General features: G+C 71.8%; 55 protein-coding genes and 1 pseudogene (1 of these 56 running past the window's edge). 25 read left to right on the top strand and 31 right to left on the bottom strand.

Features of this window, described 5'->3' with window-relative positions; genetic code table 11:
• The coding region (locus ABZ434_RS30495; RefSeq protein ID WP_359143309.1) for an FAD-binding protein at window positions 1-209 on the top strand (209 nt) is incomplete at its 5' end.
• 167 nt (window positions 210-376) lie between these two features.
• Complete coding sequence (locus ABZ434_RS30500) at window positions 377-1675, top strand: aldolase/citrate lyase family protein (protein ID WP_359143311.1); 1299 nt, start codon at window positions 377-379, stop codon at window positions 1673-1675.
• A gap of 26 nt (window positions 1676-1701) precedes the next feature.
• Here the strand turns inward: ABZ434_RS30500 and ABZ434_RS30505 are convergent, their stop codons facing one another.
• Window positions 1702-2730 carry a LacI family DNA-binding transcriptional regulator gene (locus ABZ434_RS30505; protein ID WP_359143313.1) on the bottom strand — a complete coding sequence of 343 codons (1029 nt, stop codon included), beginning with the start codon at window positions 2728-2730 and terminating at the stop codon, window positions 1702-1704.
• Between the two features lie 179 nt (window positions 2731-2909).
• On the opposite strand from ABZ434_RS30505, the gene ABZ434_RS30510 reads away from it, so the two are divergent.
• Window positions 2910-3866: an ROK family protein gene (locus ABZ434_RS30510; protein ID WP_359143315.1), complete on the top strand. Its 957-nt coding sequence runs from the start codon at window positions 2910-2912 to the stop codon at window positions 3864-3866.
• A gap of 72 nt (window positions 3867-3938) precedes the next feature.
• Here ABZ434_RS30510 and ABZ434_RS30515 read toward each other — a convergent pair whose 3' ends face one another.
• Window positions 3939-5981, bottom strand: coding sequence for an NPCBM/NEW2 domain-containing protein (locus ABZ434_RS30515; protein ID WP_359143317.1), 2043 nt, complete (start codon window positions 5979-5981; stop codon window positions 3939-3941).
• Between the two features lie 263 nt (window positions 5982-6244).
• On the opposite strand from ABZ434_RS30515, the gene ABZ434_RS30520 reads away from it, so the two are divergent.
• The 3 genes from ABZ434_RS30520 to ABZ434_RS30530 are packed head-to-tail and all read left to right on the top strand — an operon-like array spanning window position 6245 to window position 9376.
• Window positions 6245-7534 (top strand): ABC transporter substrate-binding protein, encoded by a 1290-nt coding sequence (locus ABZ434_RS30520; RefSeq protein WP_359143445.1) that lies wholly within the window; start codon window positions 6245-6247, stop codon window positions 7532-7534.
• A gap of 16 nt (window positions 7535-7550) precedes the next feature.
• The gene (locus ABZ434_RS30525) at window positions 7551-8465 is read left to right on the top strand and encodes a sugar ABC transporter permease (protein ID WP_359143319.1); all 915 of its coding nucleotides are present in this window, start codon (window positions 7551-7553) and stop codon (window positions 8463-8465) included.
• Window positions 8462-9376, top strand: a complete 915-nt coding sequence (locus ABZ434_RS30530) for a carbohydrate ABC transporter permease (RefSeq protein WP_359143321.1) — start codon at window positions 8462-8464, stop codon at window positions 9374-9376. The genes ABZ434_RS30525 and ABZ434_RS30530 overlap by 4 nt, the downstream gene beginning before the upstream one ends.
• A gap of 68 nt (window positions 9377-9444) precedes the next feature.
• Here the strand turns inward: ABZ434_RS30530 and ABZ434_RS30535 are convergent, their stop codons facing one another.
• Window positions 9445-9648, bottom strand: a complete 204-nt coding sequence (locus tag ABZ434_RS30535; RefSeq protein WP_359143323.1) for an excalibur calcium-binding domain-containing protein — start codon at window positions 9646-9648, stop codon at window positions 9445-9447.
• Here ABZ434_RS30535 and ABZ434_RS30540 point away from each other — a divergent pair.
• Both ABZ434_RS30540 and ABZ434_RS30545 read left to right on the top strand, forming a co-directional pair.
• Entirely contained in the window at window positions 9632-9940 is a 309-nt protein-coding gene (locus ABZ434_RS30540; protein ID WP_359143325.1) for a hypothetical protein, read from the top strand. The two genes, ABZ434_RS30535 and ABZ434_RS30540, sit on opposite strands and share 17 nt — an antisense overlap.
• Window positions 9941-10305: 365 nt before the next feature.
• Entirely contained in the window at window positions 10306-10464 is a 159-nt protein-coding gene (locus tag ABZ434_RS30545) for a hypothetical protein (protein ID WP_359143326.1), read from the top strand.
• 60 nt (window positions 10465-10524) lie between these two features.
• Here the strand turns inward: ABZ434_RS30545 and ABZ434_RS30550 are convergent, their stop codons facing one another.
• Window positions 10525-11247, bottom strand: coding sequence for a VOC family protein (locus ABZ434_RS30550; RefSeq protein ID WP_359143328.1), 723 nt, complete (start codon window positions 11245-11247; stop codon window positions 10525-10527).
• A gap of 426 nt (window positions 11248-11673) precedes the next feature.
• Here ABZ434_RS30550 and ABZ434_RS30555 point away from each other — a divergent pair, with 426 nt between their 5' ends.
• A complete protein-coding gene (locus ABZ434_RS30555; RefSeq protein ID WP_359143330.1) occupies window positions 11674-11940 on the top strand; it encodes a hypothetical protein in 267 nt (88 codons plus the stop codon).
• Window positions 11941-12227: 287 nt separating this feature from the next.
• Here ABZ434_RS30555 and ABZ434_RS30560 read toward each other — a convergent pair whose 3' ends face one another.
• Entirely contained in the window at window positions 12228-12404 is a 177-nt protein-coding gene (locus ABZ434_RS30560) for a hypothetical protein (RefSeq protein ID WP_187284892.1), read from the bottom strand.
• A gap of 217 nt (window positions 12405-12621) precedes the next feature.
• On the opposite strand from ABZ434_RS30560, the gene ABZ434_RS30565 reads away from it, so the two are divergent.
• Window positions 12622-13659, top strand: a complete 1038-nt coding sequence (locus tag ABZ434_RS30565; protein ID WP_359143333.1) for an NUDIX domain-containing protein — start codon at window positions 12622-12624, stop codon at window positions 13657-13659.
• Here ABZ434_RS30565 and ABZ434_RS30570 read toward each other — a convergent pair.
• Window positions 13618-14328, bottom strand: a complete 711-nt coding sequence (locus ABZ434_RS30570) for an MBL fold metallo-hydrolase (protein WP_359143335.1) — start codon at window positions 14326-14328, stop codon at window positions 13618-13620. The two genes, ABZ434_RS30565 and ABZ434_RS30570, sit on opposite strands and share 42 nt — an antisense overlap.
• A gap of 118 nt (window positions 14329-14446) precedes the next feature.
• Window positions 14447-15811, bottom strand: a complete 1365-nt coding sequence (locus tag ABZ434_RS30575) for a dipeptidase (protein ID WP_359143336.1) — start codon at window positions 15809-15811, stop codon at window positions 14447-14449.
• Between the two features lie 183 nt (window positions 15812-15994).
• Between ABZ434_RS30575 and ABZ434_RS30580 the strand changes: the two genes are divergently transcribed.
• Window positions 15995-17209 carry a geranylgeranyl reductase family protein gene (locus tag ABZ434_RS30580; RefSeq protein ID WP_359143337.1) on the top strand — a complete coding sequence of 405 codons (1215 nt, stop codon included), beginning with the start codon at window positions 15995-15997 and terminating at the stop codon, window positions 17207-17209.
• Window positions 17210-17357: 148 nt separating this feature from the next.
• Here the strand turns inward: ABZ434_RS30580 and ABZ434_RS30585 are convergent, their stop codons facing one another.
• Window positions 17358-17810, bottom strand: a complete 453-nt coding sequence (locus ABZ434_RS30585; protein ID WP_359143339.1) for a nitroreductase family deazaflavin-dependent oxidoreductase — start codon at window positions 17808-17810, stop codon at window positions 17358-17360.
• Between the two features lie 127 nt (window positions 17811-17937).
• Between ABZ434_RS30585 and ABZ434_RS30590 the strand changes: the two genes are divergently transcribed.
• From ABZ434_RS30590 to ABZ434_RS30600, 3 genes are all read left to right on the top strand, one after another.
• Window positions 17938-18708 (top strand): TetR/AcrR family transcriptional regulator, encoded by a 771-nt coding sequence (locus ABZ434_RS30590; RefSeq protein ID WP_359143341.1) that lies wholly within the window; start codon window positions 17938-17940, stop codon window positions 18706-18708.
• Window positions 18709-18861: 153 nt separating this feature from the next.
• On the top strand, window positions 18862-20202 hold the full coding sequence (locus ABZ434_RS30595) for a sensor histidine kinase (protein ID WP_359143343.1): 1341 nt from the start codon (window positions 18862-18864) through the stop codon (window positions 20200-20202).
• Window positions 20199-20864 carry a response regulator transcription factor gene (locus ABZ434_RS30600; RefSeq protein ID WP_359143346.1) on the top strand — a complete coding sequence of 222 codons (666 nt, stop codon included), beginning with the start codon at window positions 20199-20201 and terminating at the stop codon, window positions 20862-20864. The genes ABZ434_RS30595 and ABZ434_RS30600 overlap by 4 nt, the downstream gene beginning before the upstream one ends.
• On the opposite strand, the gene ABZ434_RS30605 is transcribed toward ABZ434_RS30600, so the two are convergent.
• The 4 genes from ABZ434_RS30605 to ABZ434_RS30620 all read right to left on the bottom strand — a co-directional run bounded on the left by ABZ434_RS30605 (window position 20825) and on the right by ABZ434_RS30620 (window position 23365).
• On the bottom strand, window positions 20825-21139 hold the full coding sequence (locus ABZ434_RS30605; protein ID WP_359143349.1) for a DUF6332 family protein: 315 nt from the start codon (window positions 21137-21139) through the stop codon (window positions 20825-20827). The two genes, ABZ434_RS30600 and ABZ434_RS30605, sit on opposite strands and share 40 nt — an antisense overlap.
• A gap of 63 nt (window positions 21140-21202) precedes the next feature.
• The gene (locus tag ABZ434_RS30610) at window positions 21203-21958 is read right to left on the bottom strand and encodes a maleylpyruvate isomerase family mycothiol-dependent enzyme (RefSeq protein WP_359143352.1); all 756 of its coding nucleotides are present in this window, start codon (window positions 21956-21958) and stop codon (window positions 21203-21205) included.
• A gap of 21 nt (window positions 21959-21979) precedes the next feature.
• Window positions 21980-22144 (bottom strand): hypothetical protein, encoded by a 165-nt coding sequence (locus ABZ434_RS30615; protein WP_359143451.1) that lies wholly within the window; start codon window positions 22142-22144, stop codon window positions 21980-21982.
• Window positions 22145-23365 (bottom strand): MFS transporter, encoded by a 1221-nt coding sequence (locus ABZ434_RS30620; protein WP_359143355.1) that lies wholly within the window; start codon window positions 23363-23365, stop codon window positions 22145-22147.
• 166 nt (window positions 23366-23531) lie between these two features.
• Here ABZ434_RS30620 and ABZ434_RS30625 point away from each other — a divergent pair, with 166 nt between their 5' ends.
• Window positions 23532-24746, top strand: coding sequence for an ROK family protein (locus ABZ434_RS30625; RefSeq protein WP_359143358.1), 1215 nt, complete (start codon window positions 23532-23534; stop codon window positions 24744-24746).
• A 32-nt stretch (window positions 24747-24778) separates the two neighbouring features.
• On the opposite strand, the gene ABZ434_RS30630 is transcribed toward ABZ434_RS30625, so the two are convergent.
• From ABZ434_RS30630 to ABZ434_RS30645, 4 genes are read right to left on the bottom strand one after another with little or no spacing between them, the layout of a single operon-like run.
• Complete coding sequence (locus ABZ434_RS30630; RefSeq protein ID WP_359143360.1) at window positions 24779-25684, bottom strand: phosphotriesterase; 906 nt, start codon at window positions 25682-25684, stop codon at window positions 24779-24781.
• Complete coding sequence (locus ABZ434_RS30635) at window positions 25678-26259, bottom strand: DUF4865 family protein (RefSeq protein ID WP_359143363.1); 582 nt, start codon at window positions 26257-26259, stop codon at window positions 25678-25680. Before ABZ434_RS30635 ends, ABZ434_RS30630 begins: the two co-directional genes overlap by 7 nt.
• A gap of 10 nt (window positions 26260-26269) precedes the next feature.
• Complete coding sequence (locus ABZ434_RS30640) at window positions 26270-26668, bottom strand: cupin domain-containing protein (protein WP_359143364.1); 399 nt, start codon at window positions 26666-26668, stop codon at window positions 26270-26272.
• A gap of 41 nt (window positions 26669-26709) precedes the next feature.
• A complete protein-coding gene (locus tag ABZ434_RS30645; protein WP_359143367.1) occupies window positions 26710-27279 on the bottom strand; it encodes a TetR/AcrR family transcriptional regulator in 570 nt (189 codons plus the stop codon).
• Window positions 27280-27480: 201 nt separating this feature from the next.
• Here ABZ434_RS30645 and ABZ434_RS30650 point away from each other — a divergent pair, with 201 nt between their 5' ends.
• Genes ABZ434_RS30650 through ABZ434_RS30660 form a run of 3 tightly spaced genes read left to right on the top strand, consistent with a single transcriptional unit; the run spans window position 27481 to window position 31111 of the window.
• Window positions 27481-27771, top strand: a complete 291-nt coding sequence (locus ABZ434_RS30650; protein ID WP_359143370.1) for an SHOCT domain-containing protein — start codon at window positions 27481-27483, stop codon at window positions 27769-27771.
• Window positions 27768-28544 (top strand): ABC transporter ATP-binding protein, encoded by a 777-nt coding sequence (locus ABZ434_RS30655; RefSeq protein WP_359143372.1) that lies wholly within the window; start codon window positions 27768-27770, stop codon window positions 28542-28544. The genes ABZ434_RS30650 and ABZ434_RS30655 overlap by 4 nt, the downstream gene beginning before the upstream one ends.
• A complete protein-coding gene (locus ABZ434_RS30660; RefSeq protein WP_359143375.1) occupies window positions 28541-31111 on the top strand; it encodes an ABC transporter permease in 2571 nt (856 codons plus the stop codon). Before ABZ434_RS30655 ends, ABZ434_RS30660 begins: the two co-directional genes overlap by 4 nt.
• 113 nt (window positions 31112-31224) lie before the next feature.
• Here the strand turns inward: ABZ434_RS30660 and ABZ434_RS30665 are convergent, their stop codons facing one another.
• Window positions 31225-31746 carry an ATP-binding protein gene (locus ABZ434_RS30665; RefSeq protein WP_359143378.1) on the bottom strand — a complete coding sequence of 174 codons (522 nt, stop codon included), beginning with the start codon at window positions 31744-31746 and terminating at the stop codon, window positions 31225-31227.
• Between the two features lie 187 nt (window positions 31747-31933).
• The gene (locus ABZ434_RS30670; RefSeq protein WP_359143381.1) at window positions 31934-32251 is read right to left on the bottom strand and encodes a hypothetical protein; all 318 of its coding nucleotides are present in this window, start codon (window positions 32249-32251) and stop codon (window positions 31934-31936) included.
• A 225-nt stretch (window positions 32252-32476) separates the two neighbouring features.
• Between ABZ434_RS30670 and ABZ434_RS30675 the strand changes: the two genes are divergently transcribed.
• On the top strand, window positions 32477-33628 hold the full coding sequence (locus tag ABZ434_RS30675) for a PLP-dependent cysteine synthase family protein (RefSeq protein WP_359143384.1): 1152 nt from the start codon (window positions 32477-32479) through the stop codon (window positions 33626-33628).
• A 26-nt stretch (window positions 33629-33654) separates the two neighbouring features.
• Here the strand turns inward: ABZ434_RS30675 and ABZ434_RS30680 are convergent, their stop codons facing one another.
• The 4 genes from ABZ434_RS30680 to ABZ434_RS30695 form a co-directional block, all read right to left on the bottom strand.
• Window positions 33655-34134 carry an SRPBCC family protein gene (locus ABZ434_RS30680; RefSeq protein WP_359143387.1) on the bottom strand — a complete coding sequence of 160 codons (480 nt, stop codon included), beginning with the start codon at window positions 34132-34134 and terminating at the stop codon, window positions 33655-33657.
• A gap of 90 nt (window positions 34135-34224) precedes the next feature.
• On the bottom strand, window positions 34225-36258 hold the full coding sequence (locus ABZ434_RS30685) for a hypothetical protein (RefSeq protein ID WP_359143390.1): 2034 nt from the start codon (window positions 36256-36258) through the stop codon (window positions 34225-34227).
• 117 nt (window positions 36259-36375) lie between these two features.
• Window positions 36376-36828, bottom strand: coding sequence for an SRPBCC family protein (locus ABZ434_RS30690; protein WP_359143393.1), 453 nt, complete (start codon window positions 36826-36828; stop codon window positions 36376-36378).
• A 53-nt stretch (window positions 36829-36881) separates the two neighbouring features.
• Window positions 36882-37724: a DeoR/GlpR family DNA-binding transcription regulator gene (locus ABZ434_RS30695; RefSeq protein WP_359143396.1), complete on the bottom strand. Its 843-nt coding sequence runs from the start codon at window positions 37722-37724 to the stop codon at window positions 36882-36884.
• Between the two features lie 182 nt (window positions 37725-37906).
• On the opposite strand from ABZ434_RS30695, the gene ABZ434_RS30700 reads away from it, so the two are divergent.
• Window positions 37907-40291: a hypothetical protein gene (locus ABZ434_RS30700; protein WP_359143399.1), complete on the top strand. Its 2385-nt coding sequence runs from the start codon at window positions 37907-37909 to the stop codon at window positions 40289-40291.
• Here the strand turns inward: ABZ434_RS30700 and ABZ434_RS30705 are convergent.
• The 4 genes from ABZ434_RS30705 to ABZ434_RS30720 form a co-directional block, all read right to left on the bottom strand.
• Complete coding sequence (locus ABZ434_RS30705; protein ID WP_359143402.1) at window positions 40251-42683, bottom strand: right-handed parallel beta-helix repeat-containing protein; 2433 nt, start codon at window positions 42681-42683, stop codon at window positions 40251-40253. The two genes, ABZ434_RS30700 and ABZ434_RS30705, sit on opposite strands and share 41 nt — an antisense overlap.
• Before the next feature lie 140 nt (window positions 42684-42823).
• The gene (locus ABZ434_RS30710) at window positions 42824-43429 is read right to left on the bottom strand and encodes a hypothetical protein (protein WP_359143404.1); all 606 of its coding nucleotides are present in this window, start codon (window positions 43427-43429) and stop codon (window positions 42824-42826) included.
• A 133-nt stretch (window positions 43430-43562) separates the two neighbouring features.
• Window positions 43563-44387 (bottom strand): MOSC N-terminal beta barrel domain-containing protein, encoded by an 825-nt coding sequence (locus tag ABZ434_RS30715; RefSeq protein WP_359143407.1) that lies wholly within the window; start codon window positions 44385-44387, stop codon window positions 43563-43565.
• A 58-nt stretch (window positions 44388-44445) separates the two neighbouring features.
• Window positions 44446-44928, bottom strand: a complete 483-nt coding sequence (locus ABZ434_RS30720) for a DUF6643 family protein (RefSeq protein ID WP_359143410.1) — start codon at window positions 44926-44928, stop codon at window positions 44446-44448.
• A gap of 255 nt (window positions 44929-45183) precedes the next feature.
• Here ABZ434_RS30720 and ABZ434_RS30725 point away from each other — a divergent pair, with 255 nt between their 5' ends.
• Window positions 45184-46536, top strand: a complete 1353-nt coding sequence (locus ABZ434_RS30725) for a TerD family protein (protein ID WP_359143413.1) — start codon at window positions 45184-45186, stop codon at window positions 46534-46536.
• Window positions 46537-46549: 13 nt separating this feature from the next.
• Here ABZ434_RS30725 and ABZ434_RS30730 read toward each other — a convergent pair whose 3' ends face one another.
• Window positions 46550-47722 carry a glycosyltransferase gene (locus tag ABZ434_RS30730; protein WP_359143416.1) on the bottom strand — a complete coding sequence of 391 codons (1173 nt, stop codon included), beginning with the start codon at window positions 47720-47722 and terminating at the stop codon, window positions 46550-46552.
• 58 nt (window positions 47723-47780) lie between these two features.
• Between ABZ434_RS30730 and ABZ434_RS30735 the strand changes: the two genes are divergently transcribed.
• Both ABZ434_RS30735 and ABZ434_RS30740 read left to right on the top strand, forming a co-directional pair.
• Complete coding sequence (locus ABZ434_RS30735; protein WP_359143419.1) at window positions 47781-48566, top strand: aspartate/glutamate racemase family protein; 786 nt, start codon at window positions 47781-47783, stop codon at window positions 48564-48566.
• 68 nt (window positions 48567-48634) lie between these two features.
• Window positions 48635-49198, top strand: a complete 564-nt coding sequence (locus tag ABZ434_RS30740) for a hypothetical protein (RefSeq protein WP_359143422.1) — start codon at window positions 48635-48637, stop codon at window positions 49196-49198.
• A gap of 31 nt (window positions 49199-49229) precedes the next feature.
• On the opposite strand, the gene ABZ434_RS30745 is transcribed toward ABZ434_RS30740, so the two are convergent.
• Complete coding sequence (locus ABZ434_RS30745; RefSeq protein ID WP_359143425.1) at window positions 49230-50327, bottom strand: O-antigen ligase family protein; 1098 nt, start codon at window positions 50325-50327, stop codon at window positions 49230-49232.
• A 193-nt stretch (window positions 50328-50520) separates the two neighbouring features.
• Here ABZ434_RS30745 and lnt point away from each other — a divergent pair, with 193 nt between their 5' ends.
• On the top strand, window positions 50521-52116 hold the full coding sequence (gene lnt, locus ABZ434_RS30750; RefSeq protein ID WP_359143428.1) for an apolipoprotein N-acyltransferase: 1596 nt from the start codon (window positions 50521-50523) through the stop codon (window positions 52114-52116).
• A 21-nt stretch (window positions 52117-52137) separates the two neighbouring features.
• Window positions 52138-52620 carry an NUDIX domain-containing protein gene (locus tag ABZ434_RS30755; protein ID WP_359143431.1) on the top strand — a complete coding sequence of 161 codons (483 nt, stop codon included), beginning with the start codon at window positions 52138-52140 and terminating at the stop codon, window positions 52618-52620.
• Window positions 52621-52681: 61 nt separating this feature from the next.
• On the opposite strand, the gene ABZ434_RS30760 is transcribed toward ABZ434_RS30755, so the two are convergent.
• The 3 genes and pseudogenes from ABZ434_RS30760 to ABZ434_RS30770 form a co-directional block, all read right to left on the bottom strand.
• Entirely contained in the window at window positions 52682-54070 is a 1389-nt protein-coding gene (locus ABZ434_RS30760; RefSeq protein WP_359143434.1) for an MFS transporter, read from the bottom strand.
• Window positions 54071-54594: 524 nt separating this feature from the next.
• Window positions 54595-55278 carry a DinB family protein gene (locus tag ABZ434_RS30765; protein ID WP_359143437.1) on the bottom strand — a complete coding sequence of 228 codons (684 nt, stop codon included), beginning with the start codon at window positions 55276-55278 and terminating at the stop codon, window positions 54595-54597.
• A 177-nt stretch (window positions 55279-55455) separates the two neighbouring features.
• Window positions 55456-55739, bottom strand: a pseudogene (locus ABZ434_RS30770) (MFS transporter); its annotated part runs 582 nt beyond the window's last position; the annotation flags it as partial.

Consider the following 55739-nt stretch of genomic DNA (forward strand, 5'->3'; position numbering starts at 1 on the left):
GCAAGTCCGTCTCGCCGCAGCTGTACATCGCCTCGGGCATCTCCGGAGCGATCCAGCACCGGGCGGGCATGCAGACCTCGAAGACGATCGTCGCGATCAACAAGGACGCCGAGGCCCCGATCTTCGACCTCGTCGACTACGGCGTCGTCGGCGACCTCTTCAACGTCGTCCCGCAGCTCACCGACGAGATCACCGCCCGCAAGGGCTGACCTCTCGCCACGCACGGCCAACGGCCCGGGGCCGCACGGTGGAACCCACCGCGCGGCCCCGGGCCGTTCCCGATCACCATTGACGCAGATACGGCAGCCTTATAACTTCACTATACGGATTGTTGATTCCGGGAAGCGGAAACAGCGAGAGTGTGGAGGGTGCGGAAATGGGTCAGCAGGAGAAGGTGGCGACGAGCCTCGCCGGTGCGGTCAGCAACGGGATCAGCGCCTCCCTCACGGCGGTGGACGCCGAACTGGCCCGCCGTTACCCGGGCGACCCCGGAACCCGCCAGCCGGTCCACACGGTCTACGTACCCGGGGACACCTTCACCGCGGACACCATTCGCTCCTGGGGCGACCAGGCGCTGCACTCGCTCGACGAGCACGCCCCCGACGCCGCCTCGCTGGCCGCGGTGCTCGGCATCCCGAACGAGCTCGCGGGCCCCGTCCATGACCGCGTACGCGCCAAGCTGACCCGCGAGCCCGTCGAGGACCTGCGGATCGACTTCGAGGACGGCTACGGCCCCCGGTCCGACGCCGAGGAGGACGAGGCCGCGGCGCGCGCCGCCCACCTGATCGCCCAGGCGTACGGGAACGGCACCGCGGCACCGTACATGGGCATCCGGATGAAGTGCATGGAGGCCGGTGTGCGCGACCGGGGCATCCGCACCACGGACGTGTTCCTCACCGGCCTGATGCAGGCGGGCGGTCTCCCCGAGGGGCTCGTGCTGACGTTGCCGAAGGTGACGTACCCCGAACAGGTCACCGCCTTCGTCCAGCTTCTCGAAGCCTTCGAGAAGGCCCACGGACTGCCCTCGGGGCGGCTCGGCTTCGAGATCCAGATCGAGACCAGCCAGTCGATCCTCGCGGCCGACGGCACCGCGGCCGTCGCCCGGATGATCGACGCAGCGCAGGGCCGGGCGACGGGTCTGCACTACGGCACGTTCGACTACAGCGCCTGCGTAGGAGTCAGCGCCGCGTATCAGGCGAGCGACCACCCGGCGGCCGACCACGCGAAGGCCGTGATGCAGGTGGCCGCCGCGGGCACCGGGGTCCGCGTCTCCGACGGCTCCACCAACGTCCTGCCCGTGGGCCTCACCCCCCAGGTCCACGAGGCCTGGCGGCTCCACTACGGGCTCACCCGGCGCGCCCTGGCCCGCGCCTACTACCAGGGCTGGGACATGCATCCGGGCCACCTCCCGACCCGCTACGCGGCCGTCTACACCTTCTACCGCGAGGGCCTGGAGCCGGCCGCGGCCCGGCTCGCCGCCTACGTGGCGAAGGCGGGGGGCGACGTGATGGACGAACCCGCCACCGCCAAGGCGCTCAGCGGCTACCTGCTGCGGGGCATCGACTGCGGCGCCCTGGACACCGCGGAGGTGGCCCGGCTGACCGGACTGACCCGCGCGGACCTGGACGCCTTCGCCTCACCGCGGCGTGGCGGACTGACCGTGACCACGCCGTAGTCCGCCCGGGGCGAGCTGCGCCCGGCTCAGGCAGGGCGCAGCTCGCCCGAGCCGCGCGGGATCAGTCTCGTCGGGAGCTCGACGCGTGCCGGCGTGTGGTCGGCGCCGTCGAGCCTGCGGAAGAGGTGCTCGGCCGCGGTGCGGCCGACGGCCGCGGCGTCCTGGGAGATGACGGTGATGCCGAGCAGATCCGCGAGCTCGATGTCGTCGAAGCCGACGAGGGCGACCGGACGTTCCCGGCCGGCCAGTACGCGTACCGCTGTCACCGTCACGCGGTTGTTGCCCGCGAAGAGGGCGGTGACGGGCTCGGGGCCGGAGAGCATCGTCTCGGCGGCCACGCGGACCCGCTCGGGCTCCGTCGAGCCGAGCGAGACCCAGGAGTCCTCGACCGTTATCCCGGCATCGGTCATGGCGGTGTGGTAGCCGCGCAGGCGCTCGGTCGCCGTGTGGATCCGCGGCTGGTCACCGATGAACCCGATCCTGCGGTGGCCGTGCGCGATCAGATGGGCGACGCCCTCACGGGCGCCCCCGAAGCTGTCCGAGAGCACCATGTCGGCCTCGATCCGGCCCGCCGGACGGTCCACGAAGACCGTCGCTATGCCGGCCTTGATCTCCGGCTCCAGATAGCGGTGGTCGTCCCCGGCCGGAATCACGATGAGCCCGTCGACCCGCCGCGCGCACAGCGCGAGCACGAGCTCCTGCTCGCGCTCGGGGTCCTCGGCGCTGGAGCCGTTGATGAGCAGGGCGCCGTGGGCGCGGGCCACCTCTTCCACGGCGCGGCTCAGGGGGCCGTAGAACGGGTCCGCGAGGTCCTCCAGCACCAGGCCGATCGACGCGGTGCGGCCCTTGCGGAGCACACGGGCGCTGTCGTTGCGGCGGAAGCCCAGCGCGTCGATGGCCTCCTGCACCCGGCGCTCGGTGTCGGGTGTGACGCCCGGTTCGCTGTTCACCACGCGCGAGACCGTCTTGAGGCCCACTCCGGCACGGGCTGCCACGTCCTTCATGGTCGGCCGGTTGCCGTAGCGGGGCTCGGGGTGACGGGTGGTCTCGGCCACGATGCGCTGTCCTGTCGTCGGGTACGGGCTCTCCGGCCGCGCCGCGGAGGGTGCCGCGGAGGAGGCCGGAGGCTGTGGCGTCGAGCATAGGCCCTGGACAACGTTGTCAGCGGAATGGAGACTAGGCAGACTATTCACTGAAGCCGCAGGTCCCACCCCTCACCCACGGAGCCACACCGATGCATACCGACCTCGTCGCCGCGCTGGACATCGGCGGCACCAAGATCGCCGGCGCGTTGGTGGACGGCGACGGTGCGCTCCGCGTACGGGTGCAGCGTCCGACGCCGGCCCGTGAGGACGGCGAGACGGTGATGGCGGCGGTGGCCGACGTGCTGGCGGAGTTGTCCGCGTCGCCGCTGTGGGGCGGGACCCGCGCCGTCGGTATCGGCAGCGCGGGTCCCGTGGACGCCGCCGAGGGGACGGTCAGTCCCGTGAACGTGCCCGGCTGGCGGGACTTCCCGCTGGTGGAGCGAGTGAGTGCGGCGACCGGAGGCCTTCCCGTCGAGCTGGTCTGCGACGGCGTCGCGATCGCCGCGGCCGAGCACTGGCTGGGAGCTGCCCGCGGCCACGACAACGCGCTGTGCATGGTCGTGTCGACCGGCGTCGGCGGCGGGCTCGTTCTCGGCGGCTCTCTCCACCCCGGCCCGAGCGGCAACGCCGGCCACATCGGACACATCAGTGTCGACCTCGACGGCGACCCCTGCCCGTGCGGGGCGCGCGGCTGCGTCGAGCGCATCGCCAGCGGCCCCAACATCGCCCGCCGCGCACTGGAGGGCGGCTGGCGGCCCGGCCCGGACGGTGACGCCACCGCGGCGGCGGTCGCGGCTGCCGCGCGGGCGGGGGACCCGGTCGCCGTGGCCTCCTTCGAACGGGCCGCACAGGCGCTGGCGGCGGGCATCGCCGCGACGGCCACCCTGGTCGAGATCGACATCGCTGTCATCGGGGGCGGCGTGGCCGGAGCGGGCGAGGTGCTGTTCGCCCCGCTGCGCAGCGCCCTGCGGCGTTACGCGACGCTGTCGTTCGTCCAGAAGCTGACCGTGGCGCCGGCGGTCATGGGCAACGACGCGGGTCTGGTGGGCGCGGCGGCGGCGGCCATCGGTGCGCGCGTGGGCGCGGACGGGGTGGTCCCCGTCTGACGGGCGCCGGCGGGTGGCGACGCGGGACGCCGCCACCCGGTTCCCCGGACTCCTCTGGACGCCGGGACGCCCTCAGCAGGTGATGCGGAGGTCCGCCCAGTCCGCGTGGTCGGAGTCGACGCCGTCGCCCCCGTCGGTGACCACCAGACGGACGACCTGGGCACCGCTGACGTCGGCCGAGACGGACCGGGCCGCCATGGCGTTGGTCAGGACCCCGGTGGACGCCGCCTTCGTGCCGTCCGCCCAGACCTCGAAGGCCACGCTTCCCTTGGCGCCCTTCTCGTCGTCGACCCCGACGCGTGCCGTCACCGTGCTGCACGCGCCGCCCGCGTAGTACTCGACGGCGCTGGCCGCATGCACTCCCAGCCCCTTCGCGTACACCTCGCCGCCGATGGTCAGCGGATGTCCGTCGCCCGCCGCGCTCTCGCCGTTGCTGGTGTCCGTCTCGACCGGTCCGTAGCCGTTGGACGCGGTGAGTTGCGGCAGATCGCTCAGATAGCCGCCGCCGGCCGGTGGAGCCACCACCACATGGGCCTGGAACGGCACCGACGACCGCACCCGTTCCCCGGTGGGGGAGCGGTACTGCGCGGTGAGCGTCAGTTCGTAGGCTCCGCCCGCCGTGCCGGCCGGGGCCGTCACCCGCCAGCGGGTGGTGAGCGCCCCTCCCGTCGGCAGGGCCGGCGCCGCCGTCGCGGAATCGGCCGCTATCCGCCAGCCGGACGGCCCGGTGAGGGCGGCCGACACCTTGACGGCCGGCGTCCGGCCCAGATCGGTGACCCTGGTCGTCAGCAGTGCCGTGCGCCCCGCCTCCATCAGCGGGCTGCCGTCCAGGGCCAGTTCCACCGCGGGCGGATACGCCGCCCAGCGGCTGTCGGCGGTCACGCGCAGCAGCACCGTGCCGTGGGCAGGAACGGTCGTGGAGAGGCCGCCCGCGGTGTTGCGTGTGGTGTGCGCCCACAGGTCACGCACGGTGTACGCGTCGGCCTGCGGGAGCCCCGCTGCCGCGGCCGTCGTCGAGATCCGCTGCGCGCTCCCTGTCTCGTTGAACAGCGCAACCACCCGACTGCCGTCCTGCATCTCCTTGGCGACGACCCAGCGTCCGCCGTCGGAGGAGAGCACGGCACCCTGCTTGCCCAACGGGTCCTGATCGACGGCTATGACCTCGTGATTGGAGAGGATCCCGAATGTCTCGGGCGTCGCCGTACGCAGATCGGAGCCGATGAGCAGCGGTGCGGCCATCACCGACCACATGGAGAAGTGGGTGCGGTACTCCGTGTCGGTCATCCCGCCGTTCCCGACCTCCAGCATGTCGGGGTCGTTCCAGTGGCCGGGGCCCGCGGCCGAGGCGAGCGGCAGGTTCTGCTTCATGATCGACAGCATGCTGCTCCAGCTGTCGTTGATGTCGCCCGTGGTGCGCCAGAGATTGCCCAGTTCAGCGGCCCATTCCCAGGGCCTGTTCTCGCCCCATTCGCAAATGCTGTAGACGATGGGGCGGCGGGTGGCGGCCAGCGCGTCCCGCATGGTCGTATAGCGCGCTTTCGCGTCCACGCCCTGATTGTTGCAGTTGTCGTACTTGAGGTAGTCGACGCCCCAGTCCGCGAACTGCTGCGCGTCGCTGTACTCGTGCCCGAGCGCGCCGGGAAGTCCGACGCTGTCGCAGGTCTTGGTGCCGGCGCTGGTGTAGATGCCGAGCTTGAGACCCTTCGAGTGGACGTAGTCCGCGACGGCTTCGATGCCGTTCGGGAATCGCACCGGATCCGCTTCGAGCTTGCCGTCCGCATTGCGCTGGGGCTTTGCCCAGCAGTCGTCCAGATTGACGAACTCGTAGCCCGCTTCCTTGAGCCCCTTCTCGACGAAGATGTCGGCGATTCCCTTGACCATCGCCTCGTCGAACTCGGCGCGGCAATGGGTCGAGTTCCAGTTGTTGAACCCCATGGGCGGAGTGAGCGCGAGACCGTTGTCGGCCTGTGCGCCGGCCGTCGGCGCCGGGGCGGGGCCAGGGGACTGCGCGGCCGCCGGAACGGTGGCTCCCGCCGCGCACAGGAGGCCTGCGGTCAGCGCTCCGATGACTCTGTGGCGGCTTGTGCGGGTTGTACGGCTTGGAAGATGACGCATCGTTACGTTCCTCCGTACTCGTGCCGAATCGAGCGGCGTCATGTGCACGCCAAGACGAGCGATTACGTTAGAGCCTGTTGAAGTCTGTTGGAAGGGGGGTGGTGTCGGTTGTTCGGTATCTCGTCAAAACCCTTGACGCCACTGCTTGTTGGGGGTGAGATCCAAGCGCACGTTCGGTTGTGTTGGGTTGCCTTCCGGAGGAGGGGGTCATGGCGCACTCGTACGACAGGTCAGATCTGCCCGGCAGTGTCGCGGGACATCGGATGTCCCGGCGAACTCTGCTGCGTGGCACGGCAGTCGGAGCCGGCGCGGTCACGCTTCCCGCACTGCTCACCGCGTGCGGAGGTGGGCCGGGCGGTGACGGCAAGACGATCACTCTGGGCTCGAATTCTTCGGACCCCATTCCGAAGAAGGCGTTCGCTGATGCGTTCAAGGCCTATGCGGCTCAGTCCGACGGTCGGAAGGTGAAGGTCAACACCGTTGACCACAACACTTTTCAGGAGAACATCAACCGCTATCTGCAGGGCAAGCCCGACGACGTCTTCATGTGGTTCGCCGGATACCGCATGCAGTTCTTCGCCAAGAAGGGTCTGCTGTACGACATCAGTGACAACTGGGAGGGCTACCGGGGATTCTCGGACGCGCTGAAGGCCCAGTCCACCGGCGAGGACGGCAAGCAGTACCTGACGCCGTACTACTACTATCCGTGGGCCGTCTTCCATCGGAAGAGCCTCTTCACCGAACGGGGCTACCAGGCGCCCGGAACGCTGGACGAGTACGTCGCCCTCGCCAAGCAGATGAAGAAGGACAAGCTCGACCCCATCGCGTTCTGCGACAAGGACGGCTGGCCCGCCATGGGCACCTTCGACTACATCAATATGCGGACCAACGGATACGAGTTCCACAAGAGTCTGATGGCCGGTGAGGAAGCCTGGACGGACAAGCGGGTCAGGGAGGTCTTCGACACCTGGCGGCGCCTGCTCCCGTACTGCCAGCAGGGTGCCAACGGCCGCACCTGGCAGGAGGCGGCGACCAGCCTCCAGAAGCGCGAGGCCGGGATGGCGGTCTTCGGCCTGCCGCACCCCGGGGCCCAGTTCCCCAAGGGCGAACAGGACGATCTCGACTTCTTCCCCTTCCCCGTCATCAACCCGGAGCACGGTCAGGACGCCGTCGAGGCACCGATCGACGGCTTCCTGCTGGCGAAGAAGTCGAAGAGCCTCAAGAACGAGAAGAGCCTGGAGAGCGCCAAGGACCTGCTGAAGTGGCTCGCCACCGGCAAGGCCGAGGACATCTACCTCAAGAGCGACCCGAACAACATCGCGGTCAGCGACCAGGCGGACACCTCCCAGTACTCCGCCATCCAGAAGAAGGCCGTCGACCTGGTGTCGGGGGCGAAGCAGATCTCCCAGTTCCTGGACCGTGACACCCGTCCGGACTTCTCGTCCACCGTCATGATCCAGGCGATCCAGAAGTTCATCAGCAGTCCGAACGACGTGGACGGCCTGGTCAACGACATCGAACGGCAGAAGAAGACCATCTTCGCCTCGGACTGAACCGGGAGTACCGACCGTGTCGTTCATCTCGGGGCGGCGCGCCGGACGACGGGGCTCGCGGCGGTTCACCCGCCGCGACCTCGTCGTGCTCGGCGCGCTGCTCGGCATACCCGTCCTGCTCGACATCGCCATCGTGTGGGGTCCGACCCTCGCCTCCGTCGTCCTGTCGTTCACCAGCTGGGACGGCATCGGTGACATCGAGTGGGTCGGCACGCGCAACTACACGAACCTCTTCACGAACTACCCGCAGTTCTGGCCGGCCGCCCGCCACAACCTGCTCTGGCTCGCCTTCCTCGGCCTGGTCGCCACACCGTTCGGGCTGCTCCTGGCCGTACTCATCGACAAGGGCGTCCGCTTCAGCCGCTTCTACCAGTCGACCCTGTACATGCCCGTCGTGCTCTCCCTCGCCGTGGTCGGCTTCATCGCGCAGCTGGTCTTCTCCCGCGACCAGGGAGCCCTCAACGCGATCGTCGGCGACACCGCCTCACCGACCGACTGGCTGGGCGATCCCGACCTCAACATCTGGATGGTCCTGCTTGCCGCCGCCTGGCGGCACACCGGCTATGTGATGATCCTCTACCTTGCGGGTCTGAAGGCGGTGGACACCTCCCTCAAGGAGGCTGCCGCGATCGACGGGGCGAGTGAGACCCAGACCTTCTTCCGCATCGTCTTTCCTACGCTGCGCCCGGTCAACATCATCGTCGGCGTCATCACCGTCATCGAGTCGCTGCGCGCCTTCGACATCGTCTACGCGGTCAACCACGGCCGCAACGGCCTGGAACTGCTCTCGGTGCTCGTCACCGACAACATCATCGGCGAGGCCAGCCGGATCGGGTTCGGCTCCGCCATCGCCGTCGTCCTGCTGGTCGTCTCCCTGGGCTTCGTCGTGACGTATCTGGTCCAGGAGATCCGAGGGGAGAAGGACCGATGACCACGCAAGCAGCCGCTGCCAGTCCTGCGCGGCCCGCCCCCAGCACGTCCCGGCGCCGGATCCGCCCCGGCCGGCTCGGCGTGCACGCCTTCCTGATGGCAGTCTCGCTCGCCTTCCTCGCCCCGCTGCTGCTCGCCGTGTACGCCTCGCTCAGGCCCTATGACGAGACCTCGGAGCACGGCTACTTCTCGCTGCCCCGCCATCTCTCGCTGGACTACTACCGGCAGGCGTTCACCGACTCGGGCATGACGAAGTACTTCGTGAACACCATGATCATCGCGGTGCCGGGGGTGCTCGTCACCCTCTTCCTGGCCTCGTTCGTGGCGTTCGCGCTCGCCCGGCTGAGGATGCGCGGCGGGCTCGTCCTGCTGATGCTCTTCACGGCGGGGAACCTGCTTCCGCAGCAGGTGATCGTCACGCCTCTGTACGTCGTCTTCAACCGCATCCCGCTGCCGTACTGGATGTCCGACTCGATGACGATGTTCGACTCCTACTGGGCCGTCATCCTGGTGCAGGTCGGCTTCCAGCTCGGCTTCTGCGTCTTCGTCCTGGCCAACTTCATGCGGACCCTCCCGCAGGAGATCCTGGAGGCGGCCGTCGTGGACGGTGCGGGCGTCTGGACCCAGTACTGGCGGATCACCCTCCCCCTGTGCCGCCCCGCACTCGCCGCCCTGGGCACGCTCCAGTTCACCTGGATGTACAACGACTTCCTCTGGGCACTGGTCTTCATCTCCGACGGCGACAAGCTCCCGGTCACCTCGGCGCTGAACAACCTGCGCGGCCAGTTCTTCACCGACTACAACCTGCTCGCCGCCGGCTCGGTGATCGTCGCGCTCCCGACCCTCATCGTCTTCCTGCTGCTCCAGCGGCACTTCATCGCGGGACTCACGCTGGGGTCCAGCAAGGGGTGATCGGGGAACCGGGGGACGGCCCGGCCGGCCGGCCCGGAACCGGGCCGGCCGACCGTGACGCGGTATTCCTACTCGCAGGCGACCCCATCACCGTCGCGGTCGAGGTGGGACCCGTAGCCGGGGTCCCCCGTGCGAATGGGGTCGGCTCCGGCTGCGCGGACGGCAGTGCAGTTGGCGTAGTACGTCGCCCCGCCGCCGCCGTCGTCGTCATCGTCCGACCCGGAGCCGCCGGAGGTGTCGGACTCGGGTTCGGCGGTGACCTTGACCGTCACTGTTTTGGTGACGGTCGGCGCCGGCTTCGGACTGGCCGTGACGGTCTCCGTGACCGCGGGAACGGGCTTCCCCGATGCGGTGGCGGTCGCTGTGACGGTCACGGTGGGAGCAGCCGAGGCCGCAGCGGTCTTTTCGGTCGTGCCGTCGTCGCCCGCCGAGCCCATGCCGACGCCGATGAAGAACAGGACGATCGCCGCGGGAATGACGACTCGTTTCCTGGTCCAGCCCGGCCGGGGCGAGGGCGGCGTCGGGCCCGGATACGGATCGGGTCCGGGCGGGCGCGGCGGCTGACCCCAAGGCGGCTGACTGGACGGCGGCTGCCCCCAAGGCGGCTGACCGGACGGTGGGTTGTGCGACATGCGTCCCCCTGAAGGTGCGTGGAGAGGCGACCGTAGCCGCGCCGTGCGCGTCGAGGGAGGGCGATGTTCCGGTAGTGACGAAGTTGTGACCAATGTGTGAGGACGGAGTGGATCTCCCATGTGCGCCGTGCTTCTCCGGCGGGCAGTCGGTCTCGGCCGTGCGCCGGTTCCGGGACCCTTGCCGGGCCGGCGCCGAGCTGCGATTCTGGGCCGGTGCCAGGACAGGCGAAGCGGCGGCAGGAGGCTGAGAGGCAGCGGCTTGCCGCTCGCACGGCGCCGGACCTGGGACGGTGGGAAGTGATCTTCGAGACCGGCGACCAGGCGGAGCTGCGCGCACACCTGCGCGGCCTTCGGGAGGCACGGGTCGACGAGGCGACGATCCGGATCGACACACTGTGCGGCCGCCGGGTCCGGCCGACCACGTACCGGCTGAGCCGGTACGTGGCGAACGGCTGAGCGCCGGCGCTTCACCGGCTCAACTGCTGTGTGACACGGCACGTCCGTCGACGGATCCCGCTAACGAGGCGTCTGTACCGAGAACTCGTTGCCGTCGGGGTCGAGCATCAGGACCCTGCCGCCTGCGCCCTCACCGCTGTCGGCGCGCGTCGCGCCGAGTGAGATCAGGCGGTCGATCTCCGCCTCCCCGTCGGCGCCGGCGGGGAGCGCAAGCTCGAAATGCAGCCTGTTCGTGCCTGCCTTGGGTGCCACCGGCGGGCCACCCCAGGTGATCTTCGTCCCGCCGTGCGGTGACTGGATCGCGGTCTCCTGGTCCTGGTCCCAGACCAGCGGCCACCGCAGGGCCTCGCTCCAGAAGTAGCCGACCTCCTGCGTCCCGTCGCAGGCCACCGCTCCGATGGAACCGGTGTCGGCGAGGAACTTGTTGCCGGCCTCGATCACACAGAACTCGTTGCCGTCGGGATCGGCGAGCACCACATGCCCGTCTTCGGGGACTTGCCCCACATCGATGTGTTTCGCGCCGGACTCGAGCGCCCGGGCGACCGTCTGCTGCTGATCCTCCTGGGAGGTGCTCGTCAGGTCGAAGTGCGCCCGGTTCTGGCCGGTCTTCGGCTCCTGGCTCGGCAGGAAACGGAGGCGGAACCCGTCGGGATCAGGGGGCAGGAGCGCGACGTCGTCGTCCGGACCGGCGGCCGGCTCCCAGCCCAGGACCCCGGACCAGAACCGTGCCAGAGCGGACGGCCGAGTCGCGTTGAAGCAGATGGCGAACAGTTGACTGGTCATACTCCGGGTGTCTCCGCTTCCTTGTGGGGCGCCACGGCCTCGTCGTTCCCGCGGGGCGCATCCTAGGAGGGGCTGGGCTCCGCCCGCACCCGGGTTTCCTGCGGGGGCCGACGGAGCGGATCGTGGCGCGGCGTCCGGGGCGGGGTGCGGCGATCCCTCCCCGGACTCGAAGGCGGCCGGCCCTGAGTCCGGCACCGTGCGCGTGACACCCGGAACGCGCCCACTGCTGGGAGGTACGCCCGGATGGCCGAGACCGCTCGGACGGCGCGAGCCGAGGGCGCCGTCGGCAGCGGGCCCGGTCAGCCGCAGGCCGAACCGGTACGGAGCCGAAGAAGCAGGGCACCGGGCGGGCCCACATGCCTCCGATCGAGTCACGCGGGCCCACCGGCCGGGGAAGTTGTCAGTGGTCGGTGCGATCCTGCGGGTATGGACGAGATCATGCGGCGACGGGTGTACGGCGCCGACCACGACGACCCGGATCCGGGCCCCCGGCCGGGGCGGGTCTACCGGGAGCTGGTGGGCGGCCCGCTCGACGGGCTGCTGCTGGACGTGACCGGCTGGACGAAGGTGGCACTGGCGGACGGCTCCGCCCTGATCACCGAGATCGGTGCCTACGGGGCGGGCGGCCGGGCCGAGTACGGGCCGCGGGCGCAGGATCCGTACAAGTGGGACTGGCGGGGCGACACGCCCTGAGGGGAGTGCGGCAGGAGGTCGGGAACAAGCCGTCCCGGCCGTCCCCCGGAGGACGATCCCGGGGCGCACGGGAGCGTCCCCTCGATCCGGACGAGCCGGCCGCCGGCCGTGCACTCCGCGACGAGGTGGTGGGCCCGCGTGGCTGGTGCGCCGACGATGCGCACTGCCGAGAGCCGACGGCCGGCCCCTTTCGAGGTGACCGGCCCGAGGGGCCTCGCGGCAGAGGTGCCTCGTCCAGCAGCAATCAGCTTCGCCCCGGGCCCTCCGCCCATGCGTCCCCGCGGGCGTCAGCGGCCGCGGTCCGAGGACTGCTGAGGAACGACCACCAGGAACGCGTCCTGTTCCAGGTCCATCACGACCTCCGCAGCCACGCCCTCGCCCCGACGGGCCGCAGCGAACTCCTCCGCGGGCCAACTGCCCCGCGGGCCCCCGGCGGGAAACTGCTCAAGTACGGTGCGACGCACGGTCCGCCCCCTGTCGTTCGTTCTGCTGCCCGCTCCAACGACGCTCCCGCCGTCGCCGTTACGGCCCCATGAGGCCCGGGCGGGCGCCGTCCCCGTACCGGAAGACGCCGGCCGGCTGGCCGGCACTGTTGCGTTCGCGCATCGGCATCGCCACAGTCGTGTTTTCGCGGCAGGGTGTTGCGGGCAAGCCACTGGGGGCTACGGAAGAGGGGGAACCGTGATCGTCTGGATCAACGGTGCGTTCGGCGCGGGCAAGACCAGCGCCGCGCGTGAACTGATCGATCTGCTCCCGAACAGCACCTTCTACGATCCGGAACTGACCGGCACGGGGCTGGGATCCCTGCTGCCGCAGAAGAGGTTCGCCGAGGTGACCGACTTCCAGGATCTGCCGATCTGGCGGCGCCTGGTGGTGGACACCGCGGCAGCGCTGCTCGCCGAAGTCGGTGGGGTACTGGTGGTGCCGATGACGCTGCTGCGACAGGAGTATCGCGACGAGATATTCGGAGGGCTCGCCTCCAGACGCATCGCGGTACGTCATGTCCTGCTCTCACCTGAGGAAACGATCCTGCGCCAACGGATCGCCCACCGGGCGGAGTTCCCCGACGATCCGGTGAAGACCGACGGGACCGGACGATGGGCGTACGACCGCATCGAGACCTACCGCTCGGCGCTCGACTGGATCAGCAGGGACGCGCACACCATCGACAACAGCGCGCTCACCCCCCGCGAGACGGCCGAGCGCATCGCCGACGCCGTACGCACCGGATCGGCCCAGGCCTGCGAGATCGTCCAGACACCCGACCCGACGGCAGAGACCGTCGCGGCCGGCGTGCTCCTCTTCGACGAACACGACCGCGTGCTGCTCGTCGATCCCACCTACAAGCCCGGCTGGGAGTTCCCCGGGGGTGTGGTGGAGGCGGGCGAAGCACCGGCGCAGGCCGGGATCAGAGAGGTGGCCGAGGAGATAGGCATCCACCTCGAACGGGTGCCCAAGCTTCTCGTCGTCGACTGGGAGGCACCCCAGCCGCCCGGCTACGGCGGACTGCGGCTGCTCTTCGACGGCGGCACACTGGCGGGCACGGACGCCCAGCGGCTGCTGCTGCCCGGGTCCGAACTGCGCGGCTGGCGGTTCGTCACCGAGGAGGAGGCGGCCACCATGCTGCCCCCCACCCGGTACGAGCGGCTGCGCTGGGCACTGCGCGCCCGCGAACGCTCAGCCGTGCTCAACCTGGAGGCCGGAATCCCGGTCGGCTGAGGCACGCATGACCGCGACGGCGTCCGTGGTGAGAGGTTCACCGTGACCGAAGCAGACCGTGGTCGCCTCCAGCGCGGCCAGCCGACGGAAGGAGGCCGCGGCCTGCTCGCGGTCGATGTTGAACACGCCCAGCATCACCTGCCCCGCCTCGGCGACACAGTCACCCGTGAACAGCACCCGGTGGCGGGGCAGATGGAGGCCGATGGCTCCCGGGGTATGACCGGGGGAGTGGACCACCCGTGCCCCACCGCCGAACGGCAGCACCGCGCCGTCGGACAGCTCGGTGTCGACCCGGGTCGGCGGACCCACGGGCACGGTCAGCGCGTTCTCGTACAAGGGGCGCTCCCAGTCGAGCAGGACCGGATCACCGATCTCCTCCTCGCCCCGGATCACCGGAGCGTCGAGCCGGTGGGCAAGGATCTCGGCACCATGGCGGTCGGCCAGTTCCTGGGCGGCGCCGAAGTGGTCGCGGTGGCCGTGGGTGATCACGATGCGGGCGATGCGGGCGGGGTCGTGACCGAGCCCGCGCACCGCATCCTCGATGGCGGATGCCGCGCTCACGTCACCCGCGTCGATCAGGGTCAGTTCCGTCCCGTCGCGCCAGAGGTACGCCTGGCCGATCCGGAACCGGAACATGTGCAACTGGGGAAGCACCTCGACGATGTCCATGCCCCCGAACGTACGCAGAAGCGGGCGCCTGCCGCGCGGATCTACGCTCCGGGCGAGCTTCGCCCAGAGCGTAGCGGCCGGAACGGAGCGCGCCCGCTCCGGCCCGCCACCGAGTTGTTCAGGCCTGCTTGGAGGCGGCGTAGTTCTGCAGGAACAGCGCTTCGGCGACCGAGAGCCGCTCCAGCTCCTGGGGCGACACGCTCTCGTTCACCGCGTGGATCTGCGCCTCGGGCTCGCTCAGCCCGATCAGCAGGATCTCGGCCTCCGGATACAGCTCGGCGAGCGTGTTGCAGAGCGGGATCGAACCGCCCATGCCGGAGGACTGCATCTCCTGGCCGTCGTACGCGATCCGCATGGCATCGGCCATCGCAGTGTACGCGGGGCTCGTGATGTCGGCACGGAACGGCTGCCCCTGGCCGACCTGCTCGACCGAGACCCTCGCCCCCCACGGGGCGTGCGCCCGCAGGTGTGCGGTGAGCAGCTTCGTCGCCTCACCGGCGTCCGTGCCCGGCGGCACCCGCAGGCTGATCTGCGCCCGCGCGCTCGCCTGCACCGAGGGCGTCGCGCCCACCACCGCGGGGCAGTCGATCCCGATGACCGTGACCGCGGGCCGTGCCCAGATCCGGTCGGCGACCGTACCCGTGCTGATCAGGCCGACCCCGTCGAGGACCTTGGCATCCTTGCGGAACTCCTCCTCCGGGTACTGCAGACCGTCCCACTTCGTGTCCGTCGTGAGGCCGTCGACGGTCGTCGTGCCGTCCTCGGCGCGCAGCGACGCGAGCAGCTGGATCATCGCGGCCAGGGCGTCGGGTGCGGCGCCGCCGAACTGGCCGGAGTGCAGATTTCCCTCAAGGGTGTCGAGCTGCACCCGCAGCATCGTCATCCCGCGCAGCGTCGAGGTGACGGTCGGCAGGCCCACCCGGAAGTTGCCGGTGTCGCCGATCACCACGGTGTCCGCGGCGAGCAACTCCGGGTGAGCCTGCGCGTACTGCTCCAGGCCCCCGGTGCCCTGCTCCTCCGAGCCCTCCGCGATCACCTTGACGGAGACCGGGACCCCGCCGTTCGCCTTGAGGGCGCGCAGCGCGAGGAGGTGCATGACGAAGCCGCCCTTGCAGTCGGCCGCGCCCCGGCCGAACCAGCGCCCGTCACGCTCCGTCAGCTCGAACGGCGGGGAGATCCAGGCGGACTCGTCGAGCGGCGGCTGCACGTCGTAGTGCGCGTACAGCAGCACGGTGGGCGCCCCGGCAGGACCGGGCAGGAAGCCGTAGACGGACTGGGTGCCGTCCGGGGTGTCGAGCAGGGCGACATCCTGGAACCCCTCGGTGCGCAGCGCCCCGGCCACCCACGCGGCAGCCGCTTCGCACTCGCTCTTCGGGAACACCGCGGGATCCGCCACCGACTGGAAGGCCACCAGCTCGGTCAGCTCCGCCTTGGCGCGGGGCATCAGCGAGGCGACGGTCTCGGAAATCGGTTGGGCGGTCATGGGCACGCTCCTCGTAGGTGCGACGTTATGTCTACGTATCCGGGTACATGAACGCCAGGAGTGCGGCGTTGCAGGTACGACGGGGACTCGGCCGATCCTCCCACAGCAGGGGCCGGCCGCAGCGCGCCGTAGGATGCCGGAAGCAGCTTGGGCCACTGGTCGGATCGGGAGCAGAAGCACATCGTGAGCAGCGAGAACGCAGACGCCGGACATGAGCACGAAGAGTCGTCCGTGTGGGACGTCGTCGTAGTCGGCGCCGGACCGGCGGGAGCTTCCGCGGCATACGCGGCGGCGGTCGCCGGCCGTCGGGTACTGCTTCTGGAGAAGGCGGAACTGCCCCGTTACAAGACGTGCGGCGGCGGCATCATCGGGTATTCGCGCGACGCGCTGCCACCCGGTTTCGAACTGCCCCTGCAAGACCGGATCCACGCGGTCACGTTCTCGCTGAACGGCAGACTGGCACGCACCCGCCGCTCCAGGCGCATGCTCTTCGGCCTCATCAACCGCCCCGAGTTCGACGCGGGCCTGGTCGAGGAGGCGCAGAAGGCAGGTGCGGAGCTTCGCACCGGGGCGACGGTCTCCCGGGTTGAGCAGCACGGCGCAGCCGTGCCCGACCGGCGCACGGTCGCGGTCGTGCTCTCCGGTGGCGAGACCGTCCTGGCCCGTGCGGTCGTGGGCGCGGACGGCAGCGCCGGGCGGATAGGAGCACATGTCGGGGTGAAGCTCGACCAGGTGGACCTCGGCCTGGAGGCCGAGATCCCCGTGCCGGAAACGGTCGCGGAGGACTGGGCGGGCCGGGTGCTGATCGACTGGGGCCCCATGCCGGGGAGTTACGGCTGGGTGTTCCCCAAGGGGGACACGCTGACGGTCGGTGTCATCTCGGCACGCGGCGACGGCGGCGGCACCAAGCGGTATCTGGAGGACTTCATCGCGCGGCTCGGTCTGGCCGGCTTCGAGCCGAAGATCTCCTCCGGCCATCTGACACGTTGCCGCAGCGACGACTCGCCGCTGTCGCGCGGCCGGGTGCTGGTGTGCGGGGACGCCGCAGGTCTGCTGGAGCCTTGGACCCGGGAGGGCATCTCGTTCGCGCTGCGTTCGGGACGGCTCGCCGGTGAGTGGGCTGTGCGGGTCGCGGAATCGCACGACGCGGTGGACGCCCGCCGCCAGGCGCTCAACTACGCGTTCGCCATCAAGGCCGGGCTCGGCGTGGAGATGAGCGTGGGGCGGCGCATGCTGAAGCTCTTCGAGCGCCGCCCCGGCATGCTGCACGCGGTGCTGACGGGCTTCCGTCCGGCGTGGAACGCGTTCGCGGGCATCACCCGCGGGACGACCTCACTGGCCGAACTGGTCCGTTCGCACCCGCTGGCGCAGCGGGCGCTGTCGGCGATGGACTGTTAGGGACTGCTGTCACACCCGGGTGCGGGCCGGATCCGGCAGTACGGAGGATCCGTCCGCGGCCCGGTGCTCGTCGCCATACTGCCGCGGGTCACTTCTCGACGGCGATCACGGCCGCGGGTCAGTTCTCGGCGGTGATCACGGCCGCGGGTCAGTTCTCGACGGCGATCCGGAAGACGGGGTGGTCGGGGCAGGCCGCCAGCAGCTCGGCGTCCGTGGACCTGGCCGTGATGCCCTTGAAGTACTGGTTGACCTCCCAGCCCCAGCGCTCCAGGTAGGCGCGGACGACGATCACCTTCCGCTCGTCGTCCGCGATCTCCACGGCTGTGAAGGCGCGGGTCCTGCGGCCCACCCTCAGCTCGCCGCTGCCCGCGGCCCGCATGTTGCGCACCCACTGCGAGTGCCCCCGTGCGGAGACGAGGTACTGCACGCCCTCATGGGTGTGGAGGTTCACGGGGATGCGCTGCAGCTGCCCGCTCCTGCGGCCCCGCACCGAGAGCTCCTGCGAACCGAGCAGGCTGACCCCGTGCCGCGCCAGCCAGCCGATGACGCCGTTCATCCGGATCGCGAACGGGCTGCCCTGAAGATAGTACGGCTGCGACATAGGGACCCCCACAGTTTGGGAGAGCGGTGCTCTCGCTTGAGATCAGTGTGCACGCAATGGGTGCTCGAACGCAAGAGCAGTGCTCTCGTTATTGGTCGGTGCTCGCATTCGTGGCAGACTGGCAGCCATGAGCGCTATCAGGGGAGCCAGGGAACGGGCCCGCATCGAGGTCACCGCAGCCATCAAGAACGAGGCGAGGAAACAGCTGGCGGCCGAGGGAGCGGCGAAGCTCTCGCTGCGCGCCGTGGCACGCGAACTCGGCATGGTGTCCTCGGCGCTCTACCGCTATTTCCCCAGCCGCGACGAACTGCTCACCGCGCTGATCGTCGACGCGTACGACTCCGTCGGCGAAGCCGCCGAGCGCGCTCACCGGATCGCCACGGCCGAGACCGCCGTCTCCGCCGGGGGCGTCCCTGCGAAGTCCGCCGCCTCCGCCCCGCCCGCCGCAGCCGCCGCGCCCAGCCACCTGGCCCGCTGGGTCGCGGTCGCGTGCGCCGTACGGGAATGGGCCCTCGCCCACCCTCACGAGTACGCGCTCATCTACGGCTCGCCCGTGCCCGGTTACACCGCACCGCAGGCGACCATCGGTCCCGCTTCCCGGGTCGGCCTCGTCCTCGTCGCCATCGTGGAGGACGCGCACCGTGAGGAGGGGATCGCGCTGCCGCCGCTCGCCGGTGAACTGCGTGCCGAGGCCGAGCGGCTCGCCGCCGACCTCGCCCCTGGCCTTCCGCCGGCGGTGGCCGCGCCTCTCGTCGCCGCGTGGTCGCAGCTCTTCGGACTGCTGTCGTTCGAGATCTTCGGTCAGTTCAATCGCGTCGTCGAGGCACGCGAGATCTTCTTCCGGCAGGCCGTGACGGAGTTGGCCCGCAGCGTCGGCCTCCTCGGCCTGCGCCCGTAGGGCCGGCGGCGCAGGGGAAAGACCGGCGTCGGCGGGTCCCGGGGGCCGCCGGAAGGCGCCCGCCCCCGTTACCCCCGTACTCCCCAGGGAGTACGGGTGATCACCACGCCCGGCGGACGCCGGGGCGCGGCCGCGCGGTCTAGCGTGGCCGACATGGAAGAGCAGCGCGCACAGGCAGACGGCGGTCCTCCCGGGGAACAGGGCGGACCGCCGCGCCGACCGCCCTGGGCGCGGGGCGGGCCGGAGGAAGGGACGGCCGGCTCCCAGGGCCTGGGGCACCTCTGGCGCCACGGAGAGCCGCCGCGCTGGCTGACGGGCACCCGAGGGGGGTCCGCCGGCCGGCTGCCATGGGCGTCCACGATCCTGCTGGGTGTCTTCGTGATGGTCGGCTCGGCCTTCGCTGCCCGCGGACAGCTGGATGAGAAGGCTCCGCTCGACCTCTTCGCCCGCCTCCTCCTCTTCGCCGCCGTGGCGGTACTGCTGCTGCGCCACCGTCACCCCGTGGCGGCCGTCTTCGGGGCCTCGGCCGCGGCGACGGTCTACCTCGGCGCCGGCTACCCGTACGGCCCGGTCTTCCTGGCCGTGGCGGTGGGCTGTTTCAGCGCCGTCGTCGCCGGGCACCGGCGGGCCGCATGGTCGGCCGTCGCCATGGTGTGGATGGGTCACCTCGTGGTGGCGCACTGGCTCTACCGCTGGCTGCCCCCGGACGACGACTCCGCATCGCCCTGGGGGCAGGAACTCGGCGTCGCCGCCTGGGTGGTGGCCATCATCGCGGCCGCCGAGTTCGTCCGCGTACGACGTGAGCAGTGGGCCGAGCAGCGGGCCGAGCGGGCACGCGCCGAGAAGCGCCGGGCCGACGAGGAACGGCTGCGGATGGCCCGGGAGCTCCACGACGTCCTCGCGCACAGCATCTCCGTCATCAACGTCCAGGCAGGTGTCGGACTCGCGCTGCTGGACACCGACCCCGAGCAGGCCCGCACCGCGCTCACCACCATCAAGGACGCCAGCAAGGAGGCGCTCGGCGAGGTGCGACAAGTGCTGGACACCCTCCGTGCGCCCGGCGACGCGCCCAGGTCTCCGGCACCCGGACTGGACCGGCTTCCCGAACTGGTCGAACAGGCCGCGAGTACCGGACTGACCGTCACCGTCGAGACGGAGGGCGTACGCGGCGCCGTGCCGCCCGGCGCGGACCTGGCCGCTTTCCGGATCGTCCAGGAGGCGCTGACCAACGTGGTGCGGCACTCCGGTTCGCGCACCGCGCAGGTCCGGGTCGGCTACGGGCCGGGCCGCCTCACGCTCCGCATCGACGACGAGGGGCCCGCCACCGGCACGGACGCGGGGGGCAGCGGCAACGGACTGGCCGGGATGCGAGAGCGGGCCGCGGCCCTGGGTGGCACGATCGAGGCGGGGACCCGCCCCGACGGCGGCTTCCGGGTACGGGCCGAACTCCCGCTGCCGGACGGTAGGGCGGCGCACCAGAAGGAGACACCGTGATTCGCGTACTGCTCGCCGATGACCAACTGCTGGTCCGGGCGGGATTCCGGGCCCTCCTGGATGCCCAGCCGGACATCGTGGTGGTGGGCGAGGCCGCCGACGGTGAGGAGGCCGTCCGTCTGGTGCGCGAACTGCGGCCGGACGCCGTGCTGATGGACATCCGCATGCCGCACCTCGACGGCCTCGCCGCGACCCGGGCGATCACCCGGGATCCGGAGTTCGACGCGGTGAAGGTGGTCATGCTCACCACCTTCGAACTCGATGAGTACGTCTTCGAGGCCATCCGCTCCGGAGCCTCCGGTTTCCTGGTCAAGGACACCGAGCCGGAGGAGTTGCTGCGGGCCGTCCGGGCGGTCGTCGGCGGGGACGCGCTGTTGTCGCCGGGTGTCACGCGCCGCCTGATCGCCGAGTTCGCCGCCCGGTCCAAGGAGCCCGCCGCAGCGACGGCGCTGACCGAACTGACCGATCGGGAGCGGGAGGTGATGGCGCTGGTCGGCATCGGTCTGTCCAACGAGGAGATCGCCCGTCGTCTTGTCGTCAGCCCACTCACCGCCAAGACCCACGTCAGCCGGACCATGGTGAAACTCGGCGCGCGCGACCGGGCCCAACTCGTGGTGCTGGCCTATGAGTCGGGGTTGGTGCGCCCGGGCTGGCTGGGCTGATCCGGCAGCACGGGGCCACGCCCGTCGATCTCGCGCTCCGTGGTGCGGCGGCCGAACCGCCACAGCACGTCGACGACGCGGCCGATGAACACCAGCACGGCCACGACGGCCGCGGCCACGAGCAGTCCCGTCCCCACACCGCCGCCCGAAGCCGTCAGAAGAGCCGGGGCGCACACCACGACGAAGGCGGCCCCCGCCAGCAGGGCTCCGGTGAACACGGCGAAGCCGATCTCGACGGTCATCGCGTCACGGTCGGCCTGGCTTCGCTGCCCCATGTCCGAAGTGTCACAGGTGCCCGGGCGGGCGGACAAGGCCGCCCGCCGTGTGCCCCCGCCGTATCAGGACCAGGTGACGGAGGAGTTCTCGCGCCACAGATGGGCGAGGCCCGGGTCGCCGGTCACCGTGAGGGCCGTCATCGGCCGCCGGTTCCAGAGCGTCAGGTAGAGCTCCTGGGCGGTGGCGCTCAACTCGCAGTCCACGGGCGGCAGCGCCGAAGGCTCGTCCTCGCGCACGGCTGCCGGGTGCTCGGTGGAGAGCCTTACGGTCCACACGGTGCCGGTGTCCGTGGCACGCACGCGCAGTGTGCGCGGCACATCGGTGCGCACCCTGCTCCTGGGGCGGGCGTGGAAGCCGCACAGCAGCTCGTCGACTCCGTCCACCGCGTGGTCGGGAGCCACGGGGGAGAGGACCCCGCCCCGCGCGGACTCGGCGTCCGCCCGGTGGATCGTCGTCTCGTGCGCCTGCCGGCGCGCCCAGAAGGCCAGGGGTGACGGCGCCGGGAGGAAGGCCCAGCACTCCAGGTCCTCCGGTGCACGCTCCAGCGCCTCCACCAGGAGCTGGTGCCCGGCGCGGAACCGGTCGAGCAGCGCGGGCCCGTCCAGGTCCGGCTCCCCGGCGTCGGGGACGTACTGGACGTGGCCCTCGGTCACGAAGGCGGCCGCCCAGGTGTGCACCATGGCGGTGTGCCTGAGCAGGTCGCGCACCTGCCAGTCCGGGCAGGTGGGCACCGGTGCACCGGTGCCCACCTGCTGGGCCGCCTCGGCCAGCAACCGGCCCTCGGTGGCCAGGGATTGTATGTACTCCGCGATCTTCATGCCGAGGATTGTGCCAGGGGGTCAGGCGCCCTGGGGGCGAGCCTGACGGGTCCGGCCACGGCCGCCGCGCACCAGCTGTACGAACCAGCCCAGCGCGAGCGACTGCACCAGCACGGAGACCACCAGAGCGAGATGAACGAGCCAGGCGGGCCCGCCGACCGTCTCCGCGCCCAGTGTCGCGCTCACTCACCCCTGTGTGGCCGCATTGCGTGCCGCGTATCCCAGCGCTGCCGCTGCCAGAGCCAGCAGTGCCACCGTCGTCAGCGCCACGGGCAGGGAGAACCAGTCGGCCAGGAAGCCGATCGACGGCGGTCCGAGCAGCATGCCGCCGTAGCCGAGCGTCGAGGCCGCGGCCACTCCGCCCGGACCGGCGAGCTCACCGGCCCTGCCGACCGCCACCGGGAAGATGTTCGCCAGGCCGAGTCCGGTGACGGCGAACCCCAGGAGGGCGAGCCAGGCGGTCGGGGCGAGCGAGCCGAGCAGCATTCCGGCAGCCGCTGTGCCGCCGCCCGCGACCAGGGTGCGGGTCTGCCCCAGCCGTTCGAGCAGTACCGTGCCGCTGAGCCGGCCCGCCGTCATGGCGAGCGCGAAGAGCGAGTAGCCGGCTGCCGCCACCCCGGGGTGGGCGTGCAGGTCCTGCTCGAGGTGCAGGGCGCCCCAGTCGGCCAGAGCGCCCTCGCCGTACGCGGTGCAGAGCGCGATCACGCCGAAGAGGAGCACCACACGGCGCGCCCGTCCGGTCAGGCCGTGGGTGACCTCCTCACCGTCTGCCGGCGTGGGCGCGGGCTTCAGCGACGGGTATCGCAGCAGGACCGGGCCTGCGAACGCGGTGACGAGCAGACCGATTCCGGTCAGGCATAGCAGGTGCGCGGAGGGCGAGAGGCCCCCCGCGACCAGACCTCCGAGGCCGGCCCCGATCATGCCCCCGAGGCTGAACGCGGCATGGAAGCTGGGCATGACGGGACGTCGCAACGTGGCGACCAGGTCGACGGCGGCGCTGTTCGCCGCCACGTTCATGCCGCCGTACGCGGCACCGAACACCAGCAGTACCAGTCCGAGGGAGAGCGCCGAATGGGTCCGGGCGGGCAGGGCGATGCTGAGCGGCAGCAGGACGCCGCAGACCACGGTCACCGGATGGCTGCCGAAACGGCGGCACAGCCGGCCGGTGAGCATCATGGTGATCACTGCGCCTGCGGACACGCCGAGAAGTGCGAGGCCGAGGGTGGAGGCCGAGGCGCCGGTCTGCTGCTTGATGGCCGGGATGCGGACCACCCAGCCGGCGAAGAGGAACCCGTCGAGGGCGAAGAACACGGTCAGCGCGGTACGGAGGCGTGTCGATGAAGGTGGGGCGGTGTTGCCGCCCGGTCCCCCCGGCAGTGCCGTCCGCAGTTTGTTTAGTTGCGGCACAAACTCAGCATAGGGGCCCGCGGAGGACTGGCGCAAGACGGCCGGCCTCCGGGCCGGGGGTGCGGGCCGCGGGTGGCCGTTCCACGCCTCGGAGGCGGGCGGCGCGGCGCGGAGGACGTGAGCCGCAGCGTCCGCAGCACCTCCGGATCATGGGAGACTCGCCCCCATGAACGGCAAGGTGTCCACCACCCGGACGAAGTTGGAGAGGGGCCGCAGCGCGCTCGGACCCGCGCTGGAACTGGTCCACACCGGACGCGCGCCCACCCGTGCCGTCCTCACGTCCGAGCTGGGCGTCACCCGCGCCACCGCCGGGGCGGTCGCCGCGGAGCTGGAGGCCCTCGGCCTGATCCGGGTCGACTCCAGCCCCGGCTCGGCCGCGGGCTCGCAGGGCCGGCCCTCGCACCGGCTGGCCGTGCGCGAGACCGGGCCGGTGGCCCTCGCCGCCCAGGTGCACTCGGACGGCTTCCGCGCCGCGCTGGTCGGGCTCGGCGGCCGGCTGGTCGCGACCGCCCCCGGCTGTGTCACCATCACGGCCGATCCCGCTCAGGTCATCGGTGAAGTGGTGGACGACTGCGCCCGGTTGCTGCGCGACAGTGGTCTGCGATGCGTGGGAGCGGGCCTCGCGGTGCCCTCCGCCGTCGCCGAGCCCGAGGGCACGGCCCTCAATCCGCTCCACATCGCCTGGCCCGCCGGCGCCCCGGTCCGCGAGATCTTCGCCACCTGCGTCCGCGAAGCGGGCATCACCGGGCCCGCGTTCACCGGCAACGACGTCAACCTCGCCGCGCTCGCCGAGCACCGTCACGGAGCGGGGCGCGGGGCCCAGCACCTCCTGTGCGTCGCCACCGGCCACCGCGGGGTCGGCGGCGCACTCGTCCTGGACGGCCGCCTGCACACAGGGAGTTCGGGCCTCGCCCTGGAGGTCGGCCACCTCACCGTCAACCCCGAGGGCCGCCCCTGCCACTGCGGCGGCCGCGGCTGCCTCGACGTCGAGACCGACCCGCTCGCCTTCCTCACCGCGGCCGGACGCGCCCCCGGCCCCGAGGAGTCGCTGCTCAAACAGTCCGGGGACCTGCTGCGCACCGAGTACCACGACATGGCGGTCCGCAACGCCGCCGAGGAGCTGATCGACCGGCTGGGCCTCGGGCTCGCCGGACTCGTCAACATCCTCAACCCGGACCGCATCATCCTCGGCGGGCTGCACCGCGCCCTGCTGGACGCCGACCCGGAGCGGCTGCGCGCGGTGGTCGCCGACCGCAGCCTGTGGGGACGCAGTGGCAGTGTGCCGATCCTGCCCTGCACCCTCGACCACAACAGCCTGGTCGGGGCGGCGGAGCTGGCCTGGCAGCCGGTGCTGGACGATCCGCTGGGCGCGCTCGCCTGAGGGATGGCCGGCCGCGGCTACGGAGCAGGCCCTCAGCGCGACGGTGCCGGTGCCTCGAAGGCGAACGCCCGTGCCGGGTTGGCGATCAGCAGGTCCTCCACGGTCCCCGCTCCCAGTACCTCGGTCAGCCGCGGCCGCAGCCTGTGCAGCAGATGCGGCATGCCCGGGGTCTCCGGCACGGTGGTGTCGCCGCCCAGCAGCAACTGCCCGGCGAACCCCGCTTCGGTGAGTGCCGCGAGCTCCTCGGGCAGTCGCCAGTCCGTCGCGTGATGGGCCCGCGAGGGACCGTCGAACGCGAGGAACGCCCCGGCCCGCGCCACCTCCCGCTGTGCGGCGCCGTCGGGTGACCGGCCGAGATGCCCGAGGATCACGCGATGCGGTGGGACGCCCAACGTGCCGCACACCAGGTCGAGTACGTCCTGAGCGGCCGTCCCCAGCTCCAGATGGACGGCGATCGGCGCCCCTGTCCGGTGATGCGCCTCGGCGGCCGCCGTCATGGTGAGCCGCGCATGGGCGTCGACCGTGTGGAAGGCGCCGGCCACCTTGATCAGGCCCGCCCGCACCGCAGTCGAGCCGATCCCGTCGGTCAGCTCGGAGACGAACAGCGAGGCGAGGTCGTCCCGGATCCGGTCGAGCAGCGCGGCCGGGTAGTGGACGGCCTGGTGCAGCCCCGTCGCCGCGACCACATGCGTGCCCGTCGCACGGGACAACTCCGCCAGCACATCGGCCCGGCGCCCCATGCCGTACGGCGTCCACTGCACCACGGACCGGCCGCCGAACCCGCGGAAGGCCCGCAGTCGTCCGGCCGCCGCCACGGGGTCGTCGAGCTCCTGGCCCGGCAGCACCGGGCTGCGAAGGAAGAGATGGTCATGGGCGTCGCACACGCCGAGCTCGTCCGCGGGGATGTCCCCGAGGACGGTGCGGACCGCCGCTACCACTGGCGCCCCTTCCCGAGCCGGCCGCGTTCCGGCACGCTGAGACGGAGCACTTCGTAGCGGTCGCCGCCCTCCCTTGGTGCTGGGTGCTCCCAGAGCGTGAAGTGGAGCAGTTCCCAGTGGCGGGGGTCGGCGGCCAGTGCCGTAGCGACAGCGCCGGGTTCCTTCGCGAGCCGCCGGCTCTCCTCCAGGGCGGCGGCGACCGCGTCCGCCGGAGCGGCTGACGGCGGAAGGGGCGAGCGGAGGCGGGTGGCCGAGCGGGGGAGCGCGGCCGACGCAGGGCCTTCCTCGTACGAGAGCCCCGTCCAGTGCTGCACCTCGGGGCGCCCGAAGTCCTGCACGATGCCCTGGAATCCCGGTCCCCAGAGGAAGGAGTTCATCCCCTCGGGCGCGGTCCACAGATAGAGCGGTGCGTACTGGTTGACGGGGGAGTCCTCGCCGCGTTCCCTCATCAGGTAGGCCTTGACCCCGAGTCCCGGGAAGGCGTCCATGAGGTGGCCCTTCCTCGCCACCCGGTCACGAATGACGCCCATGTCGTAGTCGGCGGGCAGGGTGATCTCGTACTGCATCGCATGCATCGTGCGCTCCTCAGGCTGCCGGGTACTCGGGGACGCCGGGATCGGTGTGCCAGTGGATGGTGGAGCCGTCCCCGGCCGCCTCGACGAGGGCCAGATGGGTCATGAACGTGTGCGGCGCGGCGCCGTGCCAGTGCCACTCGTCCGGCTCGGTCCACACCGTGTCGCCGGCCCGGATCGCCTCCACCGGACCACCCCTGCGCTGCACGAGGCCCTCGCCCTCGGTGACGTGGAGGACCTGGCCGTGCGGGTGGGTGTGCCAGCCGGTGTGGCCGCCCGGTGCGAAGTGCACACTGAACATGCGCAGCCGGGAGGGTGGTTCGGGGGCGGCGATCTCGTCGATCCATACGGACCCGTTGAAGTGCTCGGCCGGTCCGGACTGCGTGCCGGGCCGGTTCCTGATGATGCGCATGCGTGCGGTGCTCCTCGGTGTGGGGGATGTACGACGGGGCGTCAGGGGGAGTCCGTACGAGGGGAGAGCAACGTCAGCAGTCCGCGGGCGGCCGCGTCGAACGCCTCCGTCGAACCCGAGGCGCGGGCCAGCACATAACCGCCCTGCACCGTCGCGACGATCGACGCCGCGATGTCACCGGGCACCAGGGAGCGGTCGAACTCGCCGCGGTCCAGGCCTTCCTGGACGATCCCGGCGAGCCGGCCACGGAGCCAGGCGATCGTCTCGTCCACCGGCGCCCGCAGCTCGTCGTTCGCGATGACCTCCGGGTCCATGGTCAGGCGCCCCACCGGGCAGCCGCGCAGCACATCGCGCTCACGCAGCAGATAGCCCGAGATCCGCTCGTACGCCGACCCGGGGGCGTCCAGCACCCGGGCCGCCGTCCCCCGCAGCTCCTCGGCCGTGCGGCGGATGGCCGCCACGGCCAGATCCGGCTTGCCGGTGAAGTGGTGGTACATGCTGCCCTGGCCCGCGCCCGCCTGCTGCTGGATGGCCTTGGGGCTCGTGCCCACGTAGCCGCGCTCCCACAGGAGCTCCCGGGTGGCTTCGATCAGACGGTCCGAAGTGCTCATGACCTCACTGTACATACCAGTAGGTACAGAATCCAGCCCCCATGCCCCGCAGGCCGGGAGCAGCCGCGCGACCGCCATGTACTCCCGGCGGGGTACGCGCACGGCCGCTGGCCGTAGGACGACGCGGACCCCTCCCGGGAGACAGGCTCGGTGGTGACGGAAAAGCGTGCATCCGAACCGTGAACCGAGGAGCTGACCGAGATGAACACCCTGGCCTTCGACGGCGGACCCGGACCGTGGGTCCTCCTCTTCCCGCTCGTCTGGGCAGCCGTCGTCATCACCGTCGTCACCGTCCTTCGCCGGACCGTATGGCACGGCCGCCGCGGCCCCTGGCAGGTCCGCGCGGAGCGGAACGGCCCCGCCGAGCCCTCACCGATCACCCTGCTCGGACGGCGCTTCGCCGCAGGGGAGATCGACGAGGACGAGTACTGGCGCCGTCTCTCCGTCCTCGACGAGCAGTTCGGCATCCGAGGGAAGGGCGGTGCGGCATGACCACGACCGTTTCCGCGACCGGCACCACGACCGCCGCCCGCGTCGTCGACGCGGTGAAGATGTACGGCACGGGCGACACCGAGGTCAGGGCCCTGGACGGGGTGAGCGTCGGCTTTCCGGCCGGCCGCTTCACCGCGATCATGGGGCCCTCGGGCTCCGGCAAGTCCACGCTGATGCACTGCGCCGCCGGGCTCGACACGCTCACCTCCGGCACGGCCTGCATCGGCGACACCGAACTCGGCGCCCTCGACGACCGCAGGCTCACCCTGCTGCGCCGGCGCCGCATCGGGTTCGTCTTCCAGGCCTTCAACCTGCTGCCGACGCTCACCGTCGCCGAGAACATCACACTCCCCATGGATCTGGCGGGGGAGCGCCCCGACCGGCGCCGGCTGGATGCGCTCATCGACACCGTCGGACTGCGCGACCGGCTGCGCCACCGCCCCAGCGAACTCTCCGGGGGCCAGCAGCAGCGCGTCGCCGTCGCCCGGGCCTTCGCGGGGGATCCGGACGTCGTCTTCGCCGACGAGCCCACCGGCAACCTCGACTCGCGCGCCGGCCAGGAGGTACTCCGGCTGCTGGGCCGCACCGTCCGGCAGACCGGCCGGACCGTCGTCATGGTCACGCACGACCCGGTCGCCGCCGCGCACGCGGACGAAGTCGTCTTTCTCGCCGACGGAAGGCTCGTCGACCGCATGCCGGACCCCACCGCCGAACGCGTACTCGACCGCCTCAAGGCCTTCGACCCCGCACCCGGCAACCAGGGGACGCCATGACCGGCACCCGCGCCTCCCTGCGCATCAGCCTCTCCTCGCTCCGCACCCACCGGCGCCGCTTCGTCGGCACCCTGACCGCCGTCCTGCTCGGCGTCGCCTTCCTCGCCGGCACGCTCGTCATGGGGGACACCCTGCGCGCGAGCTTCGGCACGATGTTCGGCAACGCGGCGAGCGGCACCGACGCCGTCGTCCGCAGCACCGACGTCGTCACCGTCGCAGGCGACTCCGAAGGCACCCGGCAGCCCGTGAGCACGGGCCTCGCGCAGCGCATCGGGCAACTGCCCCAGGTCGCCGCGGCCGCCCCCGCCGTCCAGGGCGCCGGCCAGCTGATCGGCGCCGACGGCAGGCCCATCGGAGGCCAGGGGCCGCCCACCCTGGCCGGGAACTGGATCGACGACCCGAAGCTCAATCCCTACCGGCTGGCGGAGGGCCGCGCCCCCTCCGCACCCGGCGAAGTCGTCGTCAACCGCGGCACAGCGGACAAGGGCGGCCTCAAGATCGGTGACAGGACCGTCCTGCGCACCCCGGACCCGGTCCGGGTCACCGTCGTCGGCCTGGCCACGTTCGGCGGCGAGGACGGCATGGCGCAGGTGACGTACACCGCGATGACGCTCGCCGACGCCGAGAAGCACCTCACCCCGAAGCCCGGCCAGGCGTCGAGCATCCAGGTCCGGGCCGGCCCCGGCACCGGTCAGCAGGAACTCGTCGACGCCCTGCGTCCCGTGCTGCCCCCGGACACCGAGGCCATCACCGGACAGGCCTCGGCCGCCGAGAACCAGGACATGATCTCCGGCGCCTTCCTCAGCCTGTTCACCACGCTGCTGCTCGTCTTCTCCGGCATCGTCCTGCTGGTCGCGACCTTCTCCATCCACAACACCTTCGCGATCGTCGTGGCCCAGCGCACCCGGGAGAACGCCCTGCTGCGGGCACTCGGCGCCTCCCGTCGGCAGATCCTCGGGACGACCCTGACCGAGGCGACCGTCGTCGGTGTGACGGCATCCGCGGCCGGTCTCGCCGGAGGCATCGGGATCGCCGCAGGGCTCCAGGCGCTCTTCCCCGTGATCGGGTTCCCCTTCCCCGACGGCTCCCTGGTCATCAGCGGTGTGTCCCTGCTGCTGCCGCTCGCCGTCGGCGTCGTCGTCTGCGTCGGTTCCGCCCTGGTGCCCGCCGTCCACGCCGGACGCACCGCACCCCTGGCAGCCCTGCGCGAGAACGCCGTCGACGATTCGGCCGCCTCCCGGACGCGTGCCGTCACCGGGCTCGGGCTGCTGATCGCCGCGATCGCCGTGATCCTGACCGGCGCTCTGGCCGACCCCTCGGTCTGGTTGTCGGCTGCAGGTGCGGTGCTGGCCCTCGCCGCCTTCGTCGTGCTCGGCCCGGTCGCTTCCACCTTCGCCGTACGGATTCTCGGCGCTCCGCTCGGCCGGCTGCGCGGTGCCACCGGGCACCTCGCCCGGCGCAATGCGCTGCGCAACCCGCAGCGGACCGCATCCACGGCGACCGCCCTGATGATCGGCGTCGCCGTCGTGTCCCTCTTCACGGTGTTCGGCGCCTCGCTGAAGGCCACGATGAACCAGACCGTCGACCGTTCGTTCGCCGGGGACGTGGCCGTCAGCGCACCCGGGTTCGGAGCCGGCGGCAGCGGGCTCAGCCCCGGGCTCGCCCCGGCCGTCGACCTGCTGCCCGATGTGGCCACCGCCGTCGGCCTCGGCAAGGGCGTGGCGGAGGTCAACGGTTCCGGACGCGCCCTCACCGTCACCGACCCCGCCGCGCTCGCCGCGGTCCTCGACCTCGGCAGGGTCGACGGGTCCATGAAGGCACTGGGCGCGGACGGCATTGCCGTCTCCGCCACGGAGGCGGGCAAGCGGGGGCTGCACACCGGCTCCGCCGCCCGGCTCACCTTCGCCGACGGCAAGGAGCGGACCTTCGTCGTCAGGGCCGTGTACGGACAGGCGGAACTGGCGAGCGACTACGTCATCACCCGGCAGGCCTGGGCCCCGCACCGCGGCCAGGACTCCGACTCGCTGGTCGCCGTGTCCTTCAGGGACGGGGTGTCCGTCGCCGACGGAAAGGCCGCGGTCGAGAAGGCCGCCGCGGCGTACGGGAACCCGGACGTGCAGACCCGCGCCGAGTACGCGCAGTCCTCGGCCGGCGGGATCGACATGATGCTCACACTGGTCTACGCACTGCTGGCCCTGGCGGTCCTGATCGCCCTGCTCGGCATCGCGAACACCCTCACCCTGGCCATTCACGAACGCACCAGGGAACTGGGCCTGTTGCGGGCCGTCGGGCAGACCAGGAGGCAGCTGCGGGCCATGGTCCGCTGGGAATCCGTCCTGGTCGCCGCGTTCGGCACGGCAGGCGGCCTCCTGCTGGGCGGCTTCCTCGGCTGGGTGCTGGTCAAGGCGTCCGAAGGCGCGGGCGACTCCGCGTTCGCCTTCGCCCTGCCCCCGGCGCGGTTGCTCGTGATCGCCCTGGTGGGCATCACGGCCGGCGCGACGGCAGGCTGGCGGCCGGCCCGGCGGGCCGCGCGGCTGGACGTGCTCCGCGCCATCGCCACCGACTGAGAGCCTCTCGTTCGGACCGTGCCGGGCTCACGGCGTCGGCACGATCGGAACGAGGAGCCGGTCCGGGCACGACAGGAGCGGGGCGCCCCTCGGGGTGCCCCGCTCCCGCGGCTTCAGCCGACGACCACCGACCGCGCCACCGAGGGCGGTACGCCCTCCGGGGCCGTGGTGCCGCTCAGCTCGAACGGCCCGTCGGTCGTCGCCCCGTACATCGCGTGCGGTGGCTGCGTGGCGAACAAGGAGGGGGTCGGGAGGGTGAACCAGACCACCTTTCCCGCACCGCCCCGGGGGCGGACGCCCCAGCTCTCACTGACCGCGGCAATCAGTGCGAGTCCGCGCCCCGACGTACTGGAGTCGCAGGCCTCGCGCACGGTCGGCAGCCGTGGGTCGTGGTCATGGACGGACACCGTCAGCCGGTCGAGCAGCAACTCGACCTCGACGGTGCATGACTTGTCCGGCTGTGCGTGCCGGTGGACATTGGTCAGCAGCTCCGTGACGCCGAGCGCGGCCTGGTCGATCAAAGGATCGAGATGCCAGTAGCGCAACTGCGCCGAGATGATTCTGCGGACCTGACCGATCCGCGACGGCAGGGCCTGGAGCTCCACCGTGCAGTGCCTGCTTGGCTCGCTGATCACGGCTGCGACTCCCCGAAGTAGGTCCGGAAGAAGACGAAGGAACGGATCCAGCAGATGGCTGGCTGCTGGTTCTGGCCCGGCGGCCTGGATCGCATTGTCACCGCCGGTGAACCATGAGTGACGTGTCTCCAATGTCGCCCAGCCGCCACGCCCGCGCAACTCGCGGTGTCTCCCCGACCCCGCTCCGTCAGCCCCGCCGGCCGCCCGCACGGTGCACGGCTTCGAGGAAACGGCGAGCCGGGGCGGCGTCGTCGGGCTTGTCGGGGCGCCTCGGCATCGTCAGCCGGTACCGCGTCCCGTTCACCCGCGCCACCGTGGCGTCCTCGCCCGCGAACCAGGGCCTGCCCGCGCTCACCGTGCCCACCGGCGCGCTGTCGATCTCACGGCCGTAGCTGGTGAGCAGGGCCACCCGGCCATCCTTGACGGTGACCTGCCCGGCACGGGTGAGCGAGCGCGCCCACCGGTCGATGCGTACGCCCGTCTCACTGAACTCCGTTTCGTGCACGGCCCCTTCGCCCCCTTCATCGCACCCCTGAGAGGAGTGTGCACACCCAGGGGCGTATGCACCAGGGCGGAACGGGACGCAAAGGCCCATTCCCGACGCGATGGCCCACCGGAGTCCGCCCGTGACGCCAAGGCAGGGCTATGGACTGTCAAAGTCAATGTTTGCCCAGGTAGGGGGCATATCGTGGGGCTCGCCGGGACCGGTCGTACGAGGAGAAGCGCGCTGATGGGCACGAGTGAGCACAGGCACGACGGCGACGCTGTGGCGACCGTCGACATCGACCGCACCGACCTGGCGTACCGCGCCTGGCTCAAGGAGGCCGTACGCAAGGTCCAGGCCGACGCCAACCGCTCCGCCGACACCCATCTGCTGCGCTTCCCGCTCCCCGAGAGCTGGGGCATCGACCTCTACCTCAAGGACGAGTCGACGCACCCCACCGGCAGCCTCAAGCACCGGCTGGCCCGGTCGCTCTTCCTCTACGGGCTCTGCAACGGCTGGATCCGCCCGGGCAAGCCCGTCATCGAGGCGTCGAGCGGTTCGACAGCCGTCTCGGAGGCGTACTTCGCCAAGCTGATCGGCGTCCCGTTCATCGCCGTGATGCCCCGCACCACCAGCCCCGAGAAGTGCCGTCTCATCGAATTCCACGGCGGCCGCTGTCACTTCGTGGACGACTCGCGCAAGCTCTACGAGGAGTCCGCCACGCTCGCCGCGGAGACCGGCGGTCACTACATGGACCAGTTCACCTACGCCGAGCGGGCCACGGACTGGCGGGGCAACAACAACATCGCGGAGTCCATCTACCAGCAGTTGAGGATGGAGCGGTATCCCGAGCCCGCCTGGATCGTCGCGACAGCGGGCACCGGCGGCACCTCGGCGACCATCGCGCGGTACGTGCACTACATGCAGCACGACACCCGCATCTGTGTGCCCGACCCGGAGAACTCCTGCTTCTTCGACGGCTGGACGCACCACGACCCGCACGCCACCAGTGACTGCGGCTCCCGCATCGAGGGCATCGGAAGACCGCGGATGGAGCCGAGCTTCGTCCCCGGCGCCATCGACCGGATGATGAAGGTCCCGGACGCGGCCACCGTCGCGGCCGTGCGCGCACTGGAACGGTCCATCGGCCGCAAGGCGGGCGGCTCCACCGGCACAGGGCTGTGGAGCGCCTTCAAGCTGGTTGCCGAGATGGTCGCGCAGGGCCGTACGGGCAGCATCGTCACCCTGATCTGCGACCCGGGCGACCGCTACCTCGACAAGTACTACTCCGACACCTGGCTGTCCGCCCAGGGCCTCGACATCGCCCCGTACACGCGGACGATCGACCACTTCCTGGCCACCGGCAACTGGCCGGAACAGCAGGAGGGCCGCGCCTGACCGGCTTCCCCCCTGTGCTGCGCCCCTCAGGCGGCAGCCGCCGAAAGCCGTTTGTCCAGATTGCGCACCGCGTCCCGGAACGACCTCCCGACCGCGCCACGCGCCCGCCGCAGCGTGAACCGGAACAGCGGCGAACCGTCGGCTGCGAAGGTCCACTGCACCCGCGTACCGGTCCCGGCCGGGGTGAGCCGCCACTCCTCCAGCAGGGCCCGCACACCAGGGGTGTTGGTGCGGTCGACCCGGTAGGCGTACCTCTCGCCGGGATCGGTGGCGACGACCGTCTCCCGGAACGCGATCCCGCCCCGCAGCCGCACCTCGCGTCCCGCGCCGCCGTCCATCGGCAGCGCTGCCGTCACCTGCGTGAACCAGCCGGGCCAGCCCTCGACATCGTCGGCCAGGGCTCGGTACACGGCATCGGGCGGCGCCGAGACCTCGGCGGCGAAGACCAGCCGCAGCGGGGCGGACTTGACGAAGTCGAGGCCTACGGAGCGGAGTCGGCGTGCCATGGACGCACCTCCCGTGCGAGCGGCGGCGGACGGGCCGCGCACACCATAGCGGGCGCGCCGCCAGAAGTCGTCAGGTGCGACGGCACGGGATCAGCCCACGGTCCCGCGCCGCGGCAGTCCCACCGCCGTGAGCGAGCCGCCCTCCTCCAACCGGGCCGTCAGCTCCACCGGGGCGTCCCGCGGCGCCCGCACCGCGAGCGTCCTGCCGACGGCCACGCCGTGCACAGACCCCGAGGCCTCGATCCGCTTCACCGCCCGGCTTCCCGCGGCCAGCACGTACCACTGCCCGGACGGGGCCCTCCAGCGCGTGCCGGCCAGGACGTGCTGGCCGAACCGACTGCACCGGGCGGTGTCCCGTTCGTCCGCCACCACCGCCCCGGGCGCGGTCGGCGCAAGGCCGGGAGTCAGGAACTGCACCAGCACACGTCCGGGGCCCTGCCAGGTATCGGCCCGGGTGCAGAGCCACCGGGCGGGAGCGCCCGCCTGCGGCAGGCGCTGTTCGGCGAACTCCCAGTTGTTGACCGCGCGGACGCCGCTGCCGCGCAGCGTCGCCATCGAACAGGCGGTGTGTGCCCAGGCGAGCAGGGCGGGGGTGCCCGTCGCCTCTCTCGGCTGCCGTGCCGGTGCGCCACCCGCCGGCTTCGGGGTGAACGTGAGGTGGACCGGCGCGAGGTCACCCAGGTCGGTGAGGAGGAACGCGTGGTTCTCCACGATGCGTTCGGAGGAACGCAGTTGGAGAACCGGCCAGGCATCGCAGAGGGCACCCGGCGACGGACGCGGGACTGCCGCGGTGACTCCGTCGGGGGCCACCCGTAGCGCACGCGCGGGTGAGTCCGGCGCCAGCAGATCGCGCGTGGTGGTCCGCGAGATCCAGGGGGCCAGCAGGAACCGGGCCCGGTTGCCGTCGCGGCTGACGACCAGGGCCGCCCCCGTCGTCACGTCGGCGTCGTCCGTCCGCGCGAAGTCCAGCGCGGGCCTCCCGGGCCCGGACAACGGCTCCGCGTAACGCACCACCCGCACACCGCGATCGTGGAACAGCACCACGGCGGCGCCGTCCACCTCGCCCGCGTACAGCAGCTGCGGCGGCTGGGCCGGCGCCACCGTCACGGTCCCGGGCGTGTGGGAGACCTCGGCGCCGTCCTGGTCGCCGCCCCAGGAGCGCAGCGCCCGGCCGAGCAGTGCGGGGTCGTCGGTGCGGTCGCCGCGGGCCGGCCAGGCGGTGAAATCGATGCGGGAGGTGTCCGCCCACTGCTCGGCGGCCGTGCGCAGGAGAGCGGCCGGATCGAGAGCGGGGGCGTAGGCGTTCCGCACGCCTCGGCTGACGGGCGAGGTGTCGGGCGTCCCCTCCGCCGCCACCGCGACCAGGCCGCCCGCGACCGCACAGAACGCGGCGGCGGCCGAGACCGCTCGGATCCGGTGTCTGCGCCGCAGCAGATCGCTCGGACGCGCCTGAAGCACGCACGGGTCGAACTCCCCGGAGCGCAGCAGGGCCCCGGCGCTCGCGCGGTCGGCGCCGCCCAGATCTCCCGCCGCCCGCACCGCCCCCGCAGCGTCCGGGGCTCCGGCCCGGGCAAGCAGCGCCTGCGCCTCGGGCCCGTCCAGCCCTTCCAGCAGCCGCAGCGCGAAAGCGGCCCGCACCGCCCCGGGAACCGCAGCCAGGGCCTGGTCCAGGGCCAGCTCCGACGCGCCACCGGCGCGTGGGAAGAGCCGCAGGCCCCAGACGGCCGGGAGCGAGGGCCGCAGCGCCGCGGGAGGCGGGAGCCGGCCCGGCCACCAGCGGGGCCGCCTCTCATGGGTGAGTGCCGCTCTCAGCACCCGCAGCCGCATCCAGACGTACTCCGTGCCGCCGTCGTCCCGGGCCGGCCCGTGAGCGGCGCCCCGGGTCTGTGCGGGAACGCTCGCCGGAGCCGGGGCTTCGGGTGCCGCACGCGCGCCGGGGAGCGCGCGCTGCACCGTGGCGTGCGCCGTGAGCACCCGGCGGTGCCGGCCGAGGGACGGCGGCAGTACCAGATAGGCGAGTCGGACGAGGCGCGGATAGTGCTCCATGAGCGTGGCCTCTGCCTGCTGCACGCCGGGGCGTTCGCCGCTGAAGGTGGACCGCTGCTGCGTGGGGTGGGTCGGCATGGATTCTTCGGTGCCTTCCGAGCCGTGGGCCGAAGTCGTCACACCGACAAACGACTCGCTCGTGTGACGGTCACATCACCTGCTCAGGGGGCCTGTGACCGGATCCCGGGGCGCCGGTCAGCCGTACGGCCGTGCCGGCCGGTCGAGCATGGAGTCGAGCACGCGGCCGAAGACCCGCCGGCCGGCGGAGGCGACGAGGGGGTCGCCCCACCGCGGCAGCAGCCGCACGGAGAGCTCCTCGACCCACACCACATGGGACCCGGCGTGGGTGGGATACACATCGATCGAGGCCCGGCCCCGCACCACACGGCCGCGCTTCTCCAGCCGGCACATCCCCGCCCGGCTGCCGGCGGGCGGCGACCACCGCACCACTTCCATCGGATCTTCGAACGCCAGCGGGCCGATTCCCGTCCGGGCCACGAAGACCGTCCCGATACGGGTCGGAAGCCTGGTCGGCACCGTGATCGTCGTCAGCGGGACCTGCGCGGCGTGCCGCTCCCAGTCCGTCACCCGGCGCCAGGACTCGGCTGCGGGCAGCGGGGTGAAACGCTCGATCCGGAAGACGGCCACACGTCGATCCTAGGACGTCACGGCCCCGGCGCGAGCTGAGCGGAATCCGGTGGTCAGTCCTGTGCCGCTTCGTCGCCCGCGGCCGGGCCCGCCACCACGAGACCCGGCAGGTACTCCTCGATCTCCTCACGGGCGCCGCCGGAAAGACCCGAGTCCGTGACGAACGTGTGCACCTGCTCGAGCGTGGCGAACGAACTCAGGCCCACCGTCCCCCACTTGGTGTGGTCCGCGACGACCACCACCCGCCGCGCCGACTGGACGAAGCGCCTGTTGGTCTCGGCCTCCGCCAGATTCGGCGTGGACAGCCCGCCCTCCGCCGAGATCCCGTGCACACCCAGGAAGAGCACATCGAAGTGGAGCGAGGCGATCGCCCGGTCGGCCACGGGGCCGACCAGCGAGTCGGAAGGGGTCCGGACCCCACCGGTGAGCACCACCGTCGCGGCGCCGGGACGCGAGCCCGGCGAACCCGGACGCTGCGCGGCATGGAACACGTCGGCGACCCGCACCGAGTTCGTCACCACCGTCAAGTCCGGTACGTCCAGCAGATGCTGAGCCAGGGCGTAGGTGGTCGTTCCGCCGGAGAGCGCGATCGCGCTGCCGGGAACCGCCATCGCCGCGGCGGCCCGCGCGATGTCCTCCTTGGCCGTCAGCTCCAGCGCCGACTTCGCCTCGAAACCGGGCTCGTGCGTACTCGCCTCGACCACGGGCACGGCGCCGCCGTGCACCTTCTCGATGACACCCTGACGGGCCAGCGCGTCCAGGTCCCGGCGGACGGTCATGTCGGAAACGCTCAGCTTCCGGGTCAGCTCGTTGACCCTGACCCCGCCGCGCCTGCGCACCTCGTCGAGGATCAGCGCACGCCGCTGCTCCGCGAGCAGATTCTGATTCTCGCTCAACGCAGTGCCCGGTCCTTCCCTCTGGCCGTGCGGCAGTCCATGCCGATGGCTCATCCTGCCACGCGGTGTCGGGGACGACCGCACTGGGGAGATTACGTAAGAGCGCTGCCAACACCCGGACCCGTCCACCACTCTGGTGACCGGTCATCAGCAGCCTCCCCGCCTCCGAGAGCGAGTCCCCCGTGCCACCTGCCACCCAGGCCCCGCAGAGCGAAGGACCCGCGCTGGAGCTGCTGGTCCACGGCGTGGGGGGAACCACCCCCCAGGAGATGCTCGTCGATCCGCGCACGGTCCGGGTCACCGGTGACTCCACCGCAGCCATCTACCGGCGCCCGGGCGACGTGGACGCCGAGGCGCACCCCGAGCGCTACCGGGAGCGGCCCATCCCCGAGGCGTACTGCTGGTCGAATCTGACCTCCGGCAACGGCTCCCGCGCGCTGTGGCTCCTGCTGCTCCCCTTCATGGTGATCAACCTCGCCCACTGGATGCGCCCGGCCGCCACGCGCCGCCCCCGGGCGATCCGGCTGTACGGCATGCTCGTACGGCTGATCGCGCTGAGCCTCACCGTTCTGCTGACCGCCGCCGTCTGCGAGGTGGCGCTCGACCTGACCGCCTGGCAGTGCGCGGGAGTACCGGACTGTTCCGACCAGAGGTCGTGGCTGGGGTTCCTCTCGGCCTCGCAGGGCGGCTGGTGGTCCCAGCCGGGCCGCCGCCTCGCCCTCGCCGCGCTGGCGCCGACCGCGCTGGTGGGACTGCTCTGGTATCTGTCCAACCGGACCTGGAGCGCCTACGAGTCCCAGCGCCCGCTCACCGGCACCGTCCCGGAGGACGACGCCGCGCCGCCGGCCCCGGAGACCGACGCGGTCCACGCGGTGCGGCCCGCGCTCGGGCGGCCCGGGTTCTGGTACGGCCGCCGGCTCGTCGCGCGACTGCGCGCCGCGCACACGGCCGCCGGGTTCCTCACCGTCACCGCCTTCGTAGCGGGCGCGGCGGCCCGGCGGGACCGCTCCGTCACCGGGCCGGTGCCTGCGGTGTTCGGCCGGCTGATCGAGGTTCTGCTCGTGGCGGGGGCGCTCGTCGTGATCTGGGTGGTCTGCCGGCGCGGCCGGAGCGAACGACGCCTCGACAACCGCCTCGACCGCGCCGTCGTCACGTACCTGCCCGCGACCGCCCTCGTCCTGCTCGTCCTCGCCGCGCTGCACGCCGCCTGGTCGCGCCCCGCCTGGATCTCCGCCGGAGCGCTCCCCGGGGACGTGATGTTCCGCGTCGTCACCCTCGCCCAGGGCGCACTCGTCGTGCTCCTCGCCGTCGTGTCGCTGAACCTGTACCGGCGCAGCCCCGAGCCGCGCACCGTGATGCGCGGACTCGGCGGCCCCGCCGTCGCGATGCTCGCCTGCGCGCTCGGGGGTGTGATGACCGGCGGGGTGGCCCAGCGCGTCGCGGACTGGCTCGACGGCCCCGGCAGCCCCGGAATGGGGCGCAGCGCCCTCATAGAGGGGCCACCGGTGCTCCTCAGCTGGCAGGCCTCCGTCATCCCGGTGCTCCTCGTGCTCCTGGTGATCCCGGGCCTCGTGCTCGTCCTGCGGACGTACCGTGCGGTCCGCAGGCTGGAGCCGCTGGTCGATGCGGAGTACGAGGAGGAGCGGCCCGACGCCGCGCGGACCAGGCAGATCGCCCGGATCCGGGCCACGGCCGCGCTCACCGACTCGGCGCCCGGCATGCTGGGCCTGGTCTCCGGGGCCACGCTGCTGCTCGGTGCCGGGGCGGTCGGCGGGGCGTGGGCGAGCGGACAGGTGCCCGGCCTCGCGATGGACGGCAGCAGCCCCTTCGTCGAATCGGTGGCCGAGGCGGCCCAGTCCACCGGGTCCTGGCTCGTCGGCTTCGGCTTCCTGGTGTTCGTCGCCTGCGGACGGCGCGCCTACCGGGACGCCTCGGCCCGGCGAACCATCGGCATCCTCTGGGACGTGGGGACCTTCTGGCCGCGCGCCGCGCACCCCTTCGCCCCGCCGTGCTACGCCGAGCGGGCCGTTCCCGACCTGGCCTCCCGCATGTGCGGCTGGACCGCGCGCACCCGCGGCCGGCTCGTCATCTCGGGCCACTCGCAAGGCAGCGTGCTCGCCGCTTCGGCCGTCTGGCAACTGCCCGCCGAGACCCGCGGCCGCGTCGCCCTGCTCACGTACGGCTCACCGATCGAGCGCCTGTACGGACGATGGTTCCCGGCCTATTTCGGCCCCGTGCAGCTGCACGGGCTGCGCAAGTCGGTGCACTGCTGGCGCAACCTGTGGCGGGCCACCGATCCGATCGGCGGTGAGGTGCGCCTCGGCGATGAGTCCGGGCCCGAAGTGGACCGGGGCCCTCTGCGGGACCCGCTGGTCTACGGGCGGACCCCCGAACACCCGCTTCCCGAGCCGGTGCTGGGGCACTCCGACTACCAGGCGGACCCCGTCTTCGCCCAGGAGCGCGCCGCGCTCCTGGAAAGGCTCGTGCCCGTCCTGCCTCACCAGGCGAGCGACTCGGGGCAGGGGCTCAGGGGAGTTCCGGAAGGTCTTCCGGATACAGCAGAGTGAGGTCGTCCGTGCTCATCTCGGCCAGTTGGGCGACCCGGCCCGCATGCCGTTCGACCATCGACTCGAAGGTCTGGCGGGCCGTGCGCCCATTGCCGAAGGCGGGCCCCTTGGGAAGCTCCGTGAAGTACTTCAGCAGGGCCTCGCCGGTCCCCGAGGCCAGGCTGTACTCCTGCTCCTCGGTCTGCTGCTCCACGATGTGAAGGAGCTCGTCGGGCTCGTAGTCGCTGAAGGTGATGGTCCGTGAGAACCGGGACGCCACACCGGGGTTGACGGTGAGGAAACGCTCCATCTCATGGGTGTACCCGGCGACGATGACGACCACCGCGTCCCGGTGGTCCTCCATCAGCTTCACCAGCGTGTCGATGGCCTCCCGGCCGAAGTCACGGCCCGAGTCCTCGGGGGACAGGGCGTACGCCTCGTCGACGAACAGCACGCCGCCGCGGGCTCGCTCGAAAGCCTCCTGGGTGCGGATGGCGGTCGAGCCGATGTGCTCGCCGACCAGGTCGACCCGGGACACCTCGACCAGGTGGCCCCGCTCCAGCACCCCGAGGGAGGCCAGGATCTCCCCGTACAGCCGGGCCACGGTGGTCTTGCCGGTGCCCGGGGAGCCGGTGAAGACGAGGTGGCGGCGGACCGAGGCCGCCTTCAGGCCGGCGAGCTGTCGCCGGCGCCCCACCTCGATCATGTCGGTGAGGGCGCGCACCTCGCGCTTGACGCTGTCGAGGCCGACCAGCGCGTCCAGTTCGCCGAGCACCGCCTTGGACGTACGTGCTGGCTCGGCCGGGACCACGGCCGCCACCGGCTCCACCGCGCGCGGCGCGGGGACCGCGCCGAGCAGCCCCGGCGCGGACTGGGTGGCCGTCAGAGCGGCGGGCGGCGCAGGAGTGGCGGTACGCAGCCCGCTCTCGTCACTGGTGCAGTCCTCCACGACCGGCCCGGCGGCCGACGCGTCGCCGTGGCCCCCGCCCTCCGCGTACTCGTAACCGCCGCGGGCACACCGCTCGGTGCGGCAGCGCGTCAGCGTCGTACGGCAGCCGTCCATCACGTGGAAGCCGTATCCGTCGCTGCCCGTGACCCGGCAGCTGTGGAAGGTGCCGCGTCCCTCCGCCGACACATAGAAGCCGGCCTCGGCGGGGGAGGTGACGGTGCAGCGCTCGATGGTCGGATCGGCGCCCTTGGTGACGATCACGCCGGTCTGCACCGCGTCTATGGTGCAGTTGTTCAAGGTCCCGCCACTGCCGTGGTCGCGGAACCAGGCACCGGTCGACGCCTCCCGGATGCGGCAGTCGTCGAGCTGCGCGGTCGCCCCGTCGCTCACCGAGACCGCCGTGTTGCGTACCTGGGACAGATCGCTGTCCACGACATCGGCGCGCGAGCCCCGGTCGAGGACGAAGAGGGCGTCCGGCACATCATGGACGCGGCAGGAGTCCAGTATCACGGTGGCCCCGTCGCTGACCCAGACCGCCGGGTAGTCGCCGGTGCTGTCGTGGATCTCGCACTGGTTGGCATCGACCCGGGTGCCGGGGTCCCAGACCGAGAGCCCGTTGCGGCCGAAGCGGCGCACCGTGGATCGGGTCAGCGTGAGGACGGAGCGCGAGCGCAGGTCCACCGCGTTCTCGGGGATGTCGTGGATGTCGCAGTCGGCCAGCGTGAGCAGCGCGTCGGTGTCCAGCGTGACGCCGTCCGCGGAAGTGCGGTGCACCGTGCAGTCGGTGAGGTGGGCGGTGGCGCGGGCCGACACCTGTATCCCGCTGCCCTTGATCTCGTAGATCTCGCAGCCGACCGCCTCCAGCCCGCTGCCCTCACCCGTGACGGACAGGCCCGCGCCCGAGGCGTGATGGACGCGGCAGCGCTCCAGCCTCGGGTGTGCGCCGTCGCGCACCGAGACACCGGACTGCCCGGCGGAGACGATCTCGCACTCCTCGAACACGCCGCCCGCGCTGTCGAGTACGGCGATCCCGACGCCGGCCGGATTGTCGACGGTGCAGCGGCGCACGGTGGGCCGGGCCGCCCCCCGCACCTCGATGCCGGCGGCCGAGCGGGTCACGATCCGCAGGTCCCGGAGTTCCGGTGCGCCCTCCTCGACCAGCAGGGCCGGGGCGGCGGAGTCCTGCCCCTCCACGTGCAGGTCCTGGACGACGGCGGAGGCGCGCAGAGTCAGCGGGACACCGTCGACCGGCGCGATCCGCACGGAGCCTACGGAGCCCTCGGGCCCCCGCAGGGTCACCGCGCGGGCGATGACCAGATTCTCCCGGTAGGTGCCCGGCGCGACAGTGAGGACGTCACCTTCCGCCGCCGCTTCCAGCGCCGCGGTGAGGGAGGCGTATTCGCCTGTGCGGCGCCGCCACCGCGATGTGCCGGTGTGCGTCACCTGGACCGTGCCCTGTGCCATGGCGCTGTTGTGCCCCCACCTCGTGCGTGTGTGAAGCCCGTGTCACCGGCCTCGCGGCAGCGATCACCCGGGGCCTGCCTGCAGGAGTGACGTGCGGGCCGGTCCACCGTAGCGCGCGCGGAGGCCGGGAGTTGACCCGATCAGCTGCCGGTGCCCGTCCTGCCCCAGTCCGGACCGGCCCTGGCCCAGGCGCGGTCGAGCCGCTCGTACCGCCGTTGCACCATGCGCCATACGATCAGGCGCCGCCCGCCCTCGATCAGCAGGACGGACAGCATCGTCGCGCCGAAACCTGCCAGCGCGGCGTGGGTGTGCGCCGTCGGCGCGTCGAGGGGACGCGGCGCGGGATAGCCCGCCAGGTCCGTCCAGATCCGCACCCGTGCGCCGGTCGCGGTGTCGCGCGAGGTGGTCGTCACCGTGGCGCTGCGCGCCGTACCGTCCGGGGCGTGCCAGCGGGCCACCACCGGCGTCTGCGCCCTCCGGTCCGTGGACACCTCGGGATCGGTCACGAAGGCCCGGGGGGCCACCGGGCGCACCACGACCGCGGTGATGAGCCGGCGGCTCGCCTGCTGGGCCCGCACCGATTCCTGCAGGGCGTCGTCGACACGCGATCCGCAGAACCAGCCGAGCGCCGGCGCCGCCATGACGAGCAGGAGGAACGCCGCCAGAGCCACCCACGCCTCGCGCCTGTCCGTGGCGCGGCGCAGGGAATTGTGCCGCCAACGCCATACTCCGGTGAGCGCTCGCACAGTCCTGCACCCCCTTCCGTATCCGTCATAACCCGATACGGCTCGGTCCGCGCGCCGAGGCGACGAGGAGAGAGCAACCTCACCCCGTCAACGCCCCGCGCAGCGCCATGAGTTCCCCGCGTTCCGGGACCTCTCAACCCAGGATGCGCACCGGGTCCCCGACCCGGATGACGCCGGCCGTGTCCGGGATCAGATTCTGGCCGAACAGCAGCTCCTTGCCGGACAGGCGGTGCCGGGCGAGCGTGCGCAGGGGTTCGGTGCCCCGCCGGGCGGTGCCCTGGTCGGTCGTGGTGATGACACAGCGGGCACTGGGCTTGACCACGCGAAACGTCACGTCGCCGATCGAGAGCCGGGTCCATCCGTCCTCCGCCCACGCGGCCGTACCGGCCACGACGGCATTGGGCCGGAACCGGTCCATCGGCAGCGGCCCCTCACCGGCGTGGTCACCGTCCGCGATGAGCGAGTTCAGCGCGCCGAGCGAGGAGAGTGTGGTGAGCAGCAGAGGGAAGCCGTCGGCCAGGCTGACGGTCTCACCCGGCCGTGCGTACGCGGGGTCGATGAGCCTGCGCCGGTCCGGCGCGTCGAGATGGACCAGCCTCACCTCAGTGCCGAGGTACTCACAGAGCCACGCGTGGGCGCTCTCCGCCGCCTCGACCACGTCGAGCCGGCTGCGGTGCAGCAGCACGCCGGTCGTCTCCCCGGGCTCGGGAACCTCCACGGCCAGTGCCGCGCTCCCCGGCGCGGCCAGCACGATTCCGCCCCCCGGAACAGGCGTGGCGGAGATCAGTGCCATGCGGGGCTGCTGACGTTGCGTGACCACCTTGCCCGCGGTGTCGACCAGCATCCACCGGCGGTCGCCGTCGAGTCCCCATGGCTCGACGGCGGCCTCGCCGACCGTGCACGCGGCCAGCGACTTGACCGGGTGAATGTGGACGGCACTCAGTTCGGGAGAGGGCATGCCTCCATCCTGCCAGCCACTCCCCGGCGGACCGTCACTGCCAGCGGCAGCGCACCGCTCAGTAGCCCCGGCCCTGGTACGGACGGTTGTACGGGTCCTCGTACGGCGCCTGCGCGGGCACGGGCCGCGGCGACGCCGGACGCATCGACTCGTAACCGGTACTGGGCGCGGGGCGCTGCGGCTGCTGCTGGTACTGCGGCGGCGACTGGTAGCCGCCACGGCCGGCGGAAGGCTGCTGCGGGATGTACGGCGCCGGAGCGTGCTGCAGCTGCGCCGGCTGCATCGGCGCGTAGCCCTGCTGCGCCATCGGCTGCTGGTAGCCGTACGAGGGATTCGGCTGGGAGGGTGCCGCGGGCAGTGCCGGCAGGGCCGACGGGAGCGCCGGCAGGTAGCTGTTGCCGGTGTCGTACGCGGCGGGCACTCGGATCGGTGCGATCTGAGGCGTGCCCCGCTCCGCGACCAGGGAGTCGTAGATCGGAGTGTCGGGGAACGACGGTGCGGCGTAGTAGCCGCCGCCGTAGGTGGAGCGGGGGGAGGTCATGGCACCTAAGTTAAGCCCACGATGTGCTGATTGGGGAGCCCGATAAGAGGGTTGTTTTACGTGTTGTGAGTGAACGGCGATCCCCAATGCGAGCGAACTTGGGAAAAAAGGGCGCCCAGGAGTGCTGTGATCGTGTAAAAGGCGAGTTCACGGGGGGTTACCGACGGGTCCACGGCCCCTCGGGGCACCACTGTGGGCCTCGTGAGGGGACGGGCATTAGGTTGGCCGGGAAAAGTCTCGGCAGCAGGACTCGCGATGGGGGCGAGCATGACCATGCTAAAAGGAACCAATGTTCCAGTGGCGGCTCAGGCCGTGCGCGTCGAATTGGGGTGGCGCGCCGCCCCCGGGACCCCGGACGTGGACGCCTCGGCGCTCCTTCTCCTCCCGTCCGGAAAGGTGCGCAGCGACGCGGACTTCGTCTTTTACAACCAGCCGGCCCACGCGTCCGGAGCGGTGCGTCACGAGGGCAAGCGGACCGCTGCGGGCGCGACCACCGACACGCTCGCCGTCGACCTGGCACGCGTGGAGCCCGCCGTCGACCGAGTCGTGCTGGCGGCCTCCGTGGACGGCGGTTCGTTCGGCCGGGTGACCGGGCTCTACGTACGGATCACGGACGCGGCGAACGGCGCGGAGCTGGCACGCTTCGACAGCACCGACGCCACGGTCGAGACCGCCTTCATCCTCGGTGAACTCTACCGGCGCCAGGGTGCCTGGAAATTCCGGGCGGTCGGTCAGGGGTACGGGACCGGGCTGGAAGGACTCGCGACGGACTTCGGGATCTCCGTCGACGAGCCGCAGCAGCCCGCGCGGGCGCCTCGACCCCAGGTGCACCTGCAGCCCCAGCCACCCCAACCGTCAACGCGGGTTGCCGCCACGCCGCCTCCACCGCAGTACCCCCAGCCGACGCTCGCCGCCCCGATGGCCCCACCGGTACCTCCCACACCCCCGACGCCACCCGTCACTCAGCCGGTCCGCCTGACCAAGGTGACGCTCACGAAGGAGGCGCCATCCGTCTCGCTCGCGAAACAGGGCGGCACTTCGGGAGCCATGCGTGTCAATCTCAACTGGGAAGTGCGCAAGCAGTTCAAGGGGTGGGGCAGCAAACTCGGCAGGGCCGTCGCACACCATGCGGATCTCGATCTTGATCTCTGTGCCCTCTACGAACTGACCGATGGCCGCAAGGGAGTGGTGCAGGCGCTCGGAAACGCCTTCGGCGCTCTCCACCAGCCGCCGTATGTGCAACTCGACGGCGACGACCGGACGGGTGCCGTCGCCTCCGGGGAGAACCTGACGATCAACCTCGACCAGAAGGCGAGGATCCGCCGTCTCCTGATCTTCGTCACCATCTATGAAGGCGCCCGGAGTTTCGCGGATCTGCACGCGACCGTCACCCTCCAGCCGCAGCACGGCGCAGCGATCGACTTCTCGCTCGACGAATGCACCGTCCCCTCGACGGTCTGCGCGCTCGCGCTCATCACCAACACCGGCACCGACCTCACCGTGCAGCGCGAGGCCCGCTATCTCGTGCCGCAGCGCGGAGTGAGCCCGCAGCGCACCATCGACCAGGCATACGGCTGGGGCATGAACTGGACACCCGGCCGCAAGTGAGCGCCGACGAAGGTCACTGATCCGGTGCGGCCTCGGGACGGGCGTACGTACGCCCCTTCCAGGCCGCACCGCGGCCGCGGTAGTGCTGGACCGCCGAGTCGACCGTCATCAGCAGGTACAGCAGCGCGGTGAACGGCAGCAGTGGAGCGAGCCACAGCGACTGCCGGTAGTACCCCAGCATCGGCATGTACGTGCCGGCCATCACGGCCCAGGCCGCGCCCCCGGCCCACGCCGCCGGCCGGTCGCCGCCCAGCAGTCCCGCCACGAGGGTCACGGGCGGGGCCAGGTAGATGACCGCGAGGCCGAGCACCGTACCGAGCAGCACCAGCGGACTGTGCCGCAGCTGGGCGTACGCGCTCCGCGAGACCATGCGCCACAGGTCGGCCAGGCGCGGATACGGCCGCACGCTGTCCACCCGCTCCGCGAGCCCCAGCCAGATCCTTCCGCCGCTGCGCTGCACCGCCCGCGCAAGGGACACGTCGTCGATCACCGCCTGCCGGATCGACTCCGGAACGCGCGCCCGTACCGCGGCCTCGGTCCGCAGCAGCACGCAGCCGCCTGCGGCGGCCGCCGTCCGCGTCCCCGCCCGGTTCACCCACCGGAACGGATACAGCTGCGAGAAGAAGTAGACGAAGGCCGGTACGACCAGCCGCTCCCAGACGCTCTCCACCCTCAGCCGCGCCATCTGCGAGACCAGGTCGAAGCCGCCCGCCCCCGCGGCCGCCACCAGCTTTCGCAGACTGTCCGGCTCGTGCGCGATGTCGGCGTCCGTGAGCAGCAGGTACTCGGGCTCACGGGACCGGGCGAGCGCGATCCCGTGCCGGACGGCCCAGAGCTTGCCCGTCCAGCCGGGCTCGGGCTCCCCGGGAGACACCACGGTGACCGGCAGCCCCGCGCACCGTACGGACAGCTCACGGGCGACGGCGCCGGTACCGTCCTTGCTGCAGTCGTCCACCAGGAAGACCTCGGCGTGTCCCGGATAGTCCTGCGCCAGCAGCGAAGGCAGGCTCACCGGAAGCATGTCGGCCTCGTCCCGCGCGGGCACCACGATGGCGACGGAGGGCCAGTGGGCCGGGGCCGCGCGGCTCGGCAGCCGCTGGTCGGTGCGCCAGAAGAATCCCTGGCCCAGCAACAGCCACACCCACGCGACAAGCGAAACCACGGCGATCCAGGCAACGGCGCTCATTGGCCGAAGTCTGCCCCACTCCACAGGGACCGCAAGGGCGGTCGACTATGGTGACCGGGTGAAGATCGCGCTCATGGACTCCGGAATCGGCCTGCTCGCCGCCGCCGCCGCAGTACGCCGGCTGAGGCCGGACGCCGATCTGGTGCTCTCGTCGGACCCCGCCAGCATGCCCTGGGGCCCCCGCACGCCCGAGGACGTCACGGCCCGCGCCCTGGCGGTCGCCCGGGCGGCCGCGGAGCACCGGCCCGACGCGCTGATCGTCGCCTGCAACACGGCCTCCGTGCGCGCGCTGGACGCGCTCCGGGCCGAGCTGGAACCCGGGCTGCCGGTCATCGGCACCGTCCCCGCGATCAAGCCGGCCGCCGCAGCCGGCGGCACGGTCGCGATCTGGGCCACCCCGCTCACCACCGGCAGCCCGTACCAGCGCGGACTGATCCGCGACTTCGGCGGTTCCGCGGCCCTGACCGAGGTGCCCTGCCCCGGCCTGGCCGACGCCGTCGAGCACGCGGACGAGGCCGGGATCCAGAAGGCCCTGGCCGCGGCCGCCGCGCTCACACCGCCCGATGCGCAGGCCGTCGTGCTGGGCTGCACCCACTACGAACTGGTCGCCGAACGCATCCGCGACGCCGTCCAGCAGCCCGGCCGTCCGCCCCTCGTCCTGCACGGGTCCGCCGGCGCCGTCGCCGCGCAGGCCCTGCGCCGGATCGGGGCCGAGCCCGCTCCGTCGGCCGAACCCTCCGCCGGACTCGTCGTCCTGCTCGGGGGGCGCCCGGCCGGGCTCCCGGAAGCCGCCCTGGCCTACCAGGAAGGGCGCAGGCTCGCCGCAGTCAGCTCCGCCCGCTGACCGTCCGGCAACCCGGCGGGGCCGTCGGACCCGTCCCGTCGCGCGGATTCTTCAGTACGCTGCTTGGCATGGAGGACCACCCCCGAAAACCGACGCGAACCGGTGCCGAGACCCACACCGCGGTCTGGACCGGCCGGGCCACCAACCGGACCCAGTGGGTGCTCGCGGCTGCCGGCGCCGCCTGTCTGGCGCTCGGCATCCAGCTCGCCGTCAGCTCCACCTGGACCTCAGGCATCGCCCCGCTGCTGATGTCGGTGATCGGCTGCATGGCCGCCGGACTGCTCATGCTGTTCGGCACCCTCGCGTTCGTGAACGTGGCGGTCCGCGTCGACGGCGACGCCCTGGAAGTGCGCTGCGGCCACATGGGCCTGCCGCGCCGCCGGATCCTGCTCACGCATGTGGTGGCCGCGGAGTTCACTCCCCAGGTCACCCCCCGGCAGTGGGGCGGCTGGGGCTACCGCTGGCGCCCCGAGCAGGGCACGGCCGTCGTCGTGCGCCGGGGCGAGGGTCTGGTGCTCAGGCTCGGCGACGGCAGGACCTTCACGGTCACGGTCGACGACGCGGAGGCAGGAGCCCGGTTCATCCGCGACCGCCTGCACCTGCCGTCCACCGGCACACCGGCCGGGGCCTGACCGCCGGGCACTGCGGCCCGGCCCGGCCTGTTCACAGCCCGGCCCGGCCGGCCTGCGGGTGGTGCGCGGGCACGCCGTCACTGCCGCGTAACGACCGCGTCCCGCCGTGACCGCCCGCCTCGATCGGCCGCCTGGCCGACGCCAGCCCGGCGAGCAGACCCGCCCCCGCCGTCACCGGAGTGAAACTCAGAGCGTTGCCGACACTCGCCAACGCCGCCAGTGCCGTGAGCGCCGCCCCGGCGGTCAGGGCGACCGCGGTGCTGCGCGGCGAGCGCCACAACACGTACAGCAGCCAGCCGAACGCGGCTGCCAGCAGTACCACTCCCACCACTCCCTGCTCCGCCGCCTGCTGCAGCGCCGCCGAGTGCGGCTTGCCGTCCGAACCGAGGGTCTGCTGCGCGGTCGGGCTCAGCTCGGCGAAGCGGTCCGGGCCGATGCCGAGAGCCGGGTGCTCCTCGGCCAGCCGCGCGGCGTCCTGCCACAGCTGCACCCGGTTACTGGTCAGCTGGCCCTCGAGGGAGATCATGAGGCCGTCGGGCAGGGCGTCCTCGGCCACCGCCCAGGTCACGACACCCATCAGGCAGGCAGCCAACGCCAGACCGGCGAGACCCAGCAGCCGGCTGCGCATCCTGGCCGCCGCCAGGGAACAGAGCAGGACGCCGATCGCCGCCGCGAACCCGGCGACGGAACCGAGCCCCAGCGCGGCGCAGGCCGTGCCGAGAGCCAGCAGGCGCAGAGTGAACCGCAGCGACTCCCGTCGGGCCGCGGCAGCCGCGCAGCAGGCAGCACCGGCCGCCAGCACCAGCAGCGAGGCTGCCGCACCGGTGTGCCCGGGGGCGGTTTCCGCGGCTGACGTCGCGCCGGGCATGCCGTGGCGCCAGACCATCGCCATGACGAGAGCGGCCAGGGCGGCGAAGCTCGCGGCGGCCACCGGCAGCAGCGTTCCGCAGATGCGCCCGCAGGCGAAACCCGCCGCGACGGCGAGCAGCGCGAGCAGCACCCCTTCGGGCCGCGTCTCGCGACCGGCCGCGCTGATCAGTGACCAGATCGCACAGGCGGCGAGAATGAGAGCGCCGGCACCGTCCGACGCGTTGCCGCCCTCGGGCCGCCGCCCTGCTGGTTCAGCCATCACGTCCGTCCCCCGGCCTGTGACCGTCCCGTTCGCGAGGGCCGGATACGGCCCGGTCGGCGGGGGACTGGCGCACAGATTAACGGGCACGGCGCCCATATGTGCAGGAGATGCGGAGAAACGATCCGGCGGGAAGGATTCCGGCACCGGGACGGGCTCCCCGGTGTCGGCCCGCCACCGTAGACTCCGCCGGGTGAGCACCACCATCGCCCAGGTCGGCGACCCGCAGATGCCTGATTCCGCCCCCCGGGCCCGGCGCCTGCTGTCGCGCCTCGCACGGCCCGCCGCCGCCGTGCTCTCCGGGGTGCTGCTGTATGCGAGCTTCCCGCCCCGGCCCCTGTGGTGGCTGGTCCTGCCCGGGTTCGCGCTGCTGGGCTGGGTGCTGTTCGAGCGCAGGTTCCGGGCCGCGTTCGGCCTCGGTCTGCTCGCCGGCCTCGGCTTCATGCTGCCGCTGCTGCACTGGACCGGCGAAGAGGTCGGGCCGGTGCCATGGCTGGCCCTCGCCGCGGCCGAGGCGCTGTTCATCGCCGTGGGCTGCATCGGCATCTCCGCCGTGTCCCGCCTCGCCGGCTGGCCACTGTGGGCGGCCGCCGTCTGGACGCTCGACGAGGCGCTCCGGGCCAGGGTGCCGTTCGGCGGATTCCCCTGGGGCAAGATCGCCTTCGGGCAGGCCGACAGCATCTTCCTGCCGCTCGCGGCCCTGGGCGGCACCCCGCTCCTGTCCTTCGCCGTGGTGCTGTGCGGCTTCGGCCTCTTCGAGGCGGTCCGCCGCTTCCGTATCCACCGCGCCACGGGTGAACTGCCCCGGATCGCCGCCGCTGCGACCGCGGCCGCCGTCCTGGTACCCGTCGCCGCGGCCCTCGCGTCGCTGCCCCTGGTGGACGACTCCGCCGAGAACGGCACCGCGACCGTCGCCGCGATCCAGGGCAACGTGCCGCGGCTCGGACTCGACTTCAACTCCCAGCGCCGCGCCGTCCTGGACAACCATGCCAACCGCACCGAGCAGCTCGCCCGGGACGTCAAGGCGGGCAAGGTCCCGCAGCCGGACTTCGTCCTGTGGCCCGAGAACTCCTCCGACCTCGACCCCTACCGCAACGCCGACGCGAGGATCGTCATCGACGACGCGGTGAAGGCGATCGGCGTGCCGACCGTGGTCGGCGCGGTCGTCGAACCCGACACCGGCGCCCTGCGCAACACCCTCATCCAGTGGGACCCGGACAAGGGGCCCGTGGCCACGTACGACAAGCGCCACATCCAGCCGTTCGGCGAGTACATGCCGATGCGGTCCTTCGTGCGCATCTTCAGCTCGGACGTCGACCGGGTGCAGCGCGACTTCGGACCCGGCAAGAAGGTCGGCGTCTTCGACCTGGCGGGCACCGACGTCGGTCTGGTCACCTGCTACGAGGCCGCGTTCGACGACGCCGTGCGCGACACGGTCGAGCACGGCGCCCAGATGATCGCCGTCCCCAGCAACAACGCCACCTTCGGCCGCAGCGAGATGACCTACCAGCAGCTCGCCATGTCCCGGGTACGCGCGGTCGAGCACAGCCGCTCCGTGGTCGTCCCGGTCACCAGCGGGGTGAGCGCGGTGATCCGCCCGGACGGCACCATCGTCCGGAAGACAAAGATGTTCACGCCGGACGCCCTGGTGGACGAGGTGCCGCTGCGCTCCTCACTGACGCCGGCGACCCGGATGGGCCCGCTCCCCGAAGGACTGCTGTCCCTGCTCGCGGTGATCGGCCTCGGCTGGGTGACGACGCGGGCGGTGCGCGCCCGACGCACCCCCTGACGCGCCACGTAGGGTCGTCGCATGGCCACTCCTGACTTCATCCGCGAGATCCGCGCCACCGCGGGTCACCAGTTGCTCCTGCTGCCCGGCGTCAGCGCCGTCGTCTTCGACGACGAGGGCAGAGTGCTGCTCGGGCGACGCGCCGACACCGGCAAGTGGTCGGTGATCGGAGGCATCTCCGAGCCCGGGGAGCAGCCCGCGACGACGGCGGAGCGCGAGGTGTACGAGGAGACGGCCGTGCACTGCGTGGCGGAGCGGGTGGTGCTCACCCAGGCCCTGCCGGCCATGCAGTACGAGAACGGCGACCGCTGCCAGTACCTGGACATCACCTTCCGCTGCCGCGCCACCGGAGGCACGGCCCGGGTCAACGACGACGAGTCGCTCGAGGTGGGCTGGTTCCACGTCGACGCGCTGCCGCCCCTGCACGAGTTCGCGCTCTTCAGGATCAAGCAGTCGCTGACCGACGGCCCCACCTGGTTCGAGTCCACCGCCCCGCAGACGTGAGGGAGGGGCCGGGCGGCTGTTCACGCGGCCACCCGGCCCCTCGACCACTGCGGATCAGCCGCTACCCGGCCAGGTGTGCGGCATCTGCCTTCTCTTCCGCGGGCGCGGCCTGGCCGGCGCCCGCATCGACGTCCGCCAAATCCCGGTGCCTGGTCTCCTTGGCGCAGACGACGGCCAGCACGGTGATGAGCGCAGCGACGATCACATAGAGGGCGATCGGCGTCGAACTGTCGTAGTCGGCGAGCAGCGCCGTGGCGATGAGCGGCGCCGGGGCACCGGCCGCGACGGACGAGAACTGGGCGCCGATCGACGCGCCCGAGTACCGCATCCGGGTCGCGAACAGCTCGGAGAAGAACGCCGCCTGCGGTGCGTACATCGCCCCGTGGAAGAACAGCCCGACGGTGACGGCGAGCAGCAGGCTCCAGAAGCTCCGGCTGTCGATCAGCGCGAAGAACGGGAACATCCAGAGGCCGACCCCGACGGCGCCGACCAGGTAGACCGGCCTGCGCCCTACCCGGTCCGACAGCGCACCCCACAGCGGGATGACGGCGAAGTGGATCGCCGAGGCGATGAGGACGGCGTTGAGGGCCGTCTGCTTGCTCAGATCGGCCGCTGTGGTCGCGTAGACGAGGATGAACGCCGTGATGACGTAGTAGCTGATGTTCTCCGCCATCCTGGCGCCCATGGCGATCAGCACATCGCGCCAGTGGTGCCGCAGCACGGCCACCACGGGCATCTTCTCCGTCGTCCCGGAGGCGGCTCTGCGCTCCTCGGCCTGTGCCAGCGCCGCCTTGAACAACGGCGATTCATCGACAGACAGACGAATCCACAAACCGACCATGACCAGTACGCCGGAGAGCAGGAAGGGGATGCGCCAGCCCCAGGCCTCGAAGGACGAGTCCGACATGAGCGCGGTGAGCGCGGAGAGCACCCCGGTGGCGAGCAACTGACCGGCCGGCGCACCGGTCTGCGGCCACGAGGCCCAGAAGCCGCGGCGCTTCGCATCCCCGTGCTCCGACACCAGCAGCACGGCCCCGCCCCATTCGCCGCCGAGGGCGAAACCCTGCACCAGCCGCAACACGGTGAGCAGTACCGGAGCGGCGACGCCGACGGTGGCGTGCGTCGGCAGGAGCCCGATCGCGAACGTGGCCCCGCCCATCATCAGCAGGCTGAGCACCAGCAGCTTCTTGCGCCCGAGCCGGTCGCCGTAGTGCCCGAACACCAGGGCGCCGATAGGCCGTGCGGCGAAGCCGACCGCGTACGTGAGGAAGGACAGGAGGGTGCCGACCAGCGGCTCGGAGTCGGGAAAGAAGAGCTTGTTGAAGACCAGGGCGGCCGCTGATCCGTACAGGAAGAAGTCGTACCACTCGATGGTCGTGCCGATGAGGCTGGCGGCGACGATGCGCCGGAGGTTGGAGGCGGGTGGGGGAGCGGATGCCGGTTCGGCCATGGGTACCACTTCCGGGCGGTGGGCGGTGGGCGGGGACGGGACGTGTCGCCATACCGTAGGAAGGGGCAGGTCAGGGGCGTATGTGGCGGGACACCATAGTTCGGGTGGCGGGGGTGCGGGCGGGCGCTACGGGGACGTGACCGGGAGCCGAATTCGTCGCATCGAGCGGGCCTGGAGGGGGCTGTCCGAGTTGCACGGTTCGCCATGATTCAGTGGGGCGGTGCTGACTCCCGTGCTGACTTGGTGCGGTCCGCGGACCCGTCTGAACGGCAACAGGCAGCCCACCGCCCGGACCCTTCAGCTATCACGGCTGCACGGCTTACCGACGCAGGGTCACCGCAGGGCCGACGGCACCCTCGGGCTACGTGCCTGGAATCGAGTTTCCCTCTCCCGCTTGGTAGTCGGCTCCGGAAATCTTTCCAGGGAGACTCCACCGGCGAGGAGACCCGTCATGACCACTGGCCAGCACCAGTGTTCGGTGCGGGAGGGCCATCGGCGTTGTGGGTGGGTCGGGCGGCGCGACGTCAGCCGTTACTGACCGGCCTCTTCGGGTTCGCCGCGCTCTCAGCCGTCATCGCAAGCGCCGGTAGGGAAGCTGATGTCAGGCTGCCCGATGGGTCCGCCTCAGCCCTGATCGATGCGGCCGACCTGGCGGCGCGCTCGATCTTCGCGCGATGGGCGGCACGGGCTGCCTCGTCGATCTGCTTCTCGTGTTCGGGGCGCAGCCCGGTCCGGCCGTCGAGCCCCTCGCGCAGGATGTCGGCGTGCCCGGCATGCCGGATGGACTCGCCGAGGACGTGGACCATGACGGCGAACAGGTTCGTGTGGGAATGAGGCTCCGGCCACCACGGCACGTGGCCGGGGGCGTCGAGAGGAAGCGCGTCGATCGTCGCGTCCGAGTGTTCCCACGAACGCCGGTAGAACTCGATGATCTGATCGCGGGTCTCGTCCTCGGTCGCCCACAGATCGCCGCCGTCGTGGTCCTGCCACCGGGGCAGCCGTTCCGGGGAGGGGCGGTCGAAGACCTCGCCGAAGTACCTGGCCTCGACGGTGGCCACGTGTTTGACCAGGCCGAGGAGGTTGGTCCCGGTCGCCGTCAGAGGTCGGCGGGCGTCGTATTCGGACAGGCCGTCGAGTTTCCAGAGCAGCGCCTCTCGGTCCCGCCGCAGTCTCCCGTGCAGGTTGTCCTTCGCGAATTGGTCGATCATGCGGCATGAACCTTTCGTGGGCTGTTCGTGGTCTCAGCATCCCGTACGTGGTCCGCAACCGCCGGCAGAGCCGGGACTCAGGAGTCCTCGGACAATGACCGATCGGGAGTGACCGCCTGTCAGGGAGCCGTGGGGGCGGGGTGTGTGACGGCTCGCGGCCGGTCCGGCCTGCGCCGGCTACCGTGCGAGAGAACTGCACGCATGCTGTTCGGTGCCGTTCTCCGTTCCGGTTGGGTAGTTCGGGGCGGGGACCGGGGAGGCGGGCGGGCGCCAGGTGAGAATCCAGCCGACGGTGAGCACCGCCGCGCCGCCTGCCAGGGCGATTGCGCCGCCTGTTCCGATGCTTGCGGCCATCGAGCCGAAGCAGGCCGGCCCGACGCCCTGCAGCGTCATGCTGCCGGAGCCGAGCAGACCGAAGGCCTGACCCTGGCCGTCCTGCGGCAGGGCGTCCAGGAATGGCC

Source organism: Streptomyces sp. NPDC005761, assembly GCF_040630635.1.
In the GTDB taxonomy this organism is placed as follows: domain Bacteria; phylum Actinomycetota; class Actinomycetes; order Streptomycetales; family Streptomycetaceae; genus Streptomyces.

What these genes read in the sequence shown, in the direction of transcription:
- ABZ434_RS30745 (WP_359143425.1), bottom strand. Translation starts at nt 50,327, where the DNA reads ATGGCTGAACCAGCAGGGCGGCGGCCCGAGGGCGGCAACGCGTCGGAC.
- ABZ434_RS30725 (WP_359143413.1), top strand. Translation starts at nt 45,184, where the DNA reads ATGGGGGCGAGCATGACCATGCTAAAAGGAACCAATGTTCCAGTGGCG.
- ABZ434_RS30730 (WP_359143416.1), bottom strand. Translation starts at nt 47,722, where the DNA reads ATGAGCGCCGTTGCCTGGATCGCCGTGGTTTCGCTTGTCGCGTGGGTG.
- ABZ434_RS30645 (WP_359143367.1), bottom strand. Translation starts at nt 27,279, where the DNA reads ATGAGCACTTCGGACCGTCTGATCGAAGCCACCCGGGAGCTCCTGTGG.
- ABZ434_RS30575 (WP_359143336.1), bottom strand. Translation starts at nt 15,811, where the DNA reads ATGACCGCCCAACCGATTTCCGAGACCGTCGCCTCGCTGATGCCCCGC.
- ABZ434_RS30705 (WP_359143402.1), bottom strand. Translation starts at nt 42,683, where the DNA reads ATGGCACAGGGCACGGTCCAGGTGACGCACACCGGCACATCGCGGTGG.
- ABZ434_RS30685 (WP_359143390.1), bottom strand. Translation starts at nt 36,258, where the DNA reads ATGCCGACCCACCCCACGCAGCAGCGGTCCACCTTCAGCGGCGAACGC.
- ABZ434_RS30510 (WP_359143315.1), top strand. Translation starts at nt 2,910, where the DNA reads ATGCATACCGACCTCGTCGCCGCGCTGGACATCGGCGGCACCAAGATC.
- ABZ434_RS30715 (WP_359143407.1), bottom strand. Translation starts at nt 44,387, where the DNA reads ATGCCCTCTCCCGAACTGAGTGCCGTCCACATTCACCCGGTCAAGTCG.
- ABZ434_RS30635 (WP_359143363.1), bottom strand. Translation starts at nt 26,259, where the DNA reads ATGCATGCGATGCAGTACGAGATCACCCTGCCCGCCGACTACGACATG.
- ABZ434_RS30515 (WP_359143317.1), bottom strand. Translation starts at nt 5,981, where the DNA reads ATGCGTCATCTTCCAAGCCGTACAACCCGCACAAGCCGCCACAGAGTC.
- ABZ434_RS30660 (WP_359143375.1), top strand. Translation starts at nt 28,541, where the DNA reads ATGACCGGCACCCGCGCCTCCCTGCGCATCAGCCTCTCCTCGCTCCGC.
- ABZ434_RS30520 (WP_359143445.1), top strand. Translation starts at nt 6,245, where the DNA reads ATGTCCCGGCGAACTCTGCTGCGTGGCACGGCAGTCGGAGCCGGCGCG.
- ABZ434_RS30680 (WP_359143387.1), bottom strand. Translation starts at nt 34,134, where the DNA reads ATGGCACGCCGACTCCGCTCCGTAGGCCTCGACTTCGTCAAGTCCGCC.
- ABZ434_RS30625 (WP_359143358.1), top strand. Translation starts at nt 23,532, where the DNA reads ATGAACGGCAAGGTGTCCACCACCCGGACGAAGTTGGAGAGGGGCCGC.
- ABZ434_RS30640 (WP_359143364.1), bottom strand. Translation starts at nt 26,668, where the DNA reads ATGCGCATCATCAGGAACCGGCCCGGCACGCAGTCCGGACCGGCCGAG.
- ABZ434_RS30675 (WP_359143384.1), top strand. Translation starts at nt 32,477, where the DNA reads ATGGGCACGAGTGAGCACAGGCACGACGGCGACGCTGTGGCGACCGTC.
- ABZ434_RS30610 (WP_359143352.1), bottom strand. Translation starts at nt 21,958, where the DNA reads ATGAAGATCGCGGAGTACATACAATCCCTGGCCACCGAGGGCCGGTTG.
- ABZ434_RS30585 (WP_359143339.1), bottom strand. Translation starts at nt 17,810, where the DNA reads ATGTCGCAGCCGTACTATCTTCAGGGCAGCCCGTTCGCGATCCGGATG.
- ABZ434_RS30555 (WP_359143330.1), top strand. Translation starts at nt 11,674, where the DNA reads ATGGACGAGATCATGCGGCGACGGGTGTACGGCGCCGACCACGACGAC.
- ABZ434_RS30590 (WP_359143341.1), top strand. Translation starts at nt 17,938, where the DNA reads ATGAGCGCTATCAGGGGAGCCAGGGAACGGGCCCGCATCGAGGTCACC.
- ABZ434_RS30605 (WP_359143349.1), bottom strand. Translation starts at nt 21,139, where the DNA reads ATGGGGCAGCGAAGCCAGGCCGACCGTGACGCGATGACCGTCGAGATC.
- ABZ434_RS30765 (WP_359143437.1), bottom strand. Translation starts at nt 55,278, where the DNA reads ATGATCGACCAATTCGCGAAGGACAACCTGCACGGGAGACTGCGGCGG.
- ABZ434_RS30650 (WP_359143370.1), top strand. Translation starts at nt 27,481, where the DNA reads ATGAACACCCTGGCCTTCGACGGCGGACCCGGACCGTGGGTCCTCCTC.
- ABZ434_RS30760 (WP_359143434.1), bottom strand. Translation starts at nt 54,070, where the DNA reads ATGGCCGAACCGGCATCCGCTCCCCCACCCGCCTCCAACCTCCGGCGC.
- ABZ434_RS30655 (WP_359143372.1), top strand. Translation starts at nt 27,768, where the DNA reads ATGACCACGACCGTTTCCGCGACCGGCACCACGACCGCCGCCCGCGTC.
- ABZ434_RS30570 (WP_359143335.1), bottom strand. Translation starts at nt 14,328, where the DNA reads ATGGACATCGTCGAGGTGCTTCCCCAGTTGCACATGTTCCGGTTCCGG.
- ABZ434_RS30720 (WP_359143410.1), bottom strand. Translation starts at nt 44,928, where the DNA reads ATGACCTCCCCCCGCTCCACCTACGGCGGCGGCTACTACGCCGCACCG.
- ABZ434_RS30740 (WP_359143422.1), top strand. Translation starts at nt 48,635, where the DNA reads ATGGAGGACCACCCCCGAAAACCGACGCGAACCGGTGCCGAGACCCAC.
- ABZ434_RS30500 (WP_359143311.1), top strand. Translation starts at nt 377, where the DNA reads ATGGGTCAGCAGGAGAAGGTGGCGACGAGCCTCGCCGGTGCGGTCAGC.
- ABZ434_RS30595 (WP_359143343.1), top strand. Translation starts at nt 18,862, where the DNA reads ATGGAAGAGCAGCGCGCACAGGCAGACGGCGGTCCTCCCGGGGAACAG.
- ABZ434_RS30530 (WP_359143321.1), top strand. Translation starts at nt 8,462, where the DNA reads ATGACCACGCAAGCAGCCGCTGCCAGTCCTGCGCGGCCCGCCCCCAGC.
- ABZ434_RS30755 (WP_359143431.1), top strand. Translation starts at nt 52,138, where the DNA reads ATGGCCACTCCTGACTTCATCCGCGAGATCCGCGCCACCGCGGGTCAC.
- ABZ434_RS30550 (WP_359143328.1), bottom strand. Translation starts at nt 11,247, where the DNA reads ATGACCAGTCAACTGTTCGCCATCTGCTTCAACGCGACTCGGCCGTCC.